Below are 56437 nucleotides of genomic sequence, written 5' to 3' on the forward strand. Positions count from 1 at the left end.
CTCCTGGAAGAACACCAGGTTGATAGGTTAGAGGTGTAAGCATGGTAACATGTTCAGCTGACTAATACTAATAAGTCGAGGGCTTGACCAAGTTATTTAAAGATAATGCGAAAATTAATACACTGTGCAATTTTCAGAGAATATTATATTCTCTATCTGGTGATTATGGCATGAAGGTAACACCCCTTCCCATACCGAACAGGTCGGTTAAGCTTCAATGCGCTAATGGTACTGCAGGGGTAACTTTGTGGGAGAGTAGGTCATCGCCAGGTTATAAATAAAAGCTACTAAGTTTAACTTAGTAGCTTTTGTTTTGCGTAAAAATAATCAAGTTAGTTTATATAAATGAGAGTTATTAATAATAATCTGAGAGAGTAGGATGATATAATTAAGTTAGCCATTAAAAACCTATGTAATGGAGTCTCTGAGACCACCTTAGGATAATGCATTTAATATGTATCCTAAAACATTGTTTGATTTAAGGAGACCTTGTATGCATTGTAGAACGGCTTCATCTGTAATGAAAATTTATAATAAAAAAAGAGTCGTCTAATGACAACTCTTTACTTGGTCGGGGTGACAGGGATTGAACCTGCGACCTCATGGTCCCAAACCACGCGCGCTCCCAGCTGCGCTACACCCCGACGACATTTGTTATTATATAATAGAACTGTATAGATGTCAACAGTATTTACAGATAAATTTACGTAGTTACAAAATAGGATTCTTCATTTTAAATTAATTTCAATTGATATTATGCGATTGGAGGATTTACTATTTCTATTTTACAACTTGTAATTGCAGTGTCCGTACTAGTGGCTGAGACACCAGCAAATATTATACCGACAGCTTTGACATTAAGACGGCTGTTTCCAGTGGTAGTACCACCCACCATAAAATTATAAGTAGTTCCAATTAATAGATTATCTCTAATTTCTTTTTCATAAACTTGTTCACAATTTGTTTGTATAGGATTAAATAAGGACAGTGGAGTAATGCTTCCAAGAGATTCAAAAGAAGCATTGCCAAGTACTCTTATCCATGCAATACTGCGCAAAGATACAATGTATCCATTATTTAATCTTACTATACCATTACCTAATTGTGATGGATTACTTAAGGAACTGGTAGTTGTTCCTCCATTAGTTGTATTTATTTGAAGGCTTACTGGATGACCCATATCCTCAGCTGCTATGGAAATTTTATCTAGTACATTCCTAATTTGTGCTGTGCAATCACAATCAATATCTCTACATTTACAAGCCCTAGTTGGATCAGCAGGACTTGTAGCATCAGCAAGGTCAATAGGACCATTAGCTCTAGTATGACATAGTCTACAGGTAGGATGAGTATGGCAATCATCACACCAATTTCCATGGTAATGTAAATTATCAGGATTTACTTCGTATTTAGACATAATATCACTTCCCGCATTATAATATGTTCCTTAATTTAAAATTGTGATAGTAAAGCACTGGAGGAGAAAAAACTTTATGGTTAGATAGTACTAGAGTGGTTGTGGGAGATTTTAATAATAATGCTTTTATAAGAGAGGAAGGCTATGATTATTTAATGGGAAAAGGATTAAGGGATAACTGTAAAGGTTAACTTAGATATAAGTTTATAAAAAAATAAGAATACCATTTGGTATTCTTGGGAATGTGGCTAGAGTTGTGTAAACATAACTAGCCACATTATTTTTTTTACATACTACTTGTCACATTTGAATCCATTGAATTATAAACATCTAAATCAAGTTCTTTTTCTGAATTTGCAACTATGCAAGTACCAACAGCATCCCCAGTTATATTTAAAACTGTTCTTCCCATATCAAGGATTCTATCTACTGCAAGTACAAGTCCAATTCCTTCAATAGGAAGCCCTACCTGTGTAACCACCATAGTTAACATTACGGTGCCTGCACCAGGAACACCGGCTGTTCCAATTGATGCAAGTGTAGCTGATAATATTATCATAAGTTGACTTGCCAAAGTAAGCTTTATTCCAAATACTTCTGCGATAAATATAGCAGCGACTCCTTGCATTATTGCAGTTCCATCCATGTTTATTGTAGCACCAAAAGGAATGGTAAAGCTTGCAATACTCTTTTTGACACCTAGCTTAGTTTCACATGCTTCAAGATTCAAAGGTATTGTTGCATTACTACTTGATGTTGAAAATGCAAAAACCATTACAGGCCAAAACTTCTTGAAAAATTTCGTTGGGCTTAAATGTGCTATGAATTTTAAGGCGCCAAAGTATGTAACTATGCAATGAATTATAAGTCCAAGATATACAACTCCAACAAGTTTAAGAAGACTTAGAAGAACATCAAGGCCTTGAAGTGAGATAACCTTTGCAATTAGTGCGAATACTCCATAGGGAGCAAGTTTCATAACAGTTCCTATTATCTTTAGAAAAACATCATTAATTTGATTGCAGATACTAAGAAGAGGTTTTGCGGGTTCCCCAATGACACTGATTGTAACTCCGACAAAAATGGCAAATACTATAATTTGAAGCATATCACCCTTCACAAGTGCATCAAAAGGGTTTGAAGGAACCATATTCACAAATATATCCATTATAAATGGCGGTTTAGTTGCTTTAACTACAGCGCTTGTTGGAATTAGCATTCCAATACCAGGCTTAAGTAGATTTGCAAGTGTTAGTCCAATAACAACTGCAAAGGCTGTTGTTGAAAGATAGAATGATACTATCTTTCCGCTAACCCTTCCAAGTTTTTTAGTATCTCCAATACTTGCGGAACCACAAATTAGAGAAAATAAAACAAGTGGAACTACTATCATTTTAATTAAATTGAAAAAGATACTTCCAACAGGAATTAATATCCATTTATTAATGCCTAGGTTAAAGTCTTTAGGTAATAGTATATTTGAAATTATTCCATAAAGGATACCAAGAACAAGAGCAATAAAAACTTTTTTTGTAAGGTTAAGTTTCGAGAATTTCATAAATTTTCCCCCATGTTAGTGTGATTTATTTTAGCATTTTACAAATATATTAGCAGAAAAATGAGTAAATGTCAATAATTAAAAATTATTTTTCAGAATATTCAAATTAATTAAAGTATTATTAAAAATTTAATTTACTTGAGGCTCAGCTGGATAGATGTATGATGAAAATACGAATAGGGTAGATTTGTTATTTTGTTAATAATGGCTGATGTGGATGTTGCAAATAGTATTAGCTAGTGCTAGCGGGCTTGTAAAAAAAATATTAAATACCCATAAAAGAGGAAATACTAACCGAAGAACGAGTATGGTAACAAGTATTAAAGAGCGAATAAAGGAGAGAGTGGAATGATTAAAAATTCTAAAAAATTACTAACTCTAACAACTGCATTAGTTATGACAATCGCAGGAACATTTATAGGCAGTGTTCTTGCTAAAACGAAAGAAAACAAAAATCTCAATGATTTTGCAGTAATGGTTAAGGATAATAGTTTGTGGGCAGCCAATTTATCAAAATCAGATAAGGAAGTAGTGGTAGATAAAGGTGTAGCATTTGAAAATTTAAGTATTTCACCAGATGGGTTAAATGTTGCTTATATAAAAGATGGAAGCTTTTTTATAGCTGAAATTGATTTGATAGCGGGACAGAAAAAACCTATAAAAGTTGTTGACAAGGTAGTAAGTTACACCTGGGGAAAGAATACTGATTTAGCATATGCAGAAGAAAAAGGTGGGCTTAATGGGTTTAATTTAACAACTAAAACATCCTCTATTTATATTAAAAGTGAGGACCGTTATGAAGAGATGGAAAGTGATGGAAAAGGAAATATATATGCAAGTGTATATAAATATTTTACAAAGGCTGGTTATAATTATGTTAATTCCAAAGGGCTTATAAAATATGACATGAGTTCTGGTGTGGAAAGTCTAATTATAAAAGCTAAACCATGGAGTGATGATATTCCAGGTAGTAGCTTAGTACCTAAAGTTGCTGGAATTTCAAAGGATGGAGCTTATGTTTATATATGGCGTAAAGCTCAATCAGGATCAATGAATGCTGATGGAGTTCGGTTTGGTGTATATGAGGTAAAAACTAATAAGTTTATACTTTGTGATGATAAACAGGTTTTTGCTTTAGCATACAGTGATAACTTAGCCATAAATCCTCTAGATGGAAAGAAACCTGTACTTAATAATGGTGGTGTAAGAAATATGAATGTTAATAAAACAATAGGAACAGTAGATATAATAAAGGGAACATTTGCTCCTATTTTACCAGAAAGTATGATATCTACTACTAAGGACCCATACAACACTAGTGCTAAAGGAATGGTTACAATGACACCAGCTTTCTCACCAGATGGGAAAAAAGTTATATATTCAGCTTCTAGTGCGAATGATGATGCTGCGCAGTGGGCAAAGGAACCACACAATATATATACTGTAGATTTAAAAACTAAAAAGGTAGAAAAGATAACTAAGGGTGATAATTTTGGTTTTGCACCTAATTACATTTTGAAAGGAGCGGGTATTATATTTGCTAGAAAAACTGGTGACAGTATAATTTCTCTATTTAGGCTAAAAGGAAATAAGGAAGAATGTATAGCAAAAGATATTAAATTACAGGAGGATAGTTGGTATTATGGACATTATAATCTAGAAGATAGTTTGGACATTTATACTAATTAAATTAGTAATGTAAAAGGCCACTTTATCATACGGTTAAAAGATTAAGATTAATAAATTAATTCATGTATTTACCTATTATTGATAATAATAGGTAAATACACTATAATATTTGTAAAGATAAAAATGAAAACTGTATATACGAAATGAGGTAGAGGTTTTATGCACAATAAAATTTTAATTGTTGAAGATGATATTGCTATTAGCGAAATGGTAAGGAATTATTTAATAAAGGATGGATTTATAGTAACAACTGCTTTTGACGGTGAAGAGGCCATCCTTAAATATTTAAATTGCGATTTTGACATAATCCTTCTTGACTTAATGATGCCTAAATTAGATGGTATAGAAACTATGAAAATAATTAGAGAAAAGAGTTCAGTACCTATTTTAATCATGTCTGCAAAAGATAGTGATGTGGATAAAGCCATAGGGTTAGGCCTTGGAGCAGACGATTATATATCCAAGCCTTTTTCTATGATTGAATTTTCCGCGAGAATAAAATCTGCAATTAGAAGATCAACAAAGTATTCTAATAATGAAAAAGAAGAACAACTAGCGCTTATTAAAATTGGAAAGCTTAGTATGGATGTGGGTAACTTTTTAGTTAGTAAAAACAATCAAGCTATTGCGCTTACTTCTAAAGAATTTGATATATTAAAATTGTTTTTTCAAAATCCTAATAGAGTGTTTACTAAGGCTCAGATTTATAGTTTTATTTGGAAAGATGAGTACTTTGGAGATGAGAATGTAATCAATGTCCACATAAGAAGACTAAGAGAAAAGATAGAAGAGGACCCCTCAAATCCACAATACATAAAAACATTGTGGGGTATTGGGTACAAGCTGGAGGTAAATTAGATGATTATTTTATTACTAATAATTATTTTTATTTTAGTTTGTATAATACTATTTCAATATAAAATTGCAAAAGAAAGAACTGTGAGTTTGAAATATATTGTGAACAAGTTAAATAAAATTGAAAAGGAAACAACCAACGAAAAGATTCTGGTTGTTACTGAGGATAAAGCGCTTAGACAATTACTTGTAGAAATTAATGGCCTCTTAGATTTTAGCCAAAAGGTATTTGCAGACTATACAAAAAAAGAATTATCTATGGTTAAAATGCTTTCAAATATTTCTCATGATTTAAAAACCCCACTTACAGTAGTATTGGGATATATTGAAACTATAAAACTAGATAAAGATATCACAAGGGAAGAAAGAGAAATATTGCTTTCAAAGGTTCACAATAAAACTCTTGAAGTAATTGAACTTATCAATAAGTTTTTTGATTTAGCTAAGCTAGAATCAGGAGACAAGGAGATTTCTATAAGCAGAATTAATATTAATGAAGTTTGTAGAAAAAGTATATTAGACTTTTATGAAAATTTGACTGGAAAAGGTTATGAAGTGGATATAAATATTCCAGAAACTTGTATTTACGTGTTGGGTAACATAGAGGCCTTGGAGAGAATAATGAATAATTTAATTTCTAATGCTATTAAATATGGAAGCCTGGGTAAATACATAGGTCTTAATTTAAGTTATGATGACAATTTTGCCTATGTGGAGATTTTGGATAAAGGCAAAGGTATTGATGAAATTAATGTGGAAAAAGTATTTGAGAGGATGTATACTCTTGAAGATTCAAGAAATAAATTGTATCAAGGGAGTGGGTTAGGACTAACCATAACCAAAAGGCTTGTGGAAAAACTAGGTGGAGAAATTTATCTTAGGAGCAAACCTTACGCGAGAACTAGCTTTACCTTTAAGTTAAAGCGAATAACTTATTGATTTATAGAAAGCAAGGGGCTTTCGTAAGCGGTTTGTATTCTAACTTAAGAATTTTGTAAGATTTGCTTAATAAAAAAGAGAAGTCCATATTATATAATAAAGTTATAATCCATTGTGAAAACATACTAGATGGAGAAAAGAGGAATGAATCATGAATTATATATTAAGGACAACAAATTTAGTGAAAGTGTTTAAAGACAAAGAGGTTGTAACTAATGTAAATATGAATATTAAAAAAGGAGAGATATACGGTTTTTTAGGTCCTAATGGAGCAGGTAAAACTACAATAATGAAGATGATAGTAAATCTAGTTAAACCCAGCAGTGGAGAAATTGAGATTTTTGGTGAGAAACTTACTAATGGTGATTATGAAGTATTGAAACGAATAGGAAGTATCATTGAGTATCCTGTATTTTATGAGAGGCTCACTGGCAGAGAAAACCTAGAACTTCATTGTGAGTACATGGGATATTATGATAAAAGCGCCATAGATAAGGTTTTAGATCTTTTAAATTTAAAGGATATAGAAAATAAGGCGGTTAGGAAGTTTTCTCTAGGAATGAAACAAAGACTAGGAATTGCAAGGGCAATTATAACTAGACCGGAATTTTTGATATTAGATGAGCCCATTAATGGCCTTGATCCAATAGGAATCAAGGAAAGTAGAAATTTATTAAAAATGTTGTGCAGTGAATATGGTATTACAATATTAATTTCTAGTCATATTTTAGGTGAAATAGAACAAATAGCAGACACTATAGGGATAATAAATAGAGGAAAGTTAATAGAAGAAGTTTCCATGGATAGTGTTAGGCAGCAAAATACTGAATATGTAGAAATAGTTACTGCGGATTGTACAAAAGCTGCCTATATTTTAGAAAATGATTTGAATATTTCTAATTTTAAAATTATAAATAATACCACAATAAGAATATATGATTTAAAGTTAGCTCAAAAGGATATTTCAAAAGCTCTAATTTTAAAAGGTATCGATATTGAAGCTATCAATAAGAAAAATAGTTCATTAGAGGATCATTTCTTAAAACTGTTAGAAGGAAGTGAGTTAAGTGCTTAAATTAATAAAATTAGAAATGTTGAAATTTAAAATTAGTGGATATGTAAAACAAGTTATCATTGCAAATTTAGTTATTTTAGGATTTTTATTTATAGTTGTATATGGATCAAAAACCGATATGGAAATACCTTTTAGAAATTATGGCGATGTTGTTTTATTTACAGGTACTTTTGTAAGAGCTGTTTTTTCGATTTTTGCTGCGGTGATTATATCAAGAATAATAATTGGTGAATACAAAAGTAAAACTATAAATATTTTATTTACTTACCCAATAAATAGAAAAAAGATTATGGCAGCAAAGCTCGCAGTTGTTGTAATATTCGCTTTTACATCAATGGTTCTATCTAGCATTTTCTTGAATTTTATTTTGTTTATTTTAAATACTTTTATAAATTTCATTCCAGGTTCATTAACTCAGGATGTTTTAGTGAAAAGTTTAATTAATATTGTAGTGAATTCAGCAGCATTCTCCTTTGTGTGCTTAATTCCTGTATATGTGGGTATGTGGAAAAAATCAAGATCTGCCACAATAGTAACTGCAGTTATATTAGTAAGTTTATTAAATAGCGGTTCTAATGGAAATACATTAGCAACTAATACAATAATGCCACTTATCCTTGCAATTATAGGAGCAATTGTTGCTTATTTGTCTATAAAAGATGTAGAAAAAGTAGATGTAGTTAATTTTTAGAATGAATTAGTAATAGCTAATATTAAATAATAAAAACAAAAATTAGTGGCTAAGAAGTTAGCCACTAATTTTTTTTATATAATTAAAATGAACCTTTTTATCTTAATTACGTTAAAGTTACGAGAATAAAAAGGGGATATTGTATATGATTTATGCATTTACTAGATATTATAAAATATGGAGAAATTCAAAGTATAAAGGGGACGGTAATAATTATGAAAAATAAAGATATAAAGATCACTCTTATATTCACGCTAATAGGTCTTATGGCAGGTATATTCTTAGGGCTATTGTCACTTTCAACAGTTACTGAGGCAGTAAAACAAGGTATGATTTCTAAATTTGGTTCAACCATAGCAATTGTAGCTCTTTCAGCAGCACAAGTAACAGTATTTACATTCTTTTCAACTTTTATTGGACTAAAGCTTGCGAGAAAGGTAAATTTGAAATTAAATTTTAAATTCGATAAGAATAGTGCAATCTTATCAGCTGTAATAGGGGTAGTAATTGCCTTTATAATAGCTGGATCAGATAAATTCATATTTGCTCAATATCTTCCAAAACAAATAGAAATGTATACAATTTCGCCATTATATTTTATTTCAAGTATACTATATGGAGGTGTAGTTGAAGAATTAATGCTAAGGCTACTTGTAATGTCATTAATAATACTAATACTTTGGAAGTTATTTGCAAAATCAAAGGATAAGTTGGATATTCCAAATTGGATTTATATAACTGGTATTTTTCTTGCAGCTATTTTATTTGCTGCTGGTCATCTTCCTGCTACAGCACGTCTCTTAGGATTGTCTACTCCTATTTTAATAAGAAACTTTCTATTAAATGGGGTTGGAGGCATTGGGTTTGGGTATTTATATTGGAAGAAAGGATTAGCTTATGCAATTTGTGCTCATATACTAACACATATATTTATTCAAATCATATTTATGCAGATATTTTTTAAACTATAGCAAGTGGTGAACCTTACATTTATCGATATCACGGTAAACTTTCTTACATGTTTTATTTTTTATGATTGGATTAATTGAAGCTAGTTTATCAATGATTATTTTATTTGAAAAACATCTATTTCCTGTTAATTTTATTTTAATTTTCATGAAACATGGAAGGCAGATAAGCAATACTAGTTTAGTAACAAGAGATATTAGTAACGCCACCCTAGTAATTTAAGGGTGGTATTTTACTGTAAAAATAAAGTGCTTATTCTTCGTCCTCCACCAAGGAATTTGTACCTGAACACTGCTTCCTATATTCACTTGGTGTTAATCCAGTATGTTTTTTAAAAAAACGCGAGAAGTAAGTTACATGACTGAAATTAAAAGCATAGCTTATTTCACTTATGCTTGAATTTGCGTGATTCATGTACAACTTAATGGCAGCAATTCGCTGATCATTAATATATTCAGATAAGGTTTTGCTAACTTCCTTTTTAAAAGCAGCACACAAATAATTTGGATGTACATTTACAAAAGAAGAGATTTCTGCTAGAGATAAATTATTTTCAATATTTTTATTTATATAGTTGATTACACGGTTAATAAGTGGATTATAAATATTTTCCTTGTATTTTTTTAAAACCATAATAAAATCATTTAACATTTTGTATTCTAAAGCTTGAACTTCAGATGTGGTAGCAGTTTCGTCAATAAGGTTAATATAATAATCACTTAACATAAAGGAAGTCTCAGTATCTAAACCCGCTTCAATTATTGCCCGTGTAAAAAATGTACATGAGGCAATAAGTGAATACTTAAGAGAACTAAGAGGTCTTTTAGACAGCTCGGCTCGTTCTAGTGAATTGATTTGGTTCAAAACCTGGATACTTTTATCATAATCCATCTGCTTAATAGCTTGTACCAACTTACACTCAAGGGCATAAGGTGGATGGATATAAGAAGAGTACCTATTTCTAGCCATTGTATATTCAAGTTTCTTATAAATGTCTTCCAAAAAATATCACCTCTCAAAAATTAACCACAATAAAGTGTAAAATATGTTAACATTGTATAAAAAGCATACGATTTTTTGGATACAATGTCAATATACTTTAAATATTCAGGTTATATAAAAACTTAGTTGTAAAGGTATTCACTATATTTTAAGGTTCATAAAGAAAATAAAAAATAGGGGGAATTAGCATGAAAAAGTCCATGAGTACTATCTTAGCTATTGTATTAGCATTATCAACTATGACGGGATGTGCTTCAAAAAGCGGGGATGTAAAAACAGCAGATACCGCTAAAAAGGAAAAAGCAGTAATTACTGTAATTCAAAATAAGGTTGAAATTCAACCTCAACTTGAAGAGGCAGCAAAGGCATTTAATAGTTCTCAAAGCGATGTGGAAGTTCAAATATTGGGTTCAGCAGGAGATAATTTGGTAACGACTCTGCAGTCTCAGTTTGCATCAAGTCCAGAAAAAGCACCTACACTTTTTACTTGTGGAAGTGGCAGTGAGTTTGATAAATTTTTCAAATATATGGCCCCAATGGATTCTGCAAAATCAGCAGCAAAAGTTGCTAAAGGACAGGCTGATGACGCCATGAAGGATGGTAAGTTATATGGTCTACCACTTGCAATTGAAGGGTTTGGATTAATATATAACAAGACAATGTTTAAAGAGGCTGGTGTAGATCCTGCTAGTATCAAGTCAATGGATGACTTAGCTGCAGCAAGCAAGAAACTAGCATTAATTAAAGGGGTTAAAAACCCAATAGCTTTTGCCAAAGAAACATACTTCCAGTTTATGCAACCATTTAATTGGCCATTTGCAACAATGAGTAACTATAAAGAAGTTATTCCTAAGGTTATAAATGGAAAATTAAAATTAAAAGACATTCCAGAAGTTAAACAATATGCGCAGGATTTGGAAAAGCTAAAACCATATACAAATCTTGCAAAAGACAGTTATGATGATCAAGTTGCAGGGTTTGCACAAGGTAAATTCGCAATGATTCATCAAGGAAACTGGGCTCAAGGAATAATTGATGATTACAAAGTTAGTTTTGAATATGGTATGATGCCAATGCCAATCAATGGTAATGCATCATTAGCAGTAGGAAACACAAACTTCTTCCATGTAAATAACGCAGCTACAGCAGCGCAGAAGGCAGGAGCAATTAAGTTCCTAGATTGGTTATTCACAGAGCCAGCAGGACAAGCATTTGTAACGGATAAGTTTAAGGTCATTCCAGCATACAATGGTTTTGATACTAGTAAATTAGATGTTCTTTCCAAAGAAATTTCAACATATTCAGAAGAAGGAAAGACAATACCATGGACTTTCAATCTATTCCCAGCAGGTGTTGACAAGGATTGTTCAAGCGCAATGGAAAAATTCTATGCGGGTAGAACAAATGTAGATCAATTACTAGATGAAATAAATGCAGTTTGGGTTAGTGCAGCAAAGAAATAGCATACCTTCTTAGATTAAAAGCCTCCATGAGAGGCTTTTAATCTAAGAAAAATAAAAAATAGAAATGGAGAGTGTAATAATGAATAAAAAACTCAAAGGCAAAATAACTACCTCTTTGTTTGTTATTCCTTCGCTGTTTATATTTATAAATGTAGTTATTATTCCTTTTGTCATGGGAATAATATACTCATTTACAAATTGGGATGGTTTTGCTTTTAAAGGATCAACTTTTGTAGGGCTTAAAAATTATGCTGCGGTATTTGCAGATAAAAAGTTTGTCACCTCCTTTTGGCTTACAACAAAATATACTTTTGTTATGATCATACTAGTAAACATTGTGGGACTTTCACTAGCACTACTAGTAACTTCAAAGGTTAAGGGCAAAAATTTTTTTAGAGGTGTATATTTTTTACCTAACTTAATTGGTGGACTTATTCTAGGTTTTATATGGAAATTTATATTTACAAAGTTTTTTGTGCAATTTGGTGAAATTACACATACCTCAAAAATATTTTTTAATTGGTTAGATGAACCTACTGCAGCCTTTTGGGCTTTAGTAGTTGTTGGGGTATGGCAAATGGCAGGGTATGTAATGGTAATATACATAGCTTCTATAGAGAGTATATCCGAGGATGTTATGGAGGCTGCTAGTATAGACGGGGCAAACAGCTGGACTAAATTTAAAAAAATAACACTTCCGCTAATTGCACCCGCTTTTACAATAAGCTTATTTATCACACTGTCAAATTCTTTCAAACAATATGATACTAATCTTTCATTAACAAATGGTGGTCCTTTTGGAAGTACTGAATTAGTAACCATGAATATTTTTTCAACAGCCTTTAGCTATAACAAATATGCGCAGGCACAGGCAAAGTCCATAATCTTTTTCTTGGTCATAATGGTCATTACTGTTATCCAGATCTATACTACTAAGAAAAGGGAGGTTGATATGTAATGAAAGTAAAATTTAAAGCATCTAAAGCATTTATTATACTAGGAATTCTTACCGCAGCTTTTACCTTATTTCCTATGTATATTATGGTTGTCAATTCCTTTAAAGGCAGAGCAGAAATTTTTACAGATACCATAGGACTACCTAAATCATTAGATTTTTCCTATTATGTATCAGCGATCGAAAAGATGAAATTTTTAAAAGCATTGTCAAATTCATTACTTGTGACAATAATAAGTATTGTTTTAATAATACTGCTTACTTCTATGGCTGCTTGGGCAATAGTAAGAAGTAATTCAAAGCTTTCAAATTTTATATTATATACTTTTATAGCAACGATGCTTGTTCCTTTTCAGTCTGTTATGATTCCTTTAATGCAGTACATGAGTGGATGGGAAATAAAAGCTATTAATTTTTCAATGATAGATACTTATTATGGACTGATTTTTATGTACATTGGGTTTGGATCTAGCTTATCCATTTTTCTATATCATGGATTTATAAAGGCCTTTCCACGTTCATTAGAAGAAGCGGCAATGATAGATGGATGCAATAAGTTTCAGGTGTTTTGGAGAATAGTATTTCCTAACTTAAAGCCAATTACAGTTACGGTAGCTATTTTAAATGTAATATGGATATGGAATGATTATTTGCTTCCATCCTTGGTACTTAGAAGCCCTAAACTTCGAACAATTCCTCTTTCCACCTTCTATTTTTTCGGGGAATTTACAATACAATGGAATTTGGCCATGGCAGGACTTGTCCTTACCATTATACCAATAATTATTTTTTATCTGTTTTCGCAGAAATATATTATTAAAGGGGTTATGGCTGGAGCCGTCAAATAATTCAGAGTTATATTTATATTATGCATAACTCAGAAGGAGAGTAGACATTATGAAAAATGGATGGATTATTAGCGATAATAGTTTAAATGAAGAAGATTTATTAAAAAACGAAAGCATTTTTAATGTTTCCAATGGATATATAGGAATTAGAGGAAACTTTGAAGAAAAATATCCTGACAACTACGGAACAATTAGAGGATCATACATAAATGCGTTTTATGAGGAAGCTCCTATTCAATATGGTGAAAAAGCCTATGCTTTTCCAGAAAAGATGCAAAAAATAGTAAATATTACAGATGCACAAAATGTTAATATAATAATTAATGGAGAGAGGTTTTCTCTGTTTGAAGGAACTGTAAAAAATTTTAACAGATATCTTGACATGAAAGATGGCTGCTATGTTAGAGAAATATGGTGGGTTTCGCCACTGGGAAAAGAACTTAAGATAGTGATAACAAGACTCGCTTCATTAAAATATTTGGAACTATTCACTATTAATTATGAGATAGAAAAAGTTAATTTTGATGAGGGAATTATTATAGAATCTGAAATTGATGGAAATGTAACAAACTTTACAGATGAGAGTGATCCTCGATTAGGTGCGGGGCATGCTAATATTTTATCTGTAAAATCTATGGTAGTAGAAAATGATATTATGCAGGTGGTGTCAGAAACAGAAAACTCTAAGAAGCTTGTAGCTGTTACAACAAAGCATAGCTGCAATGTTAATTGTAAAATTTCTCTTGAAAATGCTTACAAAGTAGCAAAAATCATCTTTAAAACAGAGCCTGGAAAAGAAATAATAAACTTTACTAAATATAATGTATACACAGATTCTAGGCGTTATAAAAATTTAGTGAGCCAAGGTATAGATATAGCAGAGAAGATAAGCCTTGAACCTTTTGAAAAAATATTAAATGAACAAAGAGATTATTTAAAGGAGTTTTGGAGTCTGGCAGATATTAATATTCAGGGAGATGAAAAACTTAAACTGGGGCTCAGATATAATCTATTTCAACTTCTTCAAGCAGTGGGGAAGGATTCTAAAAGTAACATAGCAGCGAAGGGCTTAAGTGGAGAAGGTTACGAAGGACATTATTTTTGGGATACTGAAATTTATATGTTGCCTTTCTTTACACTATGTCAACCGGAACTTGCAAAGGGTCTTTTAAAATATCGCTTTTCCATTTTAGATAGTGCAAGGCAAAGAGCAAGAGAATTAGGACATAAAAAGGGTGCAGCTTATCCATGGAGAACTATAATAGGGGAGGAGTGCTCAGCTTATTTCCCAGGGGGAACTGCTCAATACCACATTAACGCAGACATAGCTTATTCTTATATACAATACTATTTAGCTACAGGAGATATAGATTTTATAAAAGAGTGTGGAGCAGAAGTTGTTTTTGAAACTGCAAGGATATGGATTGAGATAGGGCATTTTCACAAGGGACAATTTAAGATTGATGCGGTAACAGGACCAGATGAATATACTGCCATAGTAAATAATAATTACTACACAAATGTTATGGCAAAATATAATTTAAAATGGGCAACAAAATTGTATTATGAACTCTTAGACAAGGATTCAGAAATGTTAAATAGCTTATGTAATAAAATAAGTTTGCCTCTGAAAGAGATACAGCAGTTTGTATGCGCCTATGAAAATATGTGTTTGCCCTATGATGAAGAACTTAAAATAAATGCCCAAGATGATAGCTTTTTATCTAAAGCTGTATGGGATTTTAAAAATACTCCAAAAGAAAAATATCCACTATTACTAAATTATCATCCACTAACTATTTATAGATACCAAGTATTAAAGCAGGCAGATACTGTACTTGCACATTTTCTTGTGGAAGATGAATCAGATATCCAAACCATTAAAAATTCCTATGATTATTATGAGAAAATAACAACTCATGATTCATCCTTATCTTGTGCGGCATACAGCATTATGGCATCTAAGATAGGATATACTAAAAAAGCATACGAATATTTTATAGAAACAGCTAGATTAGATTTAGATGATACTCATGGAAACACTAAAGACGGGGTTCATACTGCTAATATGGGTGGAACCTGGATGGCAATAGTCTATGGATTTGCGGGTCTGAGAATAAAAGAAAATTATATTTCACTTGCACCAAAGCTTCCTGAAAAGTGGAAGGGACTTAAATTTAAATTTTTATATAAAGGCGCTCAGGTTCAGGTGGATATGAAAGTGGATAAAACAGAAATAACAATTCAATGTGATTGTCCAGTTAATCTAAAAGTTAATAATGTATTATACGAAATTGTAAGTAATCAGAAAATAGAGATATTGAATTAAAGAATGAATTCAAAGCAAAAGGGAGAATCTTTTATAGAGTCTCTCTTTTATTTAGTTAATTAATTTGATGTTTAATGATATAATTACAATAAAAGTAGGATTAAAATAAATAAAAAGGTGTGTTGAAATGGAAAACTTAAAGAATGCCATAAATGAAATTATACAACAGGATATTCTAAAATTAGTTATTAGTAATAAATCTAATAAGGATGTTGAATTCAATAAAATAATTTTTGTATTAAAAGAAGACAAAGAGAAACAATACTATCAAATAGAGAAATACACTGATAAGCAAATTTTCCATGAAAATATAAGTATAGATATTCTGGAAGAAAAGCTTTTAGATACTATATCATCTAATTATAAACAAGTGGATGCGTGGTCAAACACAACTACCTTTGATCTTAAAATATCTAAAAAAGGCAAGGCTCATTTAGGTAGAAAAAAAGGTGATAATATAAAACTCGCCAATAAAGGTCATAATAAAGAGAAAAATTATATTCTTAAAGAGGGCATGATAATAGAGCCTCTTATAGATCTAGGCATTTTTACAAAAGAGGGCAAAGTGGTTAATTCAATGTATGATAAGTATAAACAAATCAATAGGTTTGTTGAAATTATTGATGATGAGATTACAAGAAATGATTTTAAGGAACTTACTGTATTGGATTTTGGTTGTGGCAAGTCTTATTTAACTTTTGTATTGTACTATTATTTTGTAAATATCAAAAAAATCAATGTGAAAATGATAGGACTCGATCTTAAAGAGGATGTAATTAAAAAATGCAATGATATAGCTAAAAGATACAACTATGAAAACTTACATTTTGAGATAGGGGACATAAATGGATTCAAATATACTAATAGTGTGGATATGGTTATTACCTTGCATGCCTGCGATACAGCTACTGATTATGCATTATATAATGCAATAAAGTGGAATGCAAAGATGATTTTTTCTGTTCCATGCTGCCAACATGAATTTAATAGTCAAATTAAAACAGAATCATTGTCTATATTAACAAAGTATGGCATAGTACAAGAAAGAATTTCAGCGCTTATGACAGATGCGATAAGAGCAAACATTTTAGAATGCGCTGGATATAAAACTCAGCTTTTAGAATTTATAGATATATCACACTCTCCTAAAAACATATTAATTAGAGCTTCAAAAGCTAATATACCAGTGGAGATAAAGGAAAGTGCAATGAACGAAGTTAAAGCACTAATGGAGCAATTTAATTTAAATCCTACACTATATAATTTATTAAAAAAAGATAATTTAATTTAAATAAATATAGCAAATTCTACAGGAAAATCCTCTTATTCATTTTCGTGAAAATTATATTCACAAAAGAAAAAATATAAAAGAAAGTAGATGAGCCTAAAAATGTTAACAATATACGCAGTATCAGATTCTATAGGAGAAACAGCTGAACTTGTAGCTAAATCAGTAGCAAGTCAGTTTCCAGACAGTGTAGTAGTAAAAAAAATACCACACATTAAAACAGCTGAGGATGTCAATAACTTTATTAGTAAAATAGACACTAATTCTAAAGCAATGGTTATTTCCACTATAATTATGGTGGATGTAAAAGAATTTTTAGTTCAAAGATGTGTTGAAAAAGGAATACTTGTATCAAATGTGCTAGGACCTGGAATTGGTCTTGCTTCTAAGTTATTAGGTATGCAACCAGAATATATTCCTGGGGCCATATGGAACATGGATGAGGAGTATTATAAAAGAATAGAAGCCATGGAGTATGCTATACATTATGATGATAGCAGGGATTATAATGGAATAAAACATGCAGATGTAGTGCTTATTGGTGTTTCAAGAACTTCAAAAACCCCCTTATGTATGTATTTAGCTAATAAAGGAATTAAAGCAATTAATATCCCATTAGTACCTGAAGTACCAGTTCCAGAAGAGTTATATAGTATTCCAGGAAAGAAGATTATAGGGCTTAAGATAGATCCTTATGTGCTTATCGAAATAAGAAAACATAGAATGGACAAATTCAACGGGCTTAATTCAAGCTTTCAATATTCCAATGATCAAAGAATATTAGACGAGTTAGATTATGCAGAAAAAGTAATGAAAAGAACAAGGTGCCTAACAATTGATGTAACTAAAAGAGCAATAGAGGATACAGCTTTAATTATTATGAAGAGTATAGGTTTTAATCAATAGTAAAAGTTATAACAAAATATGTATTGTGAGTTTTCTTATCTTAGGGTAAGAAGACTTTTTTTGATTAAAATGAATATAAAGTGGTAAATAATAATAATACAAGTTATTTACCACCCATATTATGCAGTTAAACTCTATATATCTACAAAATGTAAGCAATAGCTAGCATATGTTTCATTTTTACCCTTATATCATCTATACCCCAATATATATGGAACTGCAACATCCGTTCATAGTTTATGGAGTTATGCAAACAAGCAATCCTATGATAACATATAGAGTGTCAGTTACAATTAATAAAAATTCGCTGACTTTTTACTAGTTTATTGAGGAGAGGAAATATGTTAGAGTTTAAGAATATACACAAGGTTTTTAAAAACCAAACCGTAATTAAGGATATCAGTTTTACTGTAAATAAGGGAGAGTTTGTAGTTATAGTAGGACAAAGTGGTTGCGGGAAAACCACAACTTTAAAAATGATTAATAGGTTAATTCCACCAACATCAGGGAGCATATACTTGGATGGTAAAAATATATTAAAGGAAGATACAATTAAACTTAGACGGAATATGGGATATGTAATACAGCAAACAGGACTGTTGCCACATATGACTGTAGGAGAAAATGTTGGAATAATACCAAGACTGGAAAAATGGACAGAGGATGAAATACATAAAAGGACAATTGAACTTTTAGAAATGGTACACATGGATCCAAAATTATACATAGACAGATATCCTTGTGAATTAAGCGGAGGTCAGCAACAAAGAATTGGTGTAGCGAGAGCTTTTGCAACAAATCCTGAAATAATTCTTATGGACGAGCCCTTTAGTGCACTAGACCCAATTACAAGGAATCAGCTTCAAGATGAATTGTTTAATCTTCAACAAGAGTTTAAAAAAACAATTATCTTCGTAACTCATGATATGGATGAGGCGCTTAAACTTGGTGATAGAATTTGTATTATGAAAGGTGGAAGTATTGTTCAATTTGATACTCCAGAAGAAATTCTAAACAACCCAGCTGATAATTTTGTTGAAGAATTTATAGGGAAAAATAGGATATGGCAGCAACCAGGGTTTATAAAAGCTAAGGATATTATGATTACGGAGCCAATTACAACTAGTGGTAATAGAACAGTAGTTCAAGCTCTAGAAATTATGAAGGCAAACAAAGTAGACAGTCTATTAATCATTAATAGAGAGGATAAGCTGGAAGGAATTGTTACAATAAAAGATATTATAAGAAATTACACAGGTTCTCTAAAGGTAAATACTATTATGGGCACAGAGATTAAAACCGTTAATTTGGATGACTCTTTAATAGATATATTAAATCTAATGAATGAACTTAAAATTGGATATGTTCCTGTTGTAGATGACAGTTCAAAGTTAGTTGGATTAATTACTGAGAGTAGCTTATTAATTGTTTTAAGCAATCAGTATATTGACCAGGAGGATGAGGCGTAATGGGAATAATAAATGCAATAGTAAGTTTTAAAGACTTTGTAGTTTCAAGGCAAGGAGAAATAATACATTTAACACTTCAGCATATTGAATTAACTGTATTTGCTGTGGTTTTAGCTATAATTGTTGGAATTCCACTAGGTATTTTAATATCTAGATACAAAAAAATGTCGGGACCAGTTATAGGTTTAGCAAACTTAATACAAGCGGTACCAAGTTTAGCACTATTAGGGTTTTTAATACCACTAATGGGGATAGGTAGTGCACCAGCTATACTTATGGTGTTTTTATATTCACTACTTCCAATTATAAAAAATACTTATACTGGACTTATGAATATAAATCCAGATGTAATAGAGTCATCTAAAGGCATGGGTATGACAAATAAACAAGTACTTAATTTAGTTCAATTGCCACTTGCCTTTCCAGTGATTATGACTGGTATAAGAATATCAGCAGTCACTGCGGTGGGACTTATGACAATTGCAGCCTTCATAGGTGCAGGTGGACTAGGATACATGGTATTCTCAGGAGTGCAAACGGTAGATAACAATATGATACTAGCTGGAGCAATTCCTGCATGTTTGCTGGCACTATTGATGGACTCTATTGTAGAGAAGATTGAAAGAGGGGTAACACCTCCAGGAATTAGAAAAGCAGATGGAACAATTAAATTATCTAAGAGAAAAAAATATAAATTTAATAAAATGCAAAAAATAATAGCTAGTAGCTTAGCTGTTATATTAGTAGGTAGCGGTATCTACATGGCAACTCAAAAGAAGGACACAATTGTGATAGGTGGTTACAACACTTCTGAGGAAACTATATTGGGTAATATGCTATCAACATTAATAGAAAAAAATACAGATATTAATGTAGAGACACATTTAAATCTAGGAGGTTCAGGCCTTGCATATGCTGCATTAAAATCTGGTGAAATAGACATGTATCCTGAGTATACTGGAATGAGTTTGGTTGGTATTATGAAACGAGCACCAATTAATGACCCAGCTAAAGCATATAAAGTTGTAAGTGATTATTACGTGAAAAACTATGGTATTACTTGGCTTAAACCTTTTGGATTTAATGATACTTATACCTTATCAGTAAGACAAGACACAGCAAAGAAATATAATCTAGAGACTATCTCAGACCTTGCAAAGGTGGGCGATAAGCTAGTACTTGGTGCTACATTAGAATTTTGTAATAGAGCGGATGGTTATTCAGGAATAAGCAAAGTATATAATTTTAAATTTAAAAGTTTCAGTTCAATTGAAGGAGGACTTAGATACTCAGCTATAGGGAATAAAAAAGTAGATGTTATAGACGCATTTATGACTGAAGGATTGTTAAAGTCATATAAACTTAAGGTTTTAAAAGATGATAAACATTTCTTCCCAAATTATGATTGTGTACCTATAGTTAATAGTAAAACACTTGAAGAACATCCAGAACTTAAAAATTTAATTAATGAATTAGGCGGCAAGATTACTGCTGAGAAAATGATAGACTTAAATTATAAAGTGGATAAACTTGGAGAAAAACCAGAGAAAGTTGCGGAAGATTTTTTAAGAGAAAATAAATTAATTAAATAGATATATGCATTACATTTAATAATTAAGATAGCCGATTTCTACAATTTATGTATAAATCGGCTATTTTTAGACATATTAATACCTAAAAATGCTATATAGCTACTTATTGGGAGTATTGTCTAGTATATAAATCATTTTTACCAATATGTTGCCTATAGCACGATATTCATAGACGTATAACATTTGTTCTTAGTTTATGGAGTTATGTAAACACACAGTCCTATGATACCATATAAGTTGTTGGTTATAACTAATGAAGGTTAGCTGACATTCTATTATTTTATTGAGGAGAGGAAATATGTTAGAGTTTAAGAATATAACAAAAGTTTTTAAAAATCAAACTGTAATTAAAAATATTAGCTTTACTGTAAATGAAGGAGAGTTTGTAGTTATAGTAGGCCAAAGTGGTTGTGGTAAAACAACTACTTTAAAAATGATTAATAAGTTAATAGCGCCAACCTCAGGACATATATATGTAGAGGGCAAGGATATATTAAAGGAAGATAACATAAAACTAAGACGAAAAATGGGGTATGTCATACAGCAAACAGGACTTTTGCCACATATGACAGTAGGAGAAAATATTGGACTAGTACCTAGACTGGAAAAGTGGACAGAAGATAAGATAGTGAAGCGAACAAATGAACTTTTTAAAATGGTAGGAATGGATTCTGAAGAGTATGAAGATAGATACCCATGTGAACTCAGCGGAGGTCAGCAACAAAGAATTGGGGTAGCAAGAGCCTTTGCAACAAATCCTGATATAATTCTTATGGACGAGCCTTTCAGTGCACTAGACCCAATTACAAGAAATCAGCTTCAGGATGAATTGTTCAATCTTCAGAAGGAGTTTAAAAAAACAATAATTTTTGTAACTCACGATATGGATGAGGCTCTTAAACTTGGTGATAGAATTTGCATTATGAAGGACGGAAATATTCTTCAGTTTGATACGCCAGAAGAAATACTAAATAATCCCGCTAATGATTTTGTTGAAGAATTCATAGGAAAAAATAGAATATGGCAGCAGCCGGGGTTTATAAAAGCTAAGGATATTATGATTACAGATCCAATCACAATTTCTGGGAATAGGACAGTGGTTCAAGCTTTAGAAATCATGAAGTCAAACAGTGTAGACAGCTTATTAGTTGTTAACAAAGAAAGTAAGATAGAAGGAATTGTTACGATAAAAGATATTATAAGGAATTATACAGGTTCTCTAAAGATAAATACTATTATGGGACGTGAAATTAAAACTGTTAATTTAACGGATTCCTTAGTAGACATATTAGAATTAATAGATGAACTTCAAATTGGATATGTGCCAGTTATAGATGATAATTTAAAATTAGCTGGATTAATTACTGAAAGTAGCTTGTTAATTGTTCTAAGCAATCAGTATATTAACCAGGAGGTTGAGGCGTAATGGGAATAATACATGCAATAGTTGGGTTTAAAGATTTTGTAATTTCAAGTCATGCACAGATAATAGATTTAACACTTCAGCATATTGAATTAACAGTATTTGCTGTGGTTATAGCTATAATTGTCGGAGTTCCTTTAGGTATTCTAATAACTAGAGTTAAAAAGTTATCAGGTCCGGTTATAGGTTTTGCTAATTTAATACAAGCAGTACCTAGTTTAGCTTTGCTGGGATTTTTAATACCAGTAATGGGAATAGGTAGTGCACCAGCAATACTAATGGTGTTTTTATATTCATTGCTTCCTATTATAAAAAATACATATACTGGGCTTATAAATATAAATCCAGATGTAATTGAGTCATCTAAAGGTATGGGAATGACAAGTAAACAAATACTTAAATTAGTTCAATTACCACTTGCATTGCCTATAATTATGACAGGTATAAGAATATCAGCAGTTACAGCTGTTGGACTTATGACAATTGCAGCCTTTGTAGGTGCTGGTGGACTTGGATATATGGTATTCTCAGGTGTGCAAACCGTTAATAATAATATGATTCTAGGTGGAGCAATTCCCGCATGTTTACTGGCACTTTTAATAGATTCAGTTGTAGAGAAAATTGAAGAAGGGGTTACACCTCCAGGAATTAGAAAAGCCGATGGTACAATTAAACTATCTAGGAAGAAAAAATATAAATTTAATAAAGTGCAAAAAATTATAGCTAGTTGTTTAGCAGTTGTATTAATAGGTGGTGGCATATTTATGACCACAAGAAAAACTGATACAATTGTTGTAGGTTCGTATAATAGTAGCGAGCAGACTATATTAGGCAATATGCTGGCAATATTAGTAGAAAATAATACTAAATTAAAAGTAGAAAAAAAGTTTAATTTAGGTGGTTCAGGAATTATCTTTACAGCGTTAAAAAACGGTAAAATAGATATGTATCCTGAATATACTGGAACGGCACTACTTGATATTATGAAGTCAGAACTCGTTAATGACTCAGATGTAGCTTATAAAACTGTAAGTGATTATTATATTAAAAACTACGGTATAACGTGGCTTAAACCACTTGGGTTTAATGATACTTATGCAGTAGCCGTAAGGCAAGACACTGCTGAGAAATATAATCTAAAGACCATTTCAGATTTAGCAAAGGTAGGTAATCAACTTAAACTTGGTTGTACATTAGAGTTTAGTAATAGAGAAGATGGTTATTTAGGTTTAAATAAAAAGTATAATTTGAATTTTAAAAGTGTTAGTACAGTTGAGGGTGGTTTAAGATATACATCCTTAAACAATAAAAAATCAGATGTTGTAGATGCGTTTAGTACAGAAGGACTTTTAAAGGCATTTAAACTTGTGGTTTTAAAAGATGATAAACATTTTTTTCCACCTTATGATGCTGTACCTATAATTAGCAGTAAAACTTTGAAAAAACATCCAGAGCTTAAACCTCTACTTAATGGGTTAGCTGGAAAGATAGATGATGCTAAGATGGTAGATTTAAATTATAAGGTCGATAAGCTTGGTCAAAAGCCAGAAAAAGTAGCAGAAGACTTTTTGAGAGAGAATAAATTGATTAAGTAGTTTCTGCAATTAAATTAGATTTTTGAAAAAGCCGATTCCTACAGTTTATGTAGAAATCGGCTTTTTAAAATCATCTTTCATAATATTTAGCAAGCAACTGAGTGTATGCTTCTTAAGTAACTGCATGTATAAGATATAATCTCTCTAATTCTATATAGTTCACTTTCCTTATTTCTAGTCCTCCAAATTTTAGCATAATCACAAAACCATACTTCTAGATTTTCAGCTAAGTCCACTGGTGTAAAGAGGGTATCTAAATCATTCCTACAATATTCATTCTTAATTAAGTTTAGAAAGAAACTATCTACAAGTTGTATCGCTCTTGCGGAAACAATAAATTCTTGAAGATCAAAGGCATTTATGCGTACAGATTTGGATAAGGTAGTAAATTTAGTTTCTATCTCACAAGCTAGTGTGTATCCAGCTAAAATCTTTTTATCATCAAGTTTACTATAATCTTGTTTAAGATGCGTTACTTCACTAGAGTTTTCCTTCCAATTTACTAGTTCATACCAGCCTACAATCTGCTCCTTGGATAATTGATTTAATAGGGATATTAATTGAAGTGATTCATCACCATACTCTATAATGGACAAGGCCTTAAATACATTTTCAAAATTCTTATCTCCATCGGGATTCCATGATAGGGAAGCTCCGTATGCCATACCAGGAATAGAACTACTTAAAAAATTTATATGCCCAAAATCACCCCAGTCAGTATTGAGAAGACCGGTGGCACCATATTTAACACCATAGGAAACCATCCTTGTAATATTTTCAAACCCTTTATCAACCTTGTTCACTAATTGATTCCAGCCCCATACACCAGGGCATACATATTGTTCCCTACCTGTTGCGGCGATTGCCTTTGTTCCATCTTCCTTGACATCTTCGCTGTAGTCCCAATTAAGGCATATGGCATTTTTATCTATAATATTTAAAAGCTCTGGATGATGTAAAATTACATCACCCCAGAACATAACCTTTTTTCCTTTTTTCGTAACTATATCTATTACCTTGTTCAAAAATTCAACGTAGGTTATTCCGGCTCCAACTTTATCTACTTTAGCCTTTGATTTACCCTTACCTAAGTCAAAGGTTTCATCACAACCTATATTAAATTTGTTTGAGCTAAATAAAGGAATATATTGCAGTAACATTTTTTCAACTAGTTTTATGCTGCCAGCATTAGTTGTATCCAGTGTGTGTGATACCATTCTATTACTAAAGGAGTATTCACCACCCTGGCTGTCTTCTAATTCACACAATTCATTGAAAGATTTTGATCTAAGAATTTCATACAGATGACCGAAAGTAGACAAGGATGGTATTAATTCAACATGTCTCTTTTGACAATACTTATCTAGTATTAATATTTCCTCAGCTGTTAGTGGGTCTTTGTCCATCCAAATTTCACTCATACCCTTAAAGGCGAAGGTATGTTCTATATACAATTGTAATTGATTGATTTTATAAAAAGAGGCTCTGTCAACTAGTTCCATAAGTGTTTTTAGTGTGGGCACCTTTCCTCTTGTAACATCATGATAGAATCCTCGGTTAATAAAATATGGTTTGTCTTCTATCTTGAGATTGGGAAGTAATGCTCCATTTTGCCTAATAATTTGCCTTAAAGTCTGTACTCCATAGAATATACCTACTGAAGTAGCTGCATCTATTGATATACAATTTCCACCAATAGTTAATTTGTAAGACTCTTTTTCACCGGGTGTTCTATTAAATCTAATTGTGATTTTATTATTATAGGTATCGAAGGTCTTATTAATTACTAATTTAAAACCTAATTGCAATTGGATCTCATCCTGTAATAAAATAGCAGCATTTAAGTCGTCAAAATCACACTGGTAATCTAGGATTATTTCCGTATCTCGCCTAAGTTGCAATATACCTTCTTTTAGATCTAATTGATTAGGACTTGGAATTAAAAACATATTTTACACTCCCTAAATTTTGTTTTGTTTATCTGTTTCTCTAACTTATACCATATTGAAGAAAAAATCAATACTATAAGAGGCAAAAAATAAAAATAATTTTAAATATTAAAATTGTATTCGGATTCAAAGACTTATGGTAAAATTATAGTGAAAAAATTATCAATAAATACCCATTTTTATAATGATTAATTATAATATGAAGCAATTGAATTTTTTTTCGTTAATGGGGAATAAATATAATTGATAAGAAAAAAATAAAATGAATGAAAAAAGCAATGAAAATAGGAGGTGTATTATGAACTATTTAGATAAATTATCCAGAAACATCAGTAGAAAAAAAAGAATGCAAAAAATTAATTCCAATAAAAAAATTATAACCTTAGCAGTGGTAGGTGTTACATTTGTTGGAACAATTTCGGTGTTATTGGCTAAGAAGATTAGTGAAGAAATAAGAAATATTATTATTAATAATGCAAAAGATGCTGATGAAGAGATTGACGTAAATGAAGGCCATAGTAATGAAGATATTAGTGAAAATATGGATCAGGATGTCAATGAAGATACTGAGGAGGAAATCAAACGAACTTTGGATAAACAAAGGGGTAAACCTATGGGTGCTGTAGGGGATGCATTGGAAGAAGCTCTAGATGATATAGAGGATGAGGAAAAAAACGAGAATGAAGCTAAACAGTAATATATTTTAAATCTATTATAGAGCAGGTCATATACTTTTTAAGTAGAGTATATGGCCTGTTTTTATGTTTTGAGGTAATCTGGGCAATTATGGAGGTAGACTACGGTAGAAGGATGTTAATGCTAAAAACGAGTATTTTATAGTGAGCAATATATGTTTAGTAAAAATATACTGAATATTAGGTAGAAAAACTTGATTATTTACTAAATATTAGCTACAATAAATTTAAAAAAAGTAAACCGTTGCTAAATATAAAGAAAGTAGGGATGTTTTATGCCGATACTATTTAATGAAAGAACCAAAGAATTTCATCTATATAACAATGAAATTAGTTATATTTTTAATGTTATGCCTAATTATCAATTAGGTCATTTATATTTTGGAAAGAAGGTTAAGCATAGAGATTCTTTTGAACATCTTTTTCAAGTTGAGGCTAGGGCTTTAACAGCTTGTGTATTTGAAGGAGATTTAAGTTTCTCTCTTGAACATGTTAAACAGGAATATCCATCTTATGGCACTACTGATTTTAGGGAGCCTGCCTTTGAAATTCTACAGAAAAATGGTAGTAGAATTACGGATTTTAAATACAAGTCTAACAATATTTTTAAAGGTAAAAAGAAACTTACGGGACTTCCAGCTACTTATGCTGAAAGTGAAGAGGAAGCGACTACTTTAGAAGTAATCCTTTTTGATGATTTAATAAATGTACAACTTACTTTAAGTTATACTATATTTGAAGATAATCCAATAATAACAAGGTCTGCTAGATACAATAATTATGGAATTGAAGAAGTTTATATTACAGACTGTATGAGTTCTAGTATAGATTTACCTAGTGATGAGTATGAAATGCTTCAACTTTCTGGAGCTTGGAGTAGCGAAAGGCATATAAGAGAAAGAAAGCTTCAACCTGGCATCCAATCTGTTTATAGTGCAAGAGGAGCAAGCAGTGCTAATCATAATCCCTTCATTGCTTTAAAATCTATAAATGCAGATGAGTTTAATGGAGAAGTCTATGGATTTAGCTTGGTGTATAGTGGAAATTTCAAGGCACAGGTAGAAGTAGATGCATATTCAGTTTCTAGAGTTACTATTGGAATTAATCCCTTTGGTTTTAAGTGGAAATTAGAAAAACATGAAGAATTTCAAACTCCAGAAGCTGTAATGGTGTACTCAAATAAAGGTCTGAACTATATGAGTCAAACCTATCATACTCTATACAGAACAAGACTGGCCAGAGGAGAATGGAGAGATAAAGTAAGACCAGTTTTAGTGAATAATTGGGAAGCAACTTACTTTGATTTTGATGAAAAGAAGATTTTAGATATTGCTAGTATTGGAAAAGAACTAGGAATAGAATTATTTGTATTGGATGATGGGTGGTTTGGAAAGAGAAATGATGATACCACATCTCTTGGTGATTGGTTTGTGGATAAAAACAAATTGCCTAAGGGTATTGTGGATTTAGCATCAAAGATTGAGGAAATAGGAATGAAATTTGGACTTTGGTTTGAACCTGAAATGGTGAGCAAAGTTAGTGAACTCTATGAAAATCATCCAGACTGGATAATAAGTACACCTAATAGAAGTGTATCCCATGGCAGAAATCAGTTAGTATTGGACTTTTCTAGAGGAGAGGTAGTAGATTACCTTTATAATAAAATGAGTGAAATACTAAAAAACACTTCTATTTCATACATAAAATGGGACATGAACCGTAATATAACTGAGGCATATTCTTCAAAACTTTCAAGCGAAAGACAAGGAGAAGTTATGCATAGATATATTTTGGGGGTATACGAGCTTTATGAAAGACTAACTAGTACATTCCCACATATACTTTTTGAATCCTGCGCTAGTGGAGGGGGAAGGTTTGACCCAGGAATGCTATATTATGCACCTCAAGCATGGACAAGTGATGATACAGATGCTGTTGAGAGATTGAAAATACAATATGGGACTTCATTAGTTTATCCTATAAGTTCTATGGGGGCACATGTATCGGCGGTTCCTAATCATCAGGTTAAAAGGATTACAAGCATTGATAACCGTGCAAATGTAGCATATTTTGGGGCTTTTGGTTATGAATTGGATTTAAATAAATTAAATGACAAAGATAAAATGAAAATTAAAAGTCAAATAGAATTTTATAAGAAATATAGAGAAATTATTCAAAAGGGTATTTTTTATAGGCTTAATAGTCCTTTTGAAAATGATACTAATGTTATTGCGTGGATGATTGTCTCCCAAGATAAAAAAACTGCTATAGTAGGTCGTTATAAAATATTAAACAAACCGAATCCAGGTTATGAGAGGCTTAAACTAGTGGGTCTTGACAATGATGCACTATATAACATAAAGTCAATTGGATCCAAACATTATGGAGATGAGCTTATGAATATTGGCTTAATTGTTAATAATAATTTTACTGGATTTAATGAAAACTTTAGTGAACTTGAAAATGGAGACTTTACTTCAAGAATTTATGTTTTAATTAGAGATAATTAGTGGACTTCCAATGTATTAGCTCCTCATCAAAATAATAAAATTTTTTGATGAGGAGCTAATACAAATGTCAACAATAAAAAAAGTAGCAAGTATAGCAGAAGTCTCTTCATGAACAGTATATAAAATTTTTCATAATATGGTATAATTGTGACATAAAGTTGATGGAAAATTAACGAAAAATTGTGATAAATGGTACATAGGGGGACAATATGTATAAGTTGATTTTAGTGGATGATGAAGAAGAAGTAAGAAAAGGTATTATACAAAAGATAAAATGGGCGCAATATGGTTTTGAATTAGTGGGAGAAGCTGAGAATGGTAGAGATGCCTTAGAAATGGCAGAAAAATTCACTCCAGATGTAGTTATAACTGATATTAAAATGCCATTCATGGATGGACTTCAACTTTCCGAAGAATTAAAAAAAAGATTTCCTACCATCAAAATAATAATACTAACAGGTTTTGATAAATTCGAATATGCGCAAAAGGCAGTAAATCTAAATGTAATTGAATATGCACTAAAACCTATTTGCTCCAAGGAATTTATTGAGGTGCTTTTGAGGGTAAAAGAACAAATTGATAAGGAAATGTTGAAAAAAAAGGATATGCAAGTTTTGGAAGAACATTATATTAAAAGCTTACCTATACTGAAAGAAAAATTTCTTACTTATCTAATTACTAGCAAATTAAGTAGTGCAGAAATACATGAAAAATGTAAAAATTATGATATTAATTTAAGAGGGAATCGATTTATTGTAGCGGTTATAAATATTGATAACAAAGGTACGTATAAGGCCTCTAAAATTGATAACAGTAACGAATTAGAACTTATGAAATTTGCAGTACTTAATATAATTGAAGAAATCCTTTCAAAAAATAATAGTGGAATAGTTTTTATACATAACGATATGATTGTACTAATTAGTCCATATTTGGAAGAGGATAGAGGCTTTATTTTTAACAGTGTTCAATCCACACTTGAAGAAATAAAACAGAATATTGAAAAGTATTTAAAACTAACTATTATAATTGGTCTTGGTACAATTATAAATGATGTTTCTTATATTTCTGATTCTTATGACAATGCTATTCTTGCTTTAGACTATAGATTTATAATGGGAAGCAATCGAATCATTTGGATAGAAGATATTGAGCCAAGCAGCAGTGAAAAAATAGTTTTTGATGAAATTATGGAACATGATCTTAGAAGTTCTATAAAAGTGGGAACAGAAAGTGAAATTATCGAAATAATAGATGGTTTATTTTATAAACTTTTAGATTCAAAGGGGCCATTTAAACATTTTCAAATATATTTATTAGAAATACTTACAACTATAATTAAAACTGCAGAAAGCTTAAATGTAGATTTATCTTATGTTTTTGGTGAAAATTATAATTTGTTTGTAGAATTATACGGATTTAATGATATAAATCAAGTTAAGAAATGGTTTCAATATATATCTGTTAAAATAATGAACTACATCACAAAAGATAGGCAAGATAGTTGTACACTTTTAGTTGAAAAAACAAAGGCATATATAAGTAAACATTATAGTGATAGTACTATAACCATTAATAGCCTTTGTAATTATCTGTATATAAGCCCAACCTATTTCAGTTTTATTTTTAAAAAAGAAACAAAAATGACCTTTATAAATTATTTGACTCAAATTAGACTAGATGCATCAAAGGAGCTAATTAAGGCTACAAATATGAAGTCTTTTGAAATTGCTTATAAAGTTGGATATTCAGAACCAAATTATTTTAGTTACTGCTTCAAAAAACATTTTGGAATTTCACCATCAGAGTATAGAAATAATTAATAAAACATTTTTTATGCCATAGAGGAGATGAAATTTTGGAAAGCAGGATTAAAAGGTTTTTGAAGCATCCATACAAGACCGCAATTACCACCTTTAAAGTACGGGGAATACAATTTATTATAACCATATCATTTACACTGATTACAGTTTTGGCTATGCTTTTTGTTGGAATCGTAATTTATAATAAATTTTCAATTTCCCTAGAAGATAATGCTACCTTGAGTACAAAACAACTAGTTAATCAAGTGAACTCAAATATTGAGTATTATTTAAAGAGCACAAAGGAAGTATCCAATTTATTAGATAAAAATATTTATTTAAATCAACATATTCCAAATAATAAGCTTAAAGATCAAATGAATGTAATACAGAATATTAGAGGGGACATTGCAAGTCTAGCAGTTTTTTCAGATAAGGGAGAACTTATAGTAGGATCATCTAATTCAGTATTAAAGGATAATGTAAACGTCATCGATCAAGATTGGTTCAAATCAGTCTTAAATAAATCAGATAACGTCAAGTTTTCTTTGCCACATGTTCAAAATCTTTTTAAAGGAAAACATGATTGGGTTGTTTCATTAAGTAGAGTTATATATTTTTATAGAGGTAAGGAAAAGCTGCGTGGAGTGCTTCTAGTTGACATGAATTACAGCACTATAGGTCAGCTTTGCCAAAATATATCTATAGGAAAAAGAGGCTATATTTATATTGTTGATTCTGATAATAATATTATATATCATCCAGAACAACAGCTTATTAACATAGGTTTAAAATCTGAGAACCGTGAGGATTACTTAGGTAGTTATTTAGAAAATTCTGATGAAGGTAAGCAACTTATAACAATAAAAACAGTGAATTACACTAATTGGAAGGTTGTAGCAGTTGCATATGTTTCAGAAATATTAGATTTTAAAGAAACTAGTTTTAACTTTATAGGCTGGATTTTATTTGTTTGTATAATAATAATTATTTTTATATTTGGATTCATATCAGCTAAAATTTCACATCCAATAAAACAGTTAGAACAGTCCATGAAAATGGTAGAGGCGGGAGACTTTAATATATATATTGACGTTAAAGGTGAAGATGAGGTGGAAAGATTATCTACTGCCTTTAATTTGATGATTTCTAAGGTGAGATATCTTATGGCACAAATAGTAATAGAGCAAGAAGCAAAAAAGAAAAGTGAATTGGATGCATTGCAAGCACAGATTAATCCACATTTTCTATACAATACCTTAGACTCAATAGTTTGGATGGCTGAAAACGAGAAAAATGATGGTGTAATAACAATGGTAACCGCTCTTGCTAAATTATTTAGAATAAGTATAAGTAGGGGTAAAAATATAATTACAGTCCGAGAAGAAATGGAACATGCAAAAAACTACTTGATAATTCAAAAGATTAGATATAAAAATAAGTTTGTGTTTGAAATTATAGTGCAAAAAGAAGTTCTAGAATATAAAACCTTAAAATTAATATTGCAACCGCTTATAGAAAACTCAATTTATCATGGTATTGAATATATGGTAGATGAAGGGTCTATAAAAATATCAGCATCTATTACCAGTGGTAAATTATTGTATGAAATATCTGACAATGGGCTGGGAATTGAACCGGGAAAATTGAAGAACTTACTTGAGTATAGAGGAAAAGATAATTCGGGGTCAGGAGTTGGAGTTAAAAATGTACATGAGAGAATTCAATTAAGTTATGGCACAGAATTTGGTCTTGAAATACAAAGTGAACTTGAAGAGGGGACTACAATTAAAATCTGGTTGCCTCTTACAAAAGAATAGATCTGGGGTGCACAAAATGTCTAAAAGAAATATATTATTAATGTTTTTGTTTATTATACTCCTTGTATCACCCTTTTTGTTTGGAATTATAAATATAAATACTAAGGGGGAGGATGAACCTAAAAAGATCTCATTAATATTAAAAACTCAAAGTGGTGACTACTTTAAAAATGTTAGAATGGGTGCTGAGGTTGCAGCACAGGAATTTAATGTAAAGGTAGACTTTACTTCACCTAGTGATGAAAATGACATTGATGGGCAAATAGCCCTTGTGAACGCAGCTATTGAAAGAAAAGTGGATGCACTGATATTGGCACCAGGTGATTATAATAGGCTTATAAACGTGGCTGAAAAAGCTATAAGTGGAAAGATACCGGTAATTGTTATAGATAGTAAATTAAATTCTAATAAAATAAGTAGTTACATAGCTACAGATAATGTTAAAGCTGGTGAAATGGCGGGTAAAAAGCTTGTATCGCTATGTGATGCAAATTCAAGAGTTGCTATTATAAATTTTGTTGAAGGGGCAGCTAATAATAAGGATAGGGAGAAGGGATTGCGGTCTGTAATTTCAAAAAATCCACAAATAAAGGTTGTATATATGGATTATGTAGCAGCAGATTCAGAAAGCGCATCAGTGCTTACCAAAAAACTTGTATTAGGCGATGATAAAGTTAATACACTAATAGCATTAAATTATATTAGCTCTATAGGAGTAGCACAGGCAATTGATGAAATAGGTTTTGCAGGTAAGGTAAACGTCATTACATTTGATAATACTCCAGAAGAAATAGAATTTTTAGAAAAAAATGTAATTCAAGCTACTGTAACTCAAAGTCCTTTTGGAATGGGCTATTTAGCAGTTAAATATGCAGTTTTAAATTTGCAAAACAAGAAAATCTCAAAGTATGTGGACACTGGAGTAGTTGTAATAGATAGGAAGAATATGTACTTACCTCAAAATCAAAAGATACTATTTCCTTTTACACAATAAATATATAGGGAGAATGCTAATGAATAATATAAAAAAAATTATAATAGCTTTGGCAATGTGTTTTATTGTGGTATTAATTTTAAAAGTGGGTATAAACAGGATTGCTTATTCAAAGGCTGGATATAAGGGCGAATTACCCAAAGTAGGCGCAACTATCTATAAATATGATGACGAATTTATGTCTTATATACGTAATTCTATGGAAAATGATGCATATGGAAGAATAGCATTGAATATGAATGACTCTCAAAATGATCAAAATACACAATTACAACAAGTAGACACAATGATTTCAAAGGGAGTACGAGCGCTGGCAATAAATTTAGTTGACCCAAGGGCAGCAAAAGATGTAATTGTTAAAGCAAAAGCTGCTAATTTACCGGTTATATTTTTTAATAAGGAACCAGGTACGCAAGTATTAAACAGTTATGATAAAGCATGGTTTGTAGGTACGGATTCAAAGGAATCAGGAATTTTGCAAGGAAAAATGATAGTAGACCTTTGGAATGAAAATAAAAATAAATGGGATAAAAATAAAGATGGCAAGCTATCCTATGTATTACTTAAGGGTGAGCCAGGGCATCCAGATGCTGAGGCTCGAAGCAAATATGCACTAGATGAAATTAAAAAGGCAGGTATTCCCGTAGAAGAGTTAGCATCATCTACGGCAATGTGGGATGCTGCAAAAGCAAAGGAAAAAATGGACGGATGGATATCTAAATTTAATAATAGAATAGAATTTGTAATTTCTAATAACGACGTCATGGCACTGGGTGCGTTAGATTCGCTTGAAAAAGCAGGGTATTTATCTGAAGAGAAATTTATTCCTGTTGTTGGAATTGATGCTATTCCAGATGCTGTTAAAAAGATAAAAGCGGGTACCATGGTTGGAACGGTATTAAATGATGCAAGCAGTCAAGGCAAGGCAATAATTGATTTAGTTACAAATGCTGCAAATGGTAAAAATGTTGTGAGCGGTACTTCTTGGAAGATAACAAAGAATAAGTATGTACGTATCCCTTATGTAACTATAATAAAAGATAATATTGATGTAGCAGAACAGGCATATAAATAGTTAGTAATTAACATTATATTGAAGAACAGTAGGATTTTAATATATCATAGTAGGATTTTGTATTAATAATAAATCCTTTTGATGTTATTATTAATACAGGTTAACGTTTACATTAAAAATTAGAGGGGGAAAATTTCATGAAAAAAGCAATTACAATGATGTTAGTAACAGCAATGGCTACTACTTTATTAGCAGGCTGTTCAAGTAAAACTCCAACAACACCAAGTGCAACAACAGCAACAACCAGTGAGGCTAAAAAGGTATCTATAGGATGTACAATTTACAAATTTGATGATACCTTCATGACAGGGGTTCGTAACGCAATATCTGCAGCTGCAACTGAAGCTAAATCAAATGTGGAAATTGTTGATAGCCAAAACTCATCAGCGACTCAAAATGATAAAATTGATTTGTTTATAACTAAAAAAGTAAATGCATTAGAAATAAATCCAGTTGATTCTGCAGCAGCAGGTGCAATTGTAACTAAGGCACAAGCAGCTAAAATTCCAGTTGTATTCTTTAATCGTATGCCTGCAGCTGCTGACATGGCTAAGTGGGATAAACTTTATTATGTAGGAGCAAAACCTGAGCAATCTGGAATAATGCAAGGTAAGATTTTAGCAGAATATTGGAAAGCTCATCCAGAAGCAGATAAAAATAAAGATGGAGTTATGGATTATGTTATGCTTACTGGCGAACCAGGACATCCTGATGCTATAGCAAGAACTAAATCTTCCATTGAAGAAATAGTAAAAGAAGGAATAAAGGTTAATGTAATAGCTAGTGATACTGGTATGTGGGATCGTGTTAAAGCACAAGATAAATTACAATCAATTTTAGCTGCTAATGGTGATAAAATTGAAGCAGTACTTGCTAATAATGATGACATGGCGCTTGGTGCTATATCAGCATTACAAGCTAAAGGATACTTTAAAGATGGTAAATTCATGCCTGTTGTTGGTGTAGATGCTACAGCTCCAGGAATTGCAGCACTAGCTGATGGAACACTACTTGGAACAGTACTTAATGATGCTAAAAACCAAGGAATTGCTACTTTTAAAATTTCACAATTACTTGCTGAAGGTAAGGTTCCAACTACTGAAAATGTTGGTTATACTTTAACAGATAGTAAATATGTATGGATAGATTACAAACCAATTACTAAAGCTAACATGGCTGATGCTAAATAAATCACTATATTTATAGTTTATTAAATGTTTTAAAATTAACTAAAGTACAATAGGATTCTATTGTACTTTGGTTTGTTAATGAATTCATAGAAATTATTTATAATTATGGTATACAGGAGGCATTACAATGAAGGAAGATAATTATTTGCTGGAGTTAAATAATATATCCAAAACGTTTCCTGGTGTAAAGGCATTAGACGATGTAACTCTTAAAGTACGTGCTGGTAAGGTACATGCCCTAATGGGTGAAAATGGTGCGGGTAAATCTACACTTATGAAATGTCTTTTTGGTATATACACACAGGATTCAGGAGAAATACTTTTAGATGGTCAAGAGGTAGTAACAAACAATTCAAAAGAAGCATTGAATCTTGGAATAGCCATGATTCATCAAGAGATTCACCCAGTTAAATTTCGTAATGTAATGGAAAATATGTGGCTTGGACGTTTACCAATGCATGGAATTGGACCTTTTAAATTAGTTGATGAGAAAAAAATGTACAAGGATACACAAGAGCTTTTTAAAAGTCTTGGACTGGATGTTAATCCGAATACAATAGTGGGAAATTTATCTGTTTCTATAGTACAACAGATGGAAATAGCAAAGGCGGTTTCTTACAATGCAAAAGTAATAATTATGGATGAGCCTACATCATCTCTTTCTGAAACTGAGGTAGACCATTTATTTAGAATAATTCGTGGCTTGCAAAAGACAGGAGTTGCAATAATTTACATATCTCATAAAATGGAAGAAATCCTCAAAATCTCTGATGAAGTATCTATAATGAGAGATGGGAAGATGATGGGCACTTGGGATGCTAAAGATCTTACAACTGATATGATAATTAAAAAAATGGTAGGACGTGATTTGACTAATAGATTTCCAGATAGAAACAATGTGCCTGGTGAAGAAGTCTTAAGAATTGAAGGATTCACTTCACCTTATCTAAGATCCTTCAAGGGTGTTTCTTTTAATCTTAGAAAAGGAGAAATACTTGGTGTAGGTGGTCTTGTAGGGGCTCAAAGAACAGAGGTTATGGAAGCAATTTTTGGTCTTAGGAGTTTGGAGTCTGGAAAGATTTTCAGAAATGATAAACAAGTTACCATTAAGTCCCCAATTGAAGCAAAAAAATATAGTATGGCTTTAATTACAGAAGAACGTAGGGCTACAGGAATATTTCCAGTGCTATCAGTATTGGAAAATATTGTAGTAGCAAACCAGTGGAAATATCTTAATAAAGTGGGAATATTAAATGATAGTAAGCGAAGAGAAGATTCGCTTAAGAGCATGAAGCAATTGAATATAAAAACACCTTCATTTAAAGAACTTATACAAAATTTGTCTGGTGGTAATCAACAGAAAGTATTATTAGCTAGATGGCTTCTTACGGCTCCAGATATCCTAATTCTTGATGAACCAACACGTGGTATCGATGTAGGTGCAAAATTTGAAATATATACAATTATTACAGAACTTGCGAATCAAGGTAAAAGTATTATAATGATATCTTCTGAACTACCTGAACTTTTAGGTATGTCTGACAGAATAATGGTAATGTGTGAGGGACATCTTTCTGGTATTGTTGATGGTAAAACAGCTACAGAGGAAAATGTAATGGCACTTGCTAGTAAGTATATGGAATAGTGAGGGGGAAAGAGAAATGGAAATGCAAAGGTCAAAAGGTAAAAGTATACAAGCATTCTTAAAGCAATATGCTATATATGTGGTATTGGTTGTATTAATAATAGGTATTGCCATAAAAGATCCACGATTTATTTCAGTGGGTACTTTTAAGGATGTTTTGATTCAAAGCTCAACTAGAATAATTATAGCACTAGGAGCTTGTTTCGCAATTCTAACAGCTGGAGCTGATCTTTCTGCTGGACGTGTGGTAGGACTAGCCGCAGTTATATCTGCGTCAATGATCCAAGCTGCTGATTATTCAAGTAAGTTTTATCCGAATTTAGGTCATTTAAACATAATAATTCCTATTTTAGCAGGTATTATAGCAGGAGGTATAGTTGGTCTTTTAAATGGTTTCATAGTATCAAAGTTTGATGTACCACCATTTATAGCAACTTTGGGTACAATGGTTATTGTTTATGGAGCAAACTCCATTTATTTTGATATGGCGCCTAACAAGTCACAACCTATTGGCGGTTTAAGGGCTGATTTTACTAAACTTGGAACAGAATCATTTTTGGGTATTCCATATGTAGTAATTATAGCGGCAGTTGTTACTGTTATAATATATATAGTTTTAAATAAGACAAAGCTTGGTAAAGATGTATATGCTATAGGTGGAAATAGAGAAGCGGCAACTGTTTCAGGTATTAATGTACGTAAATCACTATTAACGATATATGTAATAGCAGGTCTTCTATATGGTTTAGCAGGTGTTCTAGAAGCTGCTAGAACTGGTGGAGCAACAAATAATTATGGTAATGGATATGAATTAGATGCAATCGCAGCCTGCGTTGTAGGTGGTTGGTCAGTAGCTGGAGGTGTTGGTACTGTACCAGGTATTGTAGTAGGAGTACTTATATTTAGTGTAATCAATTACGGATTGACATTTATAGGAATTAATCCATATTGGCAACAGATAATAAAAGGTGCAATTATAGTATCAGCAGTTGCTGTAGACATAAGAAAATATATTCGCAAGAAATAAAAATAGTATAATTATATGAAAATCCTAAATAATATCGTTAAATTGATTTATAAAACAATCAATTTAACGATATTATTATTAGGTTATGTATTAATGCTATTGTTAAGTTGTGTTTTATTTGTTAAAATAGAATTGGCAACATAAATAAGAATTTGTCCCAGTGGGACAATATAGTTCCAATGAACATTTTAGAACAGTAAATTATCATTTACATATGGAAGGAGATAATATTATGATGTATACAACAGAAGTTTCAGAAATGATGTGTGTTGCAAAAGGACCTAATCATGGATCAGCACCAATTCCTGAAGAAGGGAAATGGGTACAATCTAAAGAAATTAAAGATATCTCAGGTTTAACACACGGAATTGGCTGGTGTGCTCCACAACAAGGTGCATGTAAGCTTACTTTAAACGTTAAAGAGGGCATAATACAAGAAGCATTAGTTGAGGTAATAGGATGCTCTGGTAGTACTCATTCAGCTGCAATGGCTTCAGAAATACTTCCAGGAAAAACTATATTAGAAGCATTAAATACAGATTTAGTATGTGATGCAATAAACACAGCTATGAGAGAGTTATTCCTTCAAATTGTTTACGGAAGAACTCAAACTGCATTCTCAGAAGGTGGACTACCTATAGGTGCTGGTCTTGAAGATTTAGGTAAGGGTCTTAGAAGTCAAGTTGGTACAATGTACGGAACATTAGCTAAGGGTCCAAGATACTTAGAAATGGCTGAAGGTTATGTTACTAATATTGCACTAGATAAAAATAACGAGATAATAGGTTATAAATTTGTTCAACTTGGAAAAATGATGGACATGATTAAAAAGGGTATGGATGCTAATGAAGCTATGGAAAAAGCTACTGGAAGTTATGGTAGATTTGATGAAGCTACAACAGTAATCGATCCAAGACAAAAATAATACAAGAAGGAGGAATAATTAAATGGCTTTATTTGAAAGTTATGAAAGAAGAATAAATCAAATATTACCTGTACTAAGTAAACATGGAATAAATTCAATAGAAGAAGCAAGAACAATTTGTGAAGACAAAGGTATTGATGTTTTTAGTATAGTAAAAGGGATTCAACCTATAGCATTTGAAAATGCTTGTTGGGCATACGCAGTAGGAGCAGCTATAGCAATTAAAAATAATTGCACTAAAGCAGCTGATGCAGCAGTATACATAGGAGAAGGTCTTCAATCATTTTGTATACCTGGTTCTGTAGCTGACGATAGAAAAGTTGGAATTGGTCATGGTAATTTAGCAGCTATGCTTCTTCGTGAAGAGACTAAATGCTTTGCATTTTTAGCTGGACATGAATCTTTTGCAGCTGCTGAAGGCGCAATTGGTCTTGCAAAAGCTGCAAACAAAGTAAGAAAAGAACCACTAAAAGTAATACTTAATGGTCTTGGAAAAGATGCTGCTTATATTATTTCAAGAATCAATGGTTTTACATATGTTCAAACTAAGTTTGATTATTATACTAGTAAATTAGCAATAGTTAAAGAAATAGCTTATTCAACTGGTGCAAATGCCAAGGTTAGATGTTACGGAGCAGATGATGTGCGTGAAGGCGTTGCAATAATGCATTTGGAGGGAGTTGACGTTTCAATTACAGGAAACTCAACAAACCCAACAAGATTCCAACATCCAGTTGCTGGTACTTACAAAAAAGAATGCTATGAGCAAGGTAAGAAATACTTCTCAGTTGCATCCGGTGGTGGTACTGGAAGAACTCTTCATCCAGACAATATGGGAGCAGGTCCTGCTTCATACGGAATGACTGATACTATGGGAAGAATGCATTCAGATGCACAATTCGCAGGTTCTTCATCTGTACCAGCTCATGTTGAAATGATGGGATTAATAGGCATGGGTAATAACCCTATGGTAGGAGCTTCTGTTGCAGTTGCTGTTGCGGTAGAACAGGCAATGAATAAATAAAATCAACCCAATAAGAAGCCCCGCCTTTAGCCGATTAAGACTAAAGGCGAGGCTTTTATTATTGTTTGAAGGTCGCTATAAATATGCAATGATTAAAAAAGGAGATAAAACAATGAAGTTAAATAAGATTCATCATATAGCTATTATTTGTTCGAATTATGAAATATCTAAAGATTTTTATGTTAATATTTTAGGTCTGAAAATTATTAAAGAAACATACCGAGAAAATAGAGGGTCATATAAGCTTGATTTAGGTGTTGCTGAAAATGATCAAATAGAATTATTTTCTTTTCCACAATCACCTAAAAGGCCTAGTTACCCTGAAGCACTAGGACTAAGGCATCTTGCTTTTGAGGTGGATAACATAGATGAGGTAATAAAAGAATTGAACAATAAAAATATAATTACTGAGAATATTAGAATTGATGAGATTACCAACAGAAAATTTACTTTTTTTAGTGATCCAGATGATTTACCTATAGAATTATATGAAAAATAAGGTTAAGAGATAAATTACTTATCTCATTTCTTTTTCCTAAGCTTAATCCATGTAATAAGTAATAATATCAATACTATTGTACAAACACCAGATAATATAAAGCAAACTCTAGCTCCATAGTGCTCTGCTATAAACCCTGAGAATAGACTACCTATAGGAGTAAATCCAGCAAACACAAGTGAGTATACACTCATTACTCTTCCTCTGTATTCATCCTTAGAATTTAGCTGCAATGTGGAATTAGCAGTTGTAGAAAAAAACATATTAAATATTCCTGTTATAGCTAAACTTAGTGCAGTAAGATAATATACATTGCTCATGCCTGTAAAAATCAACATTATGCCAATTGCAATAGAGCTGCCTATCATAAGAACTCTATTTGGACCGCCTTTACTTTTAAAAGTAATAAGAAGTGCTCCAATAAGGGAACCGGCACCAAGCGCAGCCAATAAAACTCCATAGGTTTTTGCATCCATATGTAGTACATTTTTTGTGAATACAGGTATTAAAACACTGTAGTTAAAAACAAATATTCCCATAATACTAACTAAAATCAAGGTATCTAATAAAATAGGAATCTTTACTATATATTTAAGTCCATCCCCTATTTCCTTTAGTATACCCTTTTGAGAAGTCTTTTTCCTTACGAAAGCCACTACTTCAATGTGAATTAGTCCATAGATTACTGCCATAAAGCTAAAACCATTTAATAAAAAGCACCATCCAGCTCCAAGGTATCCCATAAGCATGGCTCCGATAGCTGGACCGATAATTCTGGCTAAATTAAAAGTGGCAGAATTTAAGGCAACGGCATTCATCAAGTCTTCTTTGCCTACTATTTCCATATTAAAAGCCTGCCTAGTTGGCATATCTAGTGTATTGCAAAATCCAAGACATATAGCCAAAACTATTATATATTCATATTTTAATGTATTTGTAAACACTAATGCTGACAATATAAAAGCCAGTATCATGGAGAACGTCTGAGTAAAAATAAGTATTTTTTTCTTTGAAAATCTATCGGTTACTACCCCAGCAAACAATGAGAATAAGGTTACAGGTAAAAACTGCATGGCGCCTACAAGTCCAAGTAAAAATGGAGAAGATGTTAGGGAAAGCACTAGCCATGACTGACCTATGCTTTGTGTCCAAGTACCTATTAAGGAAATGCATTGTCCAAACCAAAAATATCTATAATTCTTATGTGAGAGAGCATGAAAATTATTGTTAATAAATCGTTTAGCAGAAGCAGTTATATCCATTATTATCATCTCCTAATGTGCTGCATCATTTGTAAAATAGTCCTTTGTGATAGTGGTAGCATTTTCACCCATTCTTTCTAAAAGTGAAATCCACCTTGCTACAGAGTTTCTACTTTTATTCATAAATCTATCCTCCGAAATTAGTTGCGATTGCTACTAATTTAATAATATAGTATTATAGTTTCCATTGCAACTATAAATTCACTTAAAAAAGGAGGCCTATATAAGGTCTCCTTAAGTTGTTTACCTTCTAAGTGAGAATATTGAAATTGGCATTTTTCTATAGGATTTTTAGCCTGTGACGAAGGCTTCGTTTTCTTACAGACGGTATCATCAATAATCATATAAATAGGCTTACCTGTATCTTTTGATAACTGCCATATCTTTTTTAATGCAAATTTTTGTAATGCTCGTAAAATGTAATCTTCATTCCATGGACTGTTGGATAAAAAATTTCCTACGGAAGTTCTGTGTCTTGAACTATAACAGCTTTCAGTACGGCTGACTTTACCATTGCAACCACGGCCTAAGGCCCCAAATACGAAAGCGCAAATATGCTTCAATTGTGGCAATGTTAAGTAAAGAACTATTCTAATCTCTATAATAAAGTTTTTAATTGATTTAGCATATGGTATATTATTTTCTGTAGGCATTTTTATCCATATTTAAATTATATTTCTTCACATGAAATAGATGGAAAGGAAAGGTATTATCTTGTTGGAGAAATGGCAAAGATGTCTAAATTAAGTAATAGTCATGTTGCTATGATGCATGATAAAATAAAGAGTAATATACCATATTTAAGTTTTTTAAGTGCGGTATCATATTATACTGCTTTAAATTAAGACAATAAAGATAACAAAATAGAAATTGATTATATGAGCATGATGCAAAGAGCACTAACACCTTATATAGTGGAAATTATAAGGGATAATCAAAAATACAAACTCATTTTAGAAAAATTAGATAATATTGAGTCGAAAATTGATAACATAACTTTAAATGGTACAAATAAAAAAGAAAATGGTATTGAAGAGGCATTAACCACTGATGAGCTGCAAGAAGTTAAATAATATTAATAAGAAAGATAGGTGAATTATTATGAAATTAACTAGAACATTTTTACTTGGTTTAAAAGAAGTACCAAACTCTTTTTATTACGCTTTAAGGATTGAATTTTTATTTCATTCTAATAAATTAGAGGGTAGTACTTTTAATAGAGATTCTTTAAATCAGTTGGCAGATAAAAATATAGTTTCTGGTACTCATACCTGGGATGATGTTATTGAAACTAGGAACTCTTTAGATGTTTTTGATTTTATAATTGAAACATTAGATGAGCCATTATCTTTACAGTTAATTAGAGAATATCATCAATTATTAAAAAATGGTACTTCTGATGATAAAAAGGGATTTTCAGGTAGCTTTAAAAAAATTCCTAATATGCTTAGTGGATTAGATGAAATAAAACTTGTAGATTCACATGAAGTAGAACCTTTATTATTAGGACTTATTGAGAATTATAATACTAAAAAAGCTTTAAGTATTAATTTACATGAATTATGTTACTTTCATAGTAATTTTGAAAAAATACATCCATTCCAAGATGGTAATGGTAGAATAGGAAGGTTTCTTTTACTTAAACAATGTCTAGAAAATAATATTGATTTAATAGCTATTGATGAAAAATACAATACGGAATATAGGGGTGCGCTATATGAATCTCAATTAAACGGAAATTATGATAAACTTATTGAAATTTTTAAAAAATGTCAAGAGTATATAAAATCTAAAGAAGGTATTATCTTTTCAAGCAATGAGGCATTAAAAAATTTAAAAAATAAATAATATTTAAAGACTTCTCTAATAAATAGATAGGTCTTTATTTTGGTCCAATATAATAGCTTATTATATTGAGTGATTTCTTCTGCTTTTTTATTCCAAAATATGTTATGAAATTTGCTCATTTATAGATCTATATTATTTAAAATTATTTTTGAGGGGGAGTTTATCACGTATTTAGAGAAAAAGCCTATAGAAAGGTCAAGAATAAGACTCTTATTTGGTAGTGTTTATTACTCTGCTAAAAGGTACAAACAGTGGTATTTTAGTGGTAAACATTATGCGAAGAGTATAAGGGTGAAAGTATATCCCAATATCCTATTTACTTACAGTACACCCCTTTTAAGAAAATTAAAAGATGTAGATATGATACTTCAATATAATAAAATTACAAATCTTAAACTAGCAGCAAAAAAACTAAATGGTATAGTTATAAAACCAGGACAAACACTTTCTTATTGGAAGCTTATAGGAAAGCCTACTTATAGGAAAGGATATTTAGATGGATTAGTATTATGTGCTGATGGTACATTTAAAGCAGGGGTAGGAGGCGGTATCTGCCAGCTTTCCAATCTTGTTTATTGGATGACATTACATACAAGTTTAACTGTAACGGAAAGGTACAGACATAGTCACGATGTTTTTCCAGATGTTAATAGAGTGCAACCGTTTGGGACAGGGGCTACTTGTTCTTACAATTCTCTTGACCTGCAAATTTATAATGGGACAAGTAGTGACTTTCAACTTTTAATATACCTAACACTCGATAACTTAGTTGGAGAATGGACAAGTACCGAAGAGTCAATGAACAAATATGAAGTTTATGAGAAAGAGCATTCTATTACACCAGGTATGTTTGGTGGATATGTAAGAAATAATAAAATATATAGGAAGGTTTACAACGAAAATATAGGTCTAATTAAAGATGAATATATTACAGAGAATCATGCTTATATGACTTATTCTCCATATTTAAGTGGAAAAATAGAATGATATATGCGGTATGACTACAATGAGGAAGGATTACTATGAATACTATTCTATATTGACATTATAATAAAACAAGGTATAATAAAAATAAAGATGTACGTACAAGCAAATTATAATTTAGAGGGGCTATAATATGAGTAATGACGAAGATAAAATACCTAAATATATGCAAATTGCTGAATATTTTAAAGCTCAAATAATGTCTGGTGAAATAGTTTCTGGTCAGCAGTTGTCCACAGAAAATGAAATAGCAGATAAATTTAAAGTTAGTAGACATACGGTAAGACATGCTCTAAGGGAATTAGAAAAAGGTGTGTATATATATAAAGAGCAAGGGAAGGGAAGTTTTTGTTCTTCTAGAGATAAAAATACAGGAGTAAAAACCATTGCGGTTCTTACTACATATATCTCTAATTATATTTTTCCCCTTATTATTAGTGGAATAGAAGAAGTTTTAAGCGCAGCAGGATATAATTTAATGCTATTAAATACAAATAATGAAAAAGAAAAAGAGGCAGAGTATCTGCAAAAAATAATTGCCAATGATGTAGTTGGGTTAATTGTGGAACCAACCATGAGTGCTTATGAAAATGTGAATTTAAATTGGTACAAAGAATTAGAAAAAAAAGATATCCCATATATCATGATTAATGCAAAATATGATGTATTACACCCTGCATTTGTAGTGATGGATGATGTTGAAGGGGTGTATCTTATAACAAAGTATTTACTTCAACTAGGACATAGGCAGATAGCCGGAATATTTAAACAGGATGACCTGCAAGGAGTAAATAGGCAATTAGGTTATAAGAAAGCTTTGGAAGAGTTTGGTATACCTTTTAACAATGAAATTGTAAGTAATTTTGGAACAAAGGAAATATCTTTTGCGCCTTATGAATTTACTAGTAATTTAATAAACAAAAGTGAAAGACCTACTGCCATTATTTGCTATAATGATCAGATTGCAGCATATGCACTGCAGGCTATCAGGGATGCAGGGCTTCGAATTCCTGAGGATATATCTATAACTGGGTTTGATGATTCAGACATTGCTATGGCAACAGAATTTAAATTTACTACAGTCGCTCACCCAAAGGAAGATATGGGAAGAAGAGCAGCAAGACTTCTTATTAATATGATTCAAGAAAAAATAGAGAAACCAAACTATGTGTATAAACCAGAGCTAATTGTAAGGTACTCAACTGGAAATGTGCCAGTAAAGAATGAAGTTGTTAATTTATAAGCATAAAAGCAAAAAAAATATGAAATCCTTTATACTTTAAATGAACTAATATATATTTTAAAATATAGAGGATTTTTTGTAAACATGTAGAATATATATATAATGAGTTGTACGTACAAATAGATTAAATTGTATAAAATAATGCATACAAATAAAATATATTGTACAGTCAAATGAATAGAGGAAAAGAGGGGACGAATTTAATGCTTAATAAAAAGTATACCATTGGAGTTGATTATGGTACTCAATCTGGACGAGCTGTACTGGTTGAAGTTGCCACAGGAAGAGAAGTTGCTACGGCGGTTAAAATATATCCTCATGGAGTAATGGATGAGTATTTACCAGATGGAAAGACAAAACTTAAGCAGGACTTTGCATTGCAGCATCCACAAGATTATCTTGATGTGTTATCGGAGACTATTCCATCTGTGATGAAGGAAGCTAAAATTAGTCCGGAAAATGTAATCGGTATCGCCATTGATTTTACTGCTTGCACAATGCTTCCTACAGATAGTGCAGGAAAACCACTTTGCTTTTATGATGAATATAAAGCGAATCCACATAGCTATGTTAAATTATGGAAACATCATGCAGCACAAGATGAAGCCACTAGGCTAAATAAAATTGCAGAGGAAAGAGGAGAAGATTTCCTAAAACTTTATGGCGGGAAGATTTCTTCAGAGTGGCTTATACCAAAAATTTGGCAAATCCTCAATGAAGCACCAGATATTTATGAAAAGGCTGGTAAATTTATGGAAGCTACAGATTGGGTAGTTTATCAATTGACTGGTCAGGAAAGAAGAAATAGTTGTACTGCAGGATACAAAGCTATTTGGAATAAACAAAATGGATATCCATCAAAAGAATTTTTTAAAGCATTAGATTCAAGACTGGAAAATTTAGTAGAAGAAAAATTGAGCACGGATATATATCCAATAGGAGCTAAAGCAGGAGAGATAACAGAAAGTGCGGCAGCATTAACAGGGCTTTTGGTAGGAACTTCAGTGGCTGTAGGGAATGTGGATGCACATGTTTCAGTTCCGGCACTCGGAATGACCGAAGCTGGGAAAATGCTTATGATTATGGGAACATCAACTTGTCATGTAATGCTTGGCAGAGAGGAAAAAATTGTGCCAGGAATGTGTGGAGTAGTAGAGGATGGAATCATTCCAGGGTTACTTGGATATGAGGCAGGTCAATCTTGTGTTGGAGACCACTTTGAGTGGTTTGTAGAAAACTGTGTACCGGCTACGTATACTAGAGAAGCAGAGCAGAGAGGTATAGATATTCATATTCTTCTTACAGAAAAGGCACAAAAACTTGCAGTTGGAGAAAGTGGACTTGTTGCTCTGGATTGGTGGAATGGAAATCGATCTGTTCTTGTTGATGTAGACCTAACAGGAATGATTCTTGGATGCACACTACTTACAAAGCCAGAGGAAATATATAGAGCATTAATAGAAGCAACAGCATATGGGACTAGAAAGATAATTGAGACTTTTGAAGAAAATGGTGTTCCTATTGAGGAATTATATGCTGCAGGTGGCATAGCTGAGAAAAATAAGTTTATGATGCAAATTTACTCAGATGTTACAAATATGGAAATAAGAATTTCAGCATCCGCTCAAACTCCTGCTTTGGGTTCAGCAATTTTTGCAGCAGTGGTGGCAGGTAAAGATAAGGGTGGGTACGATTCAATTGTTGAGGCAGCCCAATATATGGGTAAGGTAAAAGAGGAATTTTATAAACCCATTCCTAAAAATGTAGAGGTTTATGCAAAACTTTATGCTGAATATAATATACTTCATGATTATTTCGGAAGAGGAGCAAATGATGTTATGAAGAGGTTAAAAACGATTAAATCTCAAGCTAAATAGTGGGATTTATAGGGAGGTTTTATAATGCTAACAGAATTAAAAGCGGCAGTGCTTAAAGCAAATTTAGAGCTACCTAAAAGAGGTTTAATTACTTTCACTTGGGGAAATGTGAGTGGGATAGATCGCAAGAATAATTTAATTGTAATTAAGCCAAGTGGTGTAGCATATGACCAGCTTAAACTAGAAGATCTTGTTGTGATTGATTTGGAGGGAAACCAAATTGAAGGCAAGCTTAAACCCTCCTCAGATACACCTACACATCTTGTTATTTATAGAAACTTTAAAGATGTAGGAGGGGTTGTCCATACACATTCTAGATGGGCAACATCCTGGGCCCAGAGTGGAAGGGGAATTCCAGCACTTGGAACAACTCATGCAGATTATTTTTATGGTGAGATTCCTTGTACAAGAGAGATGAGAGCTGAAGAAATTAAGGTGGATTATGAGAAGCAAACAGGAAATGTAATTGTTGAAACTTTTGCGGGTAAGAATCCAAATTATGTTCCTGGAGTTTTGGTAAATAATCATGGACCATTTACCTTTGGAAAAGATGCTGGGGAAGCGGTACACAATGCGGTAGTTCTTGAAGAAGTGGCTAAGATGGCATATAATACCTGTCAACTTCAACCAGATATTAAAGCTATAGATCAGGCTTTACTTGACAAACACTTTTTAAGAAAACATGGTGCTAATGCATACTATGGACAAAAATAGGAGGGGGAAATAAAATGATAGATATGAAAAAATCAGAGATTTGGTTTGTTACTGGAAGTCAAGATTTGTACGGCCAAGAGGTAATTAAAAAAATAGAAGAGCATTCTCAAATAATGGTAAAGTCTTTAGATGAAGATGCTATAATCCCATGTAAAATAGTATTTAAAGCTGTTCTGAAAACATCAGATGCTATTCGAAAGCTGTTTGCAGAGGCTAATAGCGATGATTCTTGTGCTGGAGTTATTACTTGGATGCATACATTCTCACCAGCAAAAATGTGGATTGCAGGTTTATCAGAATTATGTAAACCATTACTTCATCTTCACACGCAGTTTAATTGTAATCTTCCTTGGGATAGCATAGACATGGATTTTATGAACTTAAATCAATCTGCTCATGGTGACCGTGAATATGGATTCATTGGCGCACGTATGAAAATTGAACGTAAGGTTATAGTTGGCCACTGGGAGGACTTAGAAGTTAGACAAAGAATGGCTTCTTGGATGCTTGTAGCTGTTGCATTTACGGAAGGACGCCACCTTAAAGTAGCTCGTTTTGGAGATAATATGCGTGATGTTGCTGTTACTGAAGGAGATAAGGTTGAAGCACAAATTGTGTTTGGTTGGGCTGTAGACGGGTATGGTGTAGGTGACTTAGTAACTTATATGGATAAGGTGTCAGATGAAGATATAAACAAATTAATGAGTGAATATGAGGTCCTTTATGAAATTGCAGAAGAAGCAAAAACAGAAGGGGCTACAAGGGATTCAATTAAGGAACAGGCACGTATGGAAATTGCCATGAAAACATTTATGGAAGAGGGAAACTATACTGCTTTTACAAATAATTTTCAAGATTTGCATGGAATGAAACAACTTCCAGGCCTTGCAACCCAGAGACTTATGGATGCTGGGTATGGATATGGTGCAGAAGGAGATTGGAAAACTGCAGCCTTGGTTCGTATTATGAAGATCATAGCAAAGGGAAAAGGAACTTCTCTTATGGAGGATTACACATATAATCTTGAAAAGGGAAACGAAATGATTTTGGGAGCACATATGTTAGAAATTTGTCCTAGCCTTGCAGCAAATCGTCCACGTATTGAAGTGCATCCACTTTCTATTGGTGGAAAAGAAGATCCAGCAAGATTGGTATTTGAAGGTGGTAATGGCCCAGCAGTTTGTGCATCACTAATTGATATGGGAGGAAGATTCCGCTTAATTGTAAGTGAAGTAGATGGAGTAAAAGCAGAGCATGCTATGCCAAAACTTCCTGTTGCTAGAGTTTTATGGAAGCCACAACCAAGTCTTAAAGTTGCAGCAGAAGCTTGGATACACGCTGGTGGAGCACATCATACTAGTTTTTCGTTTAATGTAACACCTGAGCAGTTAGGAGACTTTGCTGAAATGGCAGGAATTGAATGCTTATTTATAAATAAAGATACAAATTTAACCGCGTTTAGAAATGAATTGCGATGGAATGATCTTGCTTTTAAACTTGGCTTATAAAATTTTAAATTTATAAGGTGGAAAATTTTATGAAATTAGGTAAAAAAGATGTACTTAATGTGCTTATATTAGCAAAATAAATCGCTTGATTATTTTAATGAGATTACTATTTTTCACCAGATATATCTAAAGTCAAAATGAAAAGGTAAGTTTGGTGAAGTTAAGTGATATATTACAAATTAATTATTTAAGAGGGGGAACAACAATGAAAAAAATCGTATCAATATTAATGGCAGCAACCATGGTATTCGGACTTACAGCATGTGGTTCAAAAACACCAGCTCCAGCAGCAGGCGCAGCGAAGACTACAGAGGCAACAAAAGCTACAGGTAAAATTGCAGGTATAGCAATGCCTACAAAGACATCACAAAGATGGATAGATGATGGAGATAATATGGTTAAATCACTTGAAAAGTTAGGATATAAGACTGATTTACAATATGCCGATAATAATGTACAAAATCAAGTATCTCAGATAGAAAATATGATTACAAAAGGTGCAAGTGTACTGGTAATTGCGTCTGTTGATGGTACAGCACTTACAGATGTATTACAACAAGCTCATGATGCAAAGATTCCAGTAATATCTTATGACAGATTAATTACAAAGACTGCTTTTGTTGATTACTATGCAACCTTTGATAATTTCAAAGTTGGAGTTCTTCAAGCTGGTTACATTGAAACTGCTTTAGGACTAAAAGAGGGGAAAGGTCCATTTAACATTGAATTATTTGCAGGTTCTCCAGATGATAATAATGCAAAATTCTTCTTTGATGGAGCAATGTCAATTTTACAACCATATATTACTTCAGGAAAATTAGTTGTTAAGAGCGGACAAACAGCTTATGCACAAGTTGGTACTTTAAGATGGGATGGTGCTACTGCACAAGCAAGAATGGATAATATATTAAGTAAAAGCTACACTTCAGCTAAGGTTGATGCCGTATTATCTCCATATGATGGCATAAGTATTGGTATAATCTCATCCTTAAAGGGTGTTGGATATGGATCAGGAACTCAGAAAATGCCAATAATTACAGGTCAAGATTGTGAAGTTGCTTCAGTTAAATCTATAATTGCAGGAGAACAAACATCTTCTATATTCAAGGATACAAGAGTACTTGCTGCAAAAGCTGCTGAAATGGCTGATTCTGTTTTGAATGGTAAAACTCCAGAAGTTAATGATACAAAAACATATAACACTGGCATGAAAGTTGTTCCATCATTCTTATGTGATCCAGTTGTTGTTGATAAAGCAAATTACCAAAAAGTCGTAGTAGATAGTGGTTATATCACTGCTGATAAATTAAAATAAAAAAATAGATAAATGAGATTTAGTGGTGGTGTTACAACCACCACTAAATCTATATAAAATGTAAGGAGTTGAATGTCATATGTCGGATATTATTCTTCAGATGAAAAACATTACTAAAACCTTTCCGGGTGTTAAGGCTCTGGATAATGTTAACCTAGAGGTTAAACAAGGTGAGATTCATGCATTAGTTGGAGAAAATGGTGCAGGTAAATCAACACTAATGAAAGTATTAAGTGGAGTATATCCGCATGGAACATATTCTGGAGATATTTTATTTAAGGATAAGCTATGCGAATTTAAAGATATAAAAAATAGCGAACTTTTAGGAATAGTAATTATTCACCAAGAATTAGCTTTGATCCCCTTTTTATCTATTGCTGAAAATATATTTCTCGGAAATGAACGAAGCAAAAGTGGTGTAATTGATTGGAATGAGACTAAGAGAAAAACCTGTGAGCTATTAAAAAGGGTTGGCTTAAATGAATCTCCTGATACTCTTATAGCTAACATTGGAGTAGGAAAGCAACAATTGGTTGAAATTGCAAAGGCATTATCTAAAGAAGTTAAATTGCTCATATTGGATGAACCAACATCAGCCTTAAATGAAGCTGATAGTGATAACTTGTTAAAGTTAATTGAGGGGCTTAAGAGTCATGGAATTACTTCAATAATGATATCTCATAAATTGAATGAAATTAAAAAGATTTCAGATTCAATCACTATACTAAGAGATGGAGCGACTATTGAAACTCTCGATACTCGAAAAGATAATATTACAGAAGATAGAATAATTAAGGGTATGGTTGGAAGAGATTTAGTTAATAGATATCCGACACGCGAACCTAATATTGGAGAGGTCATATTTGAGGTGAAGAATTGGAATGTATATCACCCAGTTATCAGTGATCGTAAAGTTAGTGATAACGTAAATATCAATATTCACAAAGGGGAAGTAGTTGGAATTGCAGGTCTTATGGGAGCTGGGAGAACAGAACTTGCTATGAGCATTTTTGGCAAGTCTTATGGAAAAAAAATAACTGGACAAATATTAATTAATGGTGTGGAAGTACATTTGAACAATGTAAATAAGGCTATCGAAAGTGGTCTGGCCTATGTTACTGAAGATAGAAAAGAGTACGGATTAATTTTAATAGATCACATAAAGGGAAATACTACTTTAGCAAATTTGAAAAAAATATCCAAAGCTGGTGTAATTAATAAAAATGAAGAAATTATTGCAGCTGAGGATTTGCGTAAAAGACTAAATATAAAATGTTCTGGCATACTTCAAAAGACAGGTAATCTAAGTGGTGGAAATCAGCAAAAGGTAATTTTAGCTAAATGGATTTTTGCAGAGCCAGAGGTGTTAATTTTGGATGAACCCACTAGAGGCATTGATGTAGGTGCAAAATATGAAATATATACCATAATTAATAAGCTGGCAGCAGAAGGAAAGGGAGTAATGGTTATTTCTTCAGAACTTCCTGAACTGTTGGGAGTTTGTGATAGAATCTATGTTATGAATCAAGGCAAAATACTTGGAGAATTATCTGCTAAGGAAGCATCGCAAGAAAAAATCATGAAAATTATTATTAATAATGTTCAGGAGGCTTAATTATGGGACATATAAAAAAAGTAGTTAAAGAAAACAGCATGATAATTGCACTAGTAGGAATTATGATATATTTTCAGATTGCAACAGGTGGCATTTTATTAAAACCTGTAAATATAACAAACTTAATATTGCAGAATAGTTATATATTAATTTTAGCAATTGGTATGCTACTTGTAATAGTTGCTTTTCAAATTGATTTATCAGTAGGTTCAATAGCGGCTGTAATTGGAGCCCTTGCTGGAATGATGATAATTAATAATCATATGTCCGTTCCGCTTGGAGTTGCAGCCCTATTAATAATCGGTGCTATTATAGGAGCTTGGCATGGATTTTGGATTGCTTATGTAAGAATACCAGCATTTATAACTACCCTTGCAGGAATGATGGTGTTTAGAGGGTTAACCTATGTTTCATTAAATGGTACCTCAATTGCACCTTTTCCTAAGTCATTTCAATTGATGAGTACTGGTTTTATTCCAGATCTCTTTAATGGTGATGGAATTAATATTACAACTATTGTTATTGGACTTCTGATAACTGCCTTTTATATAACCCTTGAAGTAAAGAAAAGGGCCACTGATAAGAAGTACGATTTTGAGGTTACTAACATAGTATTTTTAATTATTAAAATAGCTGCAATTGTAATTGTTATAAATGGATTTTGTTATATAATGGCTAAATATAAAGGATTACCAAATGTATTAGTATTATTAGGTGTTCTAGTTGCTTTTTATACTTTCATAACTACAAAAACTACCCTTGGAAGACATATTTATGCACTTGGAGGAAACGAAAAAGCAGCTAGACTTTCTGGTGTAAAAACAAAATGGATTGTATTCTTGGTATTTGTTAACATGGGAGTACTAAGTGCCCTTGCAGGATTAGTTTTTGCTGCAAGACTAAATTCTGCAACGCCAAATGCGGGTGTTGGGTTTGAACTAGATGCAATTGCTGCTTGCTTTATTGGAGGAGCATCAACTGCTGGTGGTATTGGTACAATTATGGGAGCTATGATTGGTGGCCTCTTTATGGGTGTTATGAATAACGGAATGTCACTTATGGGAGTAGGAATTGACTGGCAGCAGACTATTAAAGGTTTGGTATTGTTACTTGCTGTAGCATTTGATGTATACTCAAAATCAAAAACTTCTTAGAAAAATTAAATACAGCTGTCACCAATTCAATTTGCTTTTAAGAACTTGTTAAATGAATTAAATGATATACTAGTGTTCATTGATTGAAAAATTTAAAATTTAAGATAGAGAGAAGGGAAGTCGGTTATGTCACCATTTAATATTCTATTTGGAGTGGTAGTTGTAGCAGTTGGAATATATGCTATTGTATTTAATAAATATCCAGGTAAAGAAGTTTCTTATGAAAATGCAAAAAAGAAATATAATACAGTTAATGAACGTAGAGTAACTTTGTTTGATGGAGTATTTTGTATACTATTTGGTGTAGCATATGCGTCACTGGGAATGATTTTTTTAGTAATATTAATGCTTGCTTATTATCCCGTAAGAACAATATTTCTAAAATTTAGTATTATATAGTGTATTAATTTCCTATTAGCTTTAAAAAAATGTATAATTAAATTGAGAGGCTGTTGAATTTATTATAACTTCATGGCCTTACTTTTTTGAGGGGGGAATATTGAATTATGAGTATAAAAAAAGATTTTGGAATTGTAGATGGAAAGTCTGTATATCTATTCACTATTAAAAACTCCAAGGGTATGGTGGCAAAAATCACTAATTATGGAGGGACATTAGTATCTTTAATGGTTAAGGACAATAAGGGTGAGGTAGGTGATGTAGTTTTAGGCTATGAAAAAGTTCGAGATTATATAAAGTATAAATACTTTCTTGGAGCAACAGTAGGACGAGTTGCAAATAGGATAGAAAATTCGAGTTTTGAGCTCAATGGAACTCAGTACAAACTAGCTAAAAATGAAGGCGAAAATCATTTGCATGGTGGAATAGTAGGATTTGATAAAGTAGTATGGGAAGAAAAGCTTCAAGCTGAAGAATCCAATGATAGCATTGAATTTTCTTACCTAAGTATTGACGGGGAGGAAGGTTACCCAGGAAATCTTAATGTAAGAGTTAAATATACGGTTACAGAGGATAATGAACTTAAAATAGAGTATTTTGCTGTTTCAGATAAGGATACTATAGTAAATCTTACTAATCATTCTTATTTTAATTTAACAGGGCAAGGTTCAGGAGATATTTTAAAACATAAGATAATGATTAATGCCGATAAATTTACTATTAATAGTAAATTAGCCATTCCAACTGGTGAAATAGCCCAGGTAGAGAATACACCAATGGATTTTAGAAAGCTTACTTATATAGGTGAGAATATTTCTAGTGATTATGAGCAAATTGTGTTTGGTAATGGTTACGATCATAACTGGATAATTAATAATAGTGGTGAAAAATTAAACAAGGCAGCTGAAGTTTACGATGAGAAAAGTGGACGAGTTATGGAAGTTTACACAACTAAACCTGGAGTGCAGTTCTATTCTGGGAATTTTCTAAAAGGTTTGGAACCAGGAAAAGGTGGCACCACATATTGCAAAAGAGGTGGGTTATGTCTCGAAACTCAGTATTTTCCTAATGCCATTAACAATGCAAATTTTCCTTCACCAATACTTAAAGCAAATGAAAATTATGAACATAGCACTGTGTATAAATTTTCAGTTAGATAAAACCTAGATAGATAAACCCCCGGCAGGCTGTGCGAAAACCTATAAAAAACTATTAATAATCTGTCAATTTTGGTATAATTAATCTATATTATACCAAAGGAGAAGGATAAATTATGAACTATATTTTGGGAACAGATAGA

46 protein-coding genes, 1 tRNA gene and 2 rRNA genes are annotated in these 56437 nt (G+C 31.9%); 42 read left to right on the plus strand and 7 right to left on the minus strand.

Annotation, left to right across the window (positions count from 1 at the left end):
• Positions 1–91 (plus strand): 23S ribosomal RNA (locus tag ACREVU_RS21110); the annotation flags it as partial.
• A gap of 64 nt (positions 92–155) precedes the next feature.
• Positions 156–272, plus strand: a 5S ribosomal RNA gene (gene rrf, locus ACREVU_RS21115).
• Between the two features lie 296 nt (positions 273–568).
• Here the strand turns inward: rrf and ACREVU_RS21120 are convergent.
• The 3 genes from ACREVU_RS21120 to ACREVU_RS21130 all read right to left on the minus strand — a co-directional run bounded on the left by ACREVU_RS21120 (position 569) and on the right by ACREVU_RS21130 (position 2975).
• A tRNA-Pro gene (locus ACREVU_RS21120) sits at positions 569–644 on the minus strand.
• Between the two features lie 110 nt (positions 645–754).
• Positions 755–1417, minus strand: a complete 663-nt coding sequence (locus tag ACREVU_RS21125; protein WP_431553576.1) for a hypothetical protein — start codon at positions 1415–1417, stop codon at positions 755–757.
• A gap of 286 nt (positions 1418–1703) precedes the next feature.
• A complete protein-coding gene (locus ACREVU_RS21130; RefSeq protein WP_431553577.1) occupies positions 1704–2975 on the minus strand; it encodes a dicarboxylate/amino acid:cation symporter in 1272 nt (423 codons plus the stop codon).
• A gap of 348 nt (positions 2976–3323) precedes the next feature.
• On the opposite strand from ACREVU_RS21130, the gene ACREVU_RS21135 reads away from it, so the two are divergent.
• The 6 genes from ACREVU_RS21135 to ACREVU_RS21160 all read left to right on the plus strand — a co-directional run bounded on the left by ACREVU_RS21135 (position 3324) and on the right by ACREVU_RS21160 (position 9195).
• A complete protein-coding gene (locus ACREVU_RS21135; protein ID WP_431553578.1) occupies positions 3324–4664 on the plus strand; it encodes a TolB family protein in 1341 nt (446 codons plus the stop codon).
• A gap of 159 nt (positions 4665–4823) precedes the next feature.
• A complete protein-coding gene (locus tag ACREVU_RS21140; RefSeq protein WP_431553579.1) occupies positions 4824–5522 on the plus strand; it encodes a response regulator transcription factor in 699 nt (232 codons plus the stop codon).
• Complete coding sequence (locus ACREVU_RS21145; protein ID WP_431553580.1) at positions 5523–6458, plus strand: sensor histidine kinase; 936 nt, start codon at positions 5523–5525, stop codon at positions 6456–6458.
• A gap of 151 nt (positions 6459–6609) precedes the next feature.
• Positions 6610–7533 carry an ABC transporter ATP-binding protein gene (locus tag ACREVU_RS21150; protein WP_431553581.1) on the plus strand — a complete coding sequence of 308 codons (924 nt, stop codon included), beginning with the start codon at positions 6610–6612 and terminating at the stop codon, positions 7531–7533.
• Positions 7526–8224, plus strand: a complete 699-nt coding sequence (locus ACREVU_RS21155) for an ABC transporter permease (RefSeq protein ID WP_431553582.1) — start codon at positions 7526–7528, stop codon at positions 8222–8224. Before ACREVU_RS21150 ends, ACREVU_RS21155 begins: the two co-directional genes overlap by 8 nt.
• Positions 8225–8439: 215 nt before the next feature.
• Positions 8440–9195, plus strand: a complete 756-nt coding sequence (locus ACREVU_RS21160; RefSeq protein WP_431553583.1) for a CPBP family intramembrane glutamic endopeptidase — start codon at positions 8440–8442, stop codon at positions 9193–9195.
• A 250-nt stretch (positions 9196–9445) separates the two neighbouring features.
• On the opposite strand, the gene ACREVU_RS21165 is transcribed toward ACREVU_RS21160, so the two are convergent.
• Positions 9446–10195, minus strand: coding sequence for a helix-turn-helix domain-containing protein (locus tag ACREVU_RS21165; RefSeq protein ID WP_431553584.1), 750 nt, complete (start codon positions 10193–10195; stop codon positions 9446–9448).
• Positions 10196–10383: 188 nt separating this feature from the next.
• Here ACREVU_RS21165 and ACREVU_RS21170 point away from each other — a divergent pair, with 188 nt between their 5' ends.
• From ACREVU_RS21170 to ACREVU_RS21215, 10 genes are all read left to right on the plus strand, one after another.
• Positions 10384–11658: an ABC transporter substrate-binding protein gene (locus ACREVU_RS21170; protein WP_431553585.1), complete on the plus strand. Its 1275-nt coding sequence runs from the start codon at positions 10384–10386 to the stop codon at positions 11656–11658.
• Between the two features lie 79 nt (positions 11659–11737).
• A complete protein-coding gene (locus ACREVU_RS21175; RefSeq protein WP_431553586.1) occupies positions 11738–12616 on the plus strand; it encodes a carbohydrate ABC transporter permease in 879 nt (292 codons plus the stop codon).
• Positions 12616–13461 carry a carbohydrate ABC transporter permease gene (locus tag ACREVU_RS21180; protein ID WP_431553587.1) on the plus strand — a complete coding sequence of 282 codons (846 nt, stop codon included), beginning with the start codon at positions 12616–12618 and terminating at the stop codon, positions 13459–13461. The genes ACREVU_RS21175 and ACREVU_RS21180 overlap by 1 nt, the downstream gene beginning before the upstream one ends.
• A 49-nt stretch (positions 13462–13510) precedes the next feature.
• On the plus strand, positions 13511–15790 hold the full coding sequence (locus tag ACREVU_RS21185) for a glycoside hydrolase family 65 protein (protein ID WP_431553588.1): 2280 nt from the start codon (positions 13511–13513) through the stop codon (positions 15788–15790).
• Between the two features lie 127 nt (positions 15791–15917).
• Positions 15918–17081 (plus strand): class I SAM-dependent methyltransferase, encoded by a 1164-nt coding sequence (locus ACREVU_RS21190; protein ID WP_431553589.1) that lies wholly within the window; start codon positions 15918–15920, stop codon positions 17079–17081.
• Positions 17082–17180: 99 nt separating this feature from the next.
• Positions 17181–17984, plus strand: a complete 804-nt coding sequence (locus ACREVU_RS21195; RefSeq protein WP_431553590.1) for a pyruvate, water dikinase regulatory protein — start codon at positions 17181–17183, stop codon at positions 17982–17984.
• Between the two features lie 341 nt (positions 17985–18325).
• Positions 18326–19453: an ABC transporter ATP-binding protein gene (locus ACREVU_RS21200; protein ID WP_431553591.1), complete on the plus strand. Its 1128-nt coding sequence runs from the start codon at positions 18326–18328 to the stop codon at positions 19451–19453.
• Positions 19453–21045, plus strand: coding sequence for an ABC transporter permease/substrate-binding protein (locus ACREVU_RS21205; protein ID WP_431553592.1), 1593 nt, complete (start codon positions 19453–19455; stop codon positions 21043–21045). The genes ACREVU_RS21200 and ACREVU_RS21205 overlap by 1 nt, the downstream gene beginning before the upstream one ends.
• A gap of 298 nt (positions 21046–21343) precedes the next feature.
• Positions 21344–22471 (plus strand): ABC transporter ATP-binding protein, encoded by a 1128-nt coding sequence (locus ACREVU_RS21210; RefSeq protein WP_431553593.1) that lies wholly within the window; start codon positions 21344–21346, stop codon positions 22469–22471.
• Positions 22471–24063 (plus strand): ABC transporter permease/substrate-binding protein, encoded by a 1593-nt coding sequence (locus ACREVU_RS21215; RefSeq protein WP_431553594.1) that lies wholly within the window; start codon positions 22471–22473, stop codon positions 24061–24063. The genes ACREVU_RS21210 and ACREVU_RS21215 overlap by 1 nt, the downstream gene beginning before the upstream one ends.
• Positions 24064–24149: 86 nt before the next feature.
• Here ACREVU_RS21215 and ACREVU_RS21220 read toward each other — a convergent pair whose 3' ends face one another.
• On the minus strand, positions 24150–26012 hold the full coding sequence (locus ACREVU_RS21220) for a beta-N-acetylhexosaminidase (RefSeq protein ID WP_431553595.1): 1863 nt from the start codon (positions 26010–26012) through the stop codon (positions 24150–24152).
• A 298-nt stretch (positions 26013–26310) separates the two neighbouring features.
• Here ACREVU_RS21220 and ACREVU_RS21225 point away from each other — a divergent pair, with 298 nt between their 5' ends.
• The 12 genes from ACREVU_RS21225 (at position 26311) to gloA2 (ending at position 41218) form a co-directional block, all read left to right on the plus strand.
• Positions 26311–26709, plus strand: coding sequence for a hypothetical protein (locus ACREVU_RS21225; RefSeq protein ID WP_431553596.1), 399 nt, complete (start codon positions 26311–26313; stop codon positions 26707–26709).
• Positions 26710–26982: 273 nt separating this feature from the next.
• Entirely contained in the window at positions 26983–29217 is a 2235-nt protein-coding gene (locus tag ACREVU_RS21230) for an alpha-galactosidase (protein WP_431553597.1), read from the plus strand.
• A 209-nt stretch (positions 29218–29426) separates the two neighbouring features.
• The gene (locus ACREVU_RS21235; RefSeq protein WP_431553598.1) at positions 29427–31040 is read left to right on the plus strand and encodes a response regulator transcription factor; all 1614 of its coding nucleotides are present in this window, start codon (positions 29427–29429) and stop codon (positions 31038–31040) included.
• Positions 31041–31075: 35 nt separating this feature from the next.
• A complete protein-coding gene (locus ACREVU_RS21240) occupies positions 31076–32839 on the plus strand; it encodes a sensor histidine kinase (RefSeq protein WP_431553599.1) in 1764 nt (587 codons plus the stop codon).
• A 16-nt stretch (positions 32840–32855) separates the two neighbouring features.
• Positions 32856–33833, plus strand: coding sequence for a substrate-binding domain-containing protein (locus ACREVU_RS21245; RefSeq protein ID WP_431553600.1), 978 nt, complete (start codon positions 32856–32858; stop codon positions 33831–33833).
• 19 nt (positions 33834–33852) lie between these two features.
• Complete coding sequence (locus ACREVU_RS21250) at positions 33853–34908, plus strand: galactose ABC transporter substrate-binding protein (RefSeq protein ID WP_431553601.1); 1056 nt, start codon at positions 33853–33855, stop codon at positions 34906–34908.
• A gap of 137 nt (positions 34909–35045) precedes the next feature.
• The gene (locus tag ACREVU_RS21255) at positions 35046–36098 is read left to right on the plus strand and encodes a galactose ABC transporter substrate-binding protein (RefSeq protein WP_431553602.1); all 1053 of its coding nucleotides are present in this window, start codon (positions 35046–35048) and stop codon (positions 36096–36098) included.
• A gap of 127 nt (positions 36099–36225) precedes the next feature.
• A complete protein-coding gene (locus ACREVU_RS21260) occupies positions 36226–37743 on the plus strand; it encodes a sugar ABC transporter ATP-binding protein (protein ID WP_431553603.1) in 1518 nt (505 codons plus the stop codon).
• A 16-nt stretch (positions 37744–37759) separates the two neighbouring features.
• Positions 37760–38770 (plus strand): galactose/methyl galactoside ABC transporter permease MglC, encoded by a 1011-nt coding sequence (gene mglC, locus ACREVU_RS21265; RefSeq protein WP_431553604.1) that lies wholly within the window; start codon positions 37760–37762, stop codon positions 38768–38770.
• 232 nt (positions 38771–39002) lie between these two features.
• Positions 39003–39695, plus strand: a complete 693-nt coding sequence (locus tag ACREVU_RS21270; protein ID WP_431553605.1) for an iron-sulfur cluster assembly scaffold protein — start codon at positions 39003–39005, stop codon at positions 39693–39695.
• 22 nt (positions 39696–39717) lie between these two features.
• The gene (locus tag ACREVU_RS21275; RefSeq protein WP_431553606.1) at positions 39718–40719 is read left to right on the plus strand and encodes a GGGtGRT protein; all 1002 of its coding nucleotides are present in this window, start codon (positions 39718–39720) and stop codon (positions 40717–40719) included.
• A gap of 112 nt (positions 40720–40831) precedes the next feature.
• A complete protein-coding gene (gloA2, locus tag ACREVU_RS21280) occupies positions 40832–41218 on the plus strand; it encodes an SMU1112c/YaeR family gloxylase I-like metalloprotein (protein ID WP_431553607.1) in 387 nt (128 codons plus the stop codon).
• A 23-nt stretch (positions 41219–41241) separates the two neighbouring features.
• Here the strand turns inward: gloA2 and ACREVU_RS21285 are convergent, their stop codons facing one another.
• Both ACREVU_RS21285 and ACREVU_RS21290 read right to left on the minus strand, forming a co-directional pair.
• On the minus strand, positions 41242–42480 hold the full coding sequence (locus ACREVU_RS21285; protein ID WP_431553608.1) for an MFS transporter: 1239 nt from the start codon (positions 42478–42480) through the stop codon (positions 41242–41244).
• Positions 42481–42641: 161 nt separating this feature from the next.
• Entirely contained in the window at positions 42642–43133 is a 492-nt protein-coding gene (locus ACREVU_RS21290; protein WP_431553609.1) for a hypothetical protein, read from the minus strand.
• Between the two features lie 225 nt (positions 43134–43358).
• On the opposite strand from ACREVU_RS21290, the gene ACREVU_RS21295 reads away from it, so the two are divergent.
• From ACREVU_RS21295 to ACREVU_RS21350, 12 genes are all read left to right on the plus strand, one after another.
• Positions 43359–43553, plus strand: a complete 195-nt coding sequence (locus tag ACREVU_RS21295) for a hypothetical protein (protein WP_431553610.1) — start codon at positions 43359–43361, stop codon at positions 43551–43553.
• A 28-nt stretch (positions 43554–43581) separates the two neighbouring features.
• A complete protein-coding gene (locus ACREVU_RS21300) occupies positions 43582–44328 on the plus strand; it encodes a Fic family protein (protein WP_431553611.1) in 747 nt (248 codons plus the stop codon).
• 291 nt (positions 44329–44619) lie between these two features.
• Positions 44620–45315, plus strand: a complete 696-nt coding sequence (locus ACREVU_RS21305) for a VanW family protein (RefSeq protein WP_431553612.1) — start codon at positions 44620–44622, stop codon at positions 45313–45315.
• Between the two features lie 130 nt (positions 45316–45445).
• A complete protein-coding gene (locus ACREVU_RS21310) occupies positions 45446–46555 on the plus strand; it encodes a GntR family transcriptional regulator (protein ID WP_431553613.1) in 1110 nt (369 codons plus the stop codon).
• A gap of 203 nt (positions 46556–46758) precedes the next feature.
• Positions 46759–48432, plus strand: coding sequence for a ribulokinase (araB, locus tag ACREVU_RS21315; RefSeq protein ID WP_431553614.1), 1674 nt, complete (start codon positions 46759–46761; stop codon positions 48430–48432).
• A gap of 24 nt (positions 48433–48456) precedes the next feature.
• The gene (gene araD, locus ACREVU_RS21320) at positions 48457–49146 is read left to right on the plus strand and encodes an L-ribulose-5-phosphate 4-epimerase (protein WP_431553615.1); all 690 of its coding nucleotides are present in this window, start codon (positions 48457–48459) and stop codon (positions 49144–49146) included.
• Between the two features lie 14 nt (positions 49147–49160).
• Positions 49161–50654: an L-arabinose isomerase gene (araA, locus tag ACREVU_RS21325; RefSeq protein WP_431553616.1), complete on the plus strand. Its 1494-nt coding sequence runs from the start codon at positions 49161–49163 to the stop codon at positions 50652–50654.
• 205 nt (positions 50655–50859) lie between these two features.
• A complete protein-coding gene (gene chvE / locus ACREVU_RS21330) occupies positions 50860–51969 on the plus strand; it encodes a multiple monosaccharide ABC transporter substrate-binding protein (RefSeq protein ID WP_431553617.1) in 1110 nt (369 codons plus the stop codon).
• A 79-nt stretch (positions 51970–52048) separates the two neighbouring features.
• Positions 52049–53584 (plus strand): multiple monosaccharide ABC transporter ATP-binding protein, encoded by a 1536-nt coding sequence (gene mmsA, locus ACREVU_RS21335; RefSeq protein WP_431553618.1) that lies wholly within the window; start codon positions 52049–52051, stop codon positions 53582–53584.
• Positions 53585–53586: 2 nt separating this feature from the next.
• Entirely contained in the window at positions 53587–54738 is a 1152-nt protein-coding gene (gene mmsB / locus ACREVU_RS21340; RefSeq protein WP_431553619.1) for a multiple monosaccharide ABC transporter permease, read from the plus strand.
• A 126-nt stretch (positions 54739–54864) separates the two neighbouring features.
• Complete coding sequence (locus ACREVU_RS21345) at positions 54865–55137, plus strand: hypothetical protein (protein WP_431553620.1); 273 nt, start codon at positions 54865–54867, stop codon at positions 55135–55137.
• 107 nt (positions 55138–55244) lie between these two features.
• Entirely contained in the window at positions 55245–56297 is a 1053-nt protein-coding gene (locus ACREVU_RS21350) for an aldose epimerase family protein (RefSeq protein WP_431553621.1), read from the plus strand.
• Positions 56298–56437 lie beyond the last annotated feature (140 nt).

It is taken from the genome of Clostridium sp. (genome assembly GCF_050717535.1).
Taxonomy (GTDB): domain Bacteria; phylum Bacillota; class Clostridia; order Clostridiales; family Clostridiaceae; genus Clostridium_AD.

Bases quoted from the DNA above. Each gene is read 5' to 3' on its own strand.
- ACREVU_RS21230 (WP_431553597.1), top strand. From the start codon at position 26,983: ATGCCGATACTATTTAATGAAAGAACCAAAGAATTTCATCTATATAAC.
- ACREVU_RS21185 (WP_431553588.1), top strand. From the start codon at position 13,511: ATGAAAAATGGATGGATTATTAGCGATAATAGTTTAAATGAAGAAGAT.
- ACREVU_RS21170 (WP_431553585.1), top strand. From the start codon at position 10,384: ATGAAAAAGTCCATGAGTACTATCTTAGCTATTGTATTAGCATTATCA.
- ACREVU_RS21290 (WP_431553609.1), bottom strand. From the start codon at position 43,133: ATGCCTACAGAAAATAATATACCATATGCTAAATCAATTAAAAACTTT.
- ACREVU_RS21345 (WP_431553620.1), top strand. From the start codon at position 54,865: ATGTCACCATTTAATATTCTATTTGGAGTGGTAGTTGTAGCAGTTGGA.
- ACREVU_RS21210 (WP_431553593.1), top strand. From the start codon at position 21,344: ATGTTAGAGTTTAAGAATATAACAAAAGTTTTTAAAAATCAAACTGTA.
- mglC (WP_431553604.1), top strand. From the start codon at position 37,760: ATGGAAATGCAAAGGTCAAAAGGTAAAAGTATACAAGCATTCTTAAAG.
- ACREVU_RS21225 (WP_431553596.1), top strand. From the start codon at position 26,311: ATGAACTATTTAGATAAATTATCCAGAAACATCAGTAGAAAAAAAAGA.
- ACREVU_RS21195 (WP_431553590.1), top strand. From the start codon at position 17,181: ATGTTAACAATATACGCAGTATCAGATTCTATAGGAGAAACAGCTGAA.
- gloA2 (WP_431553607.1), top strand. From the start codon at position 40,832: ATGAAGTTAAATAAGATTCATCATATAGCTATTATTTGTTCGAATTAT.
- ACREVU_RS21245 (WP_431553600.1), top strand. From the start codon at position 32,856: ATGTCTAAAAGAAATATATTATTAATGTTTTTGTTTATTATACTCCTT.
- chvE (WP_431553617.1), top strand. From the start codon at position 50,860: ATGAAAAAAATCGTATCAATATTAATGGCAGCAACCATGGTATTCGGA.
- ACREVU_RS21215 (WP_431553594.1), top strand. From the start codon at position 22,471: ATGGGAATAATACATGCAATAGTTGGGTTTAAAGATTTTGTAATTTCA.
- ACREVU_RS21275 (WP_431553606.1), top strand. From the start codon at position 39,718: ATGGCTTTATTTGAAAGTTATGAAAGAAGAATAAATCAAATATTACCT.
- ACREVU_RS21175 (WP_431553586.1), top strand. From the start codon at position 11,738: ATGAATAAAAAACTCAAAGGCAAAATAACTACCTCTTTGTTTGTTATT.
- ACREVU_RS21285 (WP_431553608.1), bottom strand. From the start codon at position 42,480: ATGGATATAACTGCTTCTGCTAAACGATTTATTAACAATAATTTTCAT.
- ACREVU_RS21135 (WP_431553578.1), top strand. From the start codon at position 3,324: ATGATTAAAAATTCTAAAAAATTACTAACTCTAACAACTGCATTAGTT.
- mmsB (WP_431553619.1), top strand. From the start codon at position 53,587: ATGGGACATATAAAAAAAGTAGTTAAAGAAAACAGCATGATAATTGCA.
- ACREVU_RS21125 (WP_431553576.1), bottom strand. From the start codon at position 1,417: ATGTCTAAATACGAAGTAAATCCTGATAATTTACATTACCATGGAAAT.
- ACREVU_RS21295 (WP_431553610.1), top strand. From the start codon at position 43,359: ATGAGCATGATGCAAAGAGCACTAACACCTTATATAGTGGAAATTATA.
- ACREVU_RS21255 (WP_431553602.1), top strand. From the start codon at position 35,046: ATGAAAAAAGCAATTACAATGATGTTAGTAACAGCAATGGCTACTACT.
- ACREVU_RS21350 (WP_431553621.1), top strand. From the start codon at position 55,245: ATGAGTATAAAAAAAGATTTTGGAATTGTAGATGGAAAGTCTGTATAT.
- ACREVU_RS21310 (WP_431553613.1), top strand. From the start codon at position 45,446: ATGAGTAATGACGAAGATAAAATACCTAAATATATGCAAATTGCTGAA.
- ACREVU_RS21150 (WP_431553581.1), top strand. From the start codon at position 6,610: ATGAATTATATATTAAGGACAACAAATTTAGTGAAAGTGTTTAAAGAC.
- ACREVU_RS21130 (WP_431553577.1), bottom strand. From the start codon at position 2,975: ATGAAATTCTCGAAACTTAACCTTACAAAAAAAGTTTTTATTGCTCTT.
- ACREVU_RS21190 (WP_431553589.1), top strand. From the start codon at position 15,918: ATGGAAAACTTAAAGAATGCCATAAATGAAATTATACAACAGGATATT.
- ACREVU_RS21250 (WP_431553601.1), top strand. From the start codon at position 33,853: ATGAATAATATAAAAAAAATTATAATAGCTTTGGCAATGTGTTTTATT.
- mmsA (WP_431553618.1), top strand. From the start codon at position 52,049: ATGTCGGATATTATTCTTCAGATGAAAAACATTACTAAAACCTTTCCG.
- ACREVU_RS21180 (WP_431553587.1), top strand. From the start codon at position 12,616: ATGAAAGTAAAATTTAAAGCATCTAAAGCATTTATTATACTAGGAATT.
- ACREVU_RS21260 (WP_431553603.1), top strand. From the start codon at position 36,226: ATGAAGGAAGATAATTATTTGCTGGAGTTAAATAATATATCCAAAACG.
- ACREVU_RS21300 (WP_431553611.1), top strand. From the start codon at position 43,582: ATGAAATTAACTAGAACATTTTTACTTGGTTTAAAAGAAGTACCAAAC.
- araB (WP_431553614.1), top strand. From the start codon at position 46,759: ATGCTTAATAAAAAGTATACCATTGGAGTTGATTATGGTACTCAATCT.
- ACREVU_RS21160 (WP_431553583.1), top strand. From the start codon at position 8,440: ATGAAAAATAAAGATATAAAGATCACTCTTATATTCACGCTAATAGGT.
- ACREVU_RS21140 (WP_431553579.1), top strand. From the start codon at position 4,824: ATGCACAATAAAATTTTAATTGTTGAAGATGATATTGCTATTAGCGAA.
- ACREVU_RS21205 (WP_431553592.1), top strand. From the start codon at position 19,453: ATGGGAATAATAAATGCAATAGTAAGTTTTAAAGACTTTGTAGTTTCA.
- ACREVU_RS21145 (WP_431553580.1), top strand. From the start codon at position 5,523: ATGATTATTTTATTACTAATAATTATTTTTATTTTAGTTTGTATAATA.
- araA (WP_431553616.1), top strand. From the start codon at position 49,161: ATGATAGATATGAAAAAATCAGAGATTTGGTTTGTTACTGGAAGTCAA.
- ACREVU_RS21270 (WP_431553605.1), top strand. From the start codon at position 39,003: ATGATGTATACAACAGAAGTTTCAGAAATGATGTGTGTTGCAAAAGGA.
- ACREVU_RS21200 (WP_431553591.1), top strand. From the start codon at position 18,326: ATGTTAGAGTTTAAGAATATACACAAGGTTTTTAAAAACCAAACCGTA.
- ACREVU_RS21220 (WP_431553595.1), bottom strand. From the start codon at position 26,012: ATGTTTTTAATTCCAAGTCCTAATCAATTAGATCTAAAAGAAGGTATA.
- araD (WP_431553615.1), top strand. From the start codon at position 48,457: ATGCTAACAGAATTAAAAGCGGCAGTGCTTAAAGCAAATTTAGAGCTA.
- ACREVU_RS21235 (WP_431553598.1), top strand. From the start codon at position 29,427: ATGTATAAGTTGATTTTAGTGGATGATGAAGAAGAAGTAAGAAAAGGT.